General features: G+C 38.0%; 54 protein-coding genes, 1 tRNA gene and 1 riboswitch (1 of these 56 only partly in view). Of the genes, 46 read left to right on the top strand and 9 right to left on the bottom strand.

All coding sequences use genetic code 11. The features are described from left to right. A protein-coding gene (pheT, locus tag LRP81_RS01730) for a phenylalanine--tRNA ligase subunit beta (protein ID WP_230499497.1) crosses the window boundary here: on the top strand, window positions 1-329 show its 3' portion. The gene continues 2,086 nt to the left of window position 1, outside the view; the window shows 329 of its 2,415 coding nt (coding positions 2,087-2,415); its start codon lies off the left edge, out of view; it ends in the stop codon at window positions 327-329. Between the two features lie 609 nt (window positions 330-938). Here pheT and rnhC read toward each other — a convergent pair. Continuing rightward, window positions 939-1,886, bottom strand: a complete 948-nt coding sequence (gene rnhC, locus LRP81_RS01725) for a ribonuclease HIII (protein WP_263458216.1) — start codon at window positions 1,884-1,886, stop codon at window positions 939-941. Window positions 1,887-1,979: 93 nt separating this feature from the next. Here rnhC and zapA point away from each other — a divergent pair, with 93 nt between their 5' ends. Together zapA and LRP81_RS01715 are read left to right on the top strand one after the other, a co-directional pair. After that, the gene (zapA, locus tag LRP81_RS01720) at window positions 1,980-2,249 is read left to right on the top strand and encodes a cell division protein ZapA (RefSeq protein ID WP_399206812.1); all 270 of its coding nucleotides are present in this window, start codon (window positions 1,980-1,982) and stop codon (window positions 2,247-2,249) included. Between the two features lie 7 nt (window positions 2,250-2,256). Continuing rightward, window positions 2,257-2,799: a CvpA family protein gene (locus LRP81_RS01715; RefSeq protein WP_230499495.1), complete on the top strand. Its 543-nt coding sequence runs from the start codon at window positions 2,257-2,259 to the stop codon at window positions 2,797-2,799. A gap of 67 nt (window positions 2,800-2,866) precedes the next feature. On the opposite strand, the gene LRP81_RS01710 is transcribed toward LRP81_RS01715, so the two are convergent. The 4 genes from LRP81_RS01710 to LRP81_RS01695 all read right to left on the bottom strand — a co-directional run bounded on the left by LRP81_RS01710 (window position 2,867) and on the right by LRP81_RS01695 (window position 6,548). Next, window positions 2,867-3,865, bottom strand: a complete 999-nt coding sequence (locus LRP81_RS01710) for an SPFH domain-containing protein (RefSeq protein WP_230499494.1) — start codon at window positions 3,863-3,865, stop codon at window positions 2,867-2,869. A gap of 29 nt (window positions 3,866-3,894) precedes the next feature. Then, window positions 3,895-4,773, bottom strand: a complete 879-nt coding sequence (locus LRP81_RS01705) for a TPM domain-containing protein (protein WP_230499493.1) — start codon at window positions 4,771-4,773, stop codon at window positions 3,895-3,897. Continuing rightward, entirely contained in the window at window positions 4,760-5,794 is a 1,035-nt protein-coding gene (locus tag LRP81_RS01700; RefSeq protein WP_230499492.1) for a TFIIB-type zinc ribbon-containing protein, read from the bottom strand. The genes LRP81_RS01705 and LRP81_RS01700 overlap by 14 nt, the downstream gene beginning before the upstream one ends. A 76-nt stretch (window positions 5,795-5,870) precedes the next feature. Beyond that, window positions 5,871-6,548, bottom strand: coding sequence for a PspA/IM30 family protein (locus tag LRP81_RS01695; protein WP_230499491.1), 678 nt, complete (start codon window positions 6,546-6,548; stop codon window positions 5,871-5,873). A gap of 207 nt (window positions 6,549-6,755) precedes the next feature. Here LRP81_RS01695 and polX point away from each other — a divergent pair, with 207 nt between their 5' ends. The 12 genes from polX (at window position 6,756) to LRP81_RS01635 (ending at window position 22,005) form a co-directional block, all read left to right on the top strand. After that, window positions 6,756-8,486, top strand: a complete 1,731-nt coding sequence (polX, locus tag LRP81_RS01690) for a DNA polymerase/3'-5' exonuclease PolX (protein WP_230499490.1) — start codon at window positions 6,756-6,758, stop codon at window positions 8,484-8,486. Window positions 8,487-8,514: 28 nt separating this feature from the next. Then, a complete protein-coding gene (locus LRP81_RS01685) occupies window positions 8,515-10,872 on the top strand; it encodes an endonuclease MutS2 (protein WP_230499489.1) in 2,358 nt (785 codons plus the stop codon). Between the two features lie 15 nt (window positions 10,873-10,887). Next, complete coding sequence (locus LRP81_RS01680; protein WP_230499488.1) at window positions 10,888-11,295, top strand: DUF350 domain-containing protein; 408 nt, start codon at window positions 10,888-10,890, stop codon at window positions 11,293-11,295. A 287-nt stretch (window positions 11,296-11,582) separates the two neighbouring features. Next, window positions 11,583-12,320, top strand: coding sequence for a CPBP family intramembrane glutamic endopeptidase (locus LRP81_RS01675; protein ID WP_230499487.1), 738 nt, complete (start codon window positions 11,583-11,585; stop codon window positions 12,318-12,320). A 249-nt stretch (window positions 12,321-12,569) separates the two neighbouring features. After that, entirely contained in the window at window positions 12,570-14,258 is a 1,689-nt protein-coding gene (locus tag LRP81_RS01670) for a long-chain-fatty-acid--CoA ligase (protein WP_230499486.1), read from the top strand. A 248-nt stretch (window positions 14,259-14,506) separates the two neighbouring features. Continuing rightward, a complete protein-coding gene (locus LRP81_RS01665; protein WP_230499485.1) occupies window positions 14,507-15,091 on the top strand; it encodes a TetR/AcrR family transcriptional regulator in 585 nt (194 codons plus the stop codon). A 35-nt stretch (window positions 15,092-15,126) separates the two neighbouring features. Further along, window positions 15,127-15,900, top strand: a complete 774-nt coding sequence (locus LRP81_RS01660) for an enoyl-CoA hydratase (protein ID WP_230499484.1) — start codon at window positions 15,127-15,129, stop codon at window positions 15,898-15,900. A 64-nt stretch (window positions 15,901-15,964) separates the two neighbouring features. Further along, window positions 15,965-16,738: an electron transfer flavoprotein subunit beta/FixA family protein gene (locus LRP81_RS01655; protein ID WP_230499483.1), complete on the top strand. Its 774-nt coding sequence runs from the start codon at window positions 15,965-15,967 to the stop codon at window positions 16,736-16,738. Between the two features lie 52 nt (window positions 16,739-16,790). Beyond that, entirely contained in the window at window positions 16,791-17,768 is a 978-nt protein-coding gene (locus LRP81_RS01650; protein WP_230499482.1) for an electron transfer flavoprotein subunit alpha/FixB family protein, read from the top strand. Window positions 17,769-18,105: 337 nt separating this feature from the next. Continuing rightward, the gene (trxA, locus tag LRP81_RS01645; protein WP_230499481.1) at window positions 18,106-18,420 is read left to right on the top strand and encodes a thioredoxin; all 315 of its coding nucleotides are present in this window, start codon (window positions 18,106-18,108) and stop codon (window positions 18,418-18,420) included. Window positions 18,421-18,606: 186 nt separating this feature from the next. Further along, window positions 18,607-20,379: an excinuclease ABC subunit UvrC gene (gene uvrC / locus LRP81_RS01640; protein ID WP_230499480.1), complete on the top strand. Its 1,773-nt coding sequence runs from the start codon at window positions 18,607-18,609 to the stop codon at window positions 20,377-20,379. 70 nt (window positions 20,380-20,449) lie between these two features. After that, window positions 20,450-20,636: riboswitch (Lysine riboswitch) on the top strand. 127 nt (window positions 20,637-20,763) lie between these two features. Beyond that, window positions 20,764-22,005: an aspartate kinase gene (locus LRP81_RS01635; protein ID WP_230499479.1), complete on the top strand. Its 1,242-nt coding sequence runs from the start codon at window positions 20,764-20,766 to the stop codon at window positions 22,003-22,005. 302 nt (window positions 22,006-22,307) lie between these two features. On the opposite strand, the gene LRP81_RS01630 is transcribed toward LRP81_RS01635, so the two are convergent. Then, on the bottom strand, window positions 22,308-22,739 hold the full coding sequence (locus LRP81_RS01630; RefSeq protein ID WP_230499478.1) for a YslB family protein: 432 nt from the start codon (window positions 22,737-22,739) through the stop codon (window positions 22,308-22,310). Window positions 22,740-23,089: 350 nt separating this feature from the next. On the opposite strand from LRP81_RS01630, the gene LRP81_RS01625 reads away from it, so the two are divergent. The 15 genes from LRP81_RS01625 (at window position 23,090) to clpX (ending at window position 36,977) form a co-directional block, all read left to right on the top strand. Next, entirely contained in the window at window positions 23,090-23,698 is a 609-nt protein-coding gene (locus tag LRP81_RS01625) for a succinate dehydrogenase cytochrome b558 subunit (RefSeq protein WP_230499477.1), read from the top strand. 29 nt (window positions 23,699-23,727) lie between these two features. Continuing rightward, the gene (gene sdhA, locus LRP81_RS01620; RefSeq protein ID WP_230499476.1) at window positions 23,728-25,485 is read left to right on the top strand and encodes a succinate dehydrogenase flavoprotein subunit; all 1,758 of its coding nucleotides are present in this window, start codon (window positions 23,728-23,730) and stop codon (window positions 25,483-25,485) included. Continuing rightward, window positions 25,485-26,252 carry a succinate dehydrogenase iron-sulfur subunit gene (gene sdhB, locus LRP81_RS01615; RefSeq protein ID WP_399206803.1) on the top strand — a complete coding sequence of 256 codons (768 nt, stop codon included), beginning with the start codon at window positions 25,485-25,487 and terminating at the stop codon, window positions 26,250-26,252. Before sdhA ends, sdhB begins: the two co-directional genes overlap by 1 nt. Before the next feature lie 114 nt (window positions 26,253-26,366). Then, a complete protein-coding gene (locus LRP81_RS01610; protein WP_230499474.1) occupies window positions 26,367-26,831 on the top strand; it encodes an acyl-CoA thioesterase in 465 nt (154 codons plus the stop codon). A 115-nt stretch (window positions 26,832-26,946) separates the two neighbouring features. Continuing rightward, the gene (gene gerE, locus LRP81_RS01605; protein ID WP_047972062.1) at window positions 26,947-27,171 is read left to right on the top strand and encodes a spore germination transcription factor GerE; all 225 of its coding nucleotides are present in this window, start codon (window positions 26,947-26,949) and stop codon (window positions 27,169-27,171) included. Window positions 27,172-27,408: 237 nt separating this feature from the next. Continuing rightward, complete coding sequence (locus tag LRP81_RS01600) at window positions 27,409-27,864, top strand: MarR family winged helix-turn-helix transcriptional regulator (protein WP_230499473.1); 456 nt, start codon at window positions 27,409-27,411, stop codon at window positions 27,862-27,864. Between the two features lie 9 nt (window positions 27,865-27,873). Continuing rightward, a complete protein-coding gene (racE, locus tag LRP81_RS01595) occupies window positions 27,874-28,683 on the top strand; it encodes a glutamate racemase (RefSeq protein ID WP_230499472.1) in 810 nt (269 codons plus the stop codon). A 156-nt stretch (window positions 28,684-28,839) separates the two neighbouring features. Beyond that, entirely contained in the window at window positions 28,840-29,916 is a 1,077-nt protein-coding gene (locus LRP81_RS01590) for a GerMN domain-containing protein (RefSeq protein ID WP_230499471.1), read from the top strand. Window positions 29,917-30,018: 102 nt separating this feature from the next. Continuing rightward, window positions 30,019-30,774 (top strand): ribonuclease PH, encoded by a 756-nt coding sequence (gene rph / locus LRP81_RS01585; RefSeq protein ID WP_230499470.1) that lies wholly within the window; start codon window positions 30,019-30,021, stop codon window positions 30,772-30,774. Further along, window positions 30,771-31,373 carry an XTP/dITP diphosphatase gene (locus LRP81_RS01580; RefSeq protein WP_230499469.1) on the top strand — a complete coding sequence of 201 codons (603 nt, stop codon included), beginning with the start codon at window positions 30,771-30,773 and terminating at the stop codon, window positions 31,371-31,373. The genes rph and LRP81_RS01580 overlap by 4 nt, the downstream gene beginning before the upstream one ends. 10 nt (window positions 31,374-31,383) lie before the next feature. Next, window positions 31,384-31,887 (top strand): metallophosphoesterase family protein, encoded by a 504-nt coding sequence (locus LRP81_RS01575; RefSeq protein ID WP_230499468.1) that lies wholly within the window; start codon window positions 31,384-31,386, stop codon window positions 31,885-31,887. 508 nt (window positions 31,888-32,395) lie between these two features. Further along, a tRNA-Arg gene (locus LRP81_RS01570) sits at window positions 32,396-32,472 on the top strand. A gap of 429 nt (window positions 32,473-32,901) precedes the next feature. Then, complete coding sequence (locus tag LRP81_RS01565; RefSeq protein WP_230499467.1) at window positions 32,902-33,900, top strand: tetratricopeptide repeat protein; 999 nt, start codon at window positions 32,902-32,904, stop codon at window positions 33,898-33,900. A 191-nt stretch (window positions 33,901-34,091) separates the two neighbouring features. Further along, window positions 34,092-35,378, top strand: a complete 1,287-nt coding sequence (gene tig / locus LRP81_RS01560) for a trigger factor (protein ID WP_230499466.1) — start codon at window positions 34,092-34,094, stop codon at window positions 35,376-35,378. Between the two features lie 333 nt (window positions 35,379-35,711). Next, window positions 35,712-36,977, top strand: a complete 1,266-nt coding sequence (clpX, locus tag LRP81_RS01555; RefSeq protein ID WP_230499465.1) for an ATP-dependent protease ATP-binding subunit ClpX — start codon at window positions 35,712-35,714, stop codon at window positions 36,975-36,977. 184 nt (window positions 36,978-37,161) lie between these two features. On the opposite strand, the gene LRP81_RS23195 is transcribed toward clpX, so the two are convergent. After that, window positions 37,162-37,341 (bottom strand): DUF2691 family protein, encoded by a 180-nt coding sequence (locus tag LRP81_RS23195; protein WP_253073866.1) that lies wholly within the window; start codon window positions 37,339-37,341, stop codon window positions 37,162-37,164. 47 nt (window positions 37,342-37,388) lie between these two features. Continuing rightward, a complete protein-coding gene (locus tag LRP81_RS23190; protein ID WP_253073865.1) occupies window positions 37,389-37,493 on the bottom strand; it encodes a DUF2691 family protein in 105 nt (34 codons plus the stop codon). A gap of 203 nt (window positions 37,494-37,696) precedes the next feature. Here LRP81_RS23190 and lonB point away from each other — a divergent pair, with 203 nt between their 5' ends. The 7 genes from lonB to LRP81_RS01515 all read left to right on the top strand — a co-directional run bounded on the left by lonB (window position 37,697) and on the right by LRP81_RS01515 (window position 46,518). After that, window positions 37,697-39,379 carry an ATP-dependent protease LonB gene (lonB, locus tag LRP81_RS01545; RefSeq protein ID WP_230499464.1) on the top strand — a complete coding sequence of 561 codons (1,683 nt, stop codon included), beginning with the start codon at window positions 37,697-37,699 and terminating at the stop codon, window positions 39,377-39,379. A gap of 251 nt (window positions 39,380-39,630) precedes the next feature. Then, complete coding sequence (gene lon / locus LRP81_RS01540; protein WP_230499463.1) at window positions 39,631-41,955, top strand: endopeptidase La; 2,325 nt, start codon at window positions 39,631-39,633, stop codon at window positions 41,953-41,955. Next, window positions 41,952-42,536 carry a ribosome biogenesis GTP-binding protein YihA/YsxC gene (yihA, locus tag LRP81_RS01535; protein WP_230499462.1) on the top strand — a complete coding sequence of 195 codons (585 nt, stop codon included), beginning with the start codon at window positions 41,952-41,954 and terminating at the stop codon, window positions 42,534-42,536. The genes lon and yihA overlap by 4 nt, the downstream gene beginning before the upstream one ends. A gap of 57 nt (window positions 42,537-42,593) precedes the next feature. Beyond that, window positions 42,594-43,790 carry an alanyl-tRNA editing protein gene (locus LRP81_RS01530; RefSeq protein WP_230499461.1) on the top strand — a complete coding sequence of 399 codons (1,197 nt, stop codon included), beginning with the start codon at window positions 42,594-42,596 and terminating at the stop codon, window positions 43,788-43,790. A gap of 446 nt (window positions 43,791-44,236) precedes the next feature. Next, entirely contained in the window at window positions 44,237-45,016 is a 780-nt protein-coding gene (locus LRP81_RS01525) for a transporter substrate-binding domain-containing protein (protein WP_230499460.1), read from the top strand. 96 nt (window positions 45,017-45,112) lie between these two features. Then, window positions 45,113-45,775, top strand: coding sequence for an amino acid ABC transporter permease (locus tag LRP81_RS01520; RefSeq protein WP_230499459.1), 663 nt, complete (start codon window positions 45,113-45,115; stop codon window positions 45,773-45,775). Between the two features lie 11 nt (window positions 45,776-45,786). After that, entirely contained in the window at window positions 45,787-46,518 is a 732-nt protein-coding gene (locus tag LRP81_RS01515; RefSeq protein ID WP_230499458.1) for an amino acid ABC transporter ATP-binding protein, read from the top strand. A 113-nt stretch (window positions 46,519-46,631) separates the two neighbouring features. Here the strand turns inward: LRP81_RS01515 and LRP81_RS01510 are convergent, their stop codons facing one another. Then, complete coding sequence (locus LRP81_RS01510; protein WP_230499457.1) at window positions 46,632-47,114, bottom strand: LiaF transmembrane domain-containing protein; 483 nt, start codon at window positions 47,112-47,114, stop codon at window positions 46,632-46,634. Window positions 47,115-47,349: 235 nt separating this feature from the next. On the opposite strand from LRP81_RS01510, the gene hemA reads away from it, so the two are divergent. From hemA to ysxE, 9 genes are all read left to right on the top strand, one after another. Continuing rightward, window positions 47,350-48,717 carry a glutamyl-tRNA reductase gene (gene hemA, locus LRP81_RS01505; RefSeq protein ID WP_230499456.1) on the top strand — a complete coding sequence of 456 codons (1,368 nt, stop codon included), beginning with the start codon at window positions 47,350-47,352 and terminating at the stop codon, window positions 48,715-48,717. A gap of 15 nt (window positions 48,718-48,732) precedes the next feature. Then, entirely contained in the window at window positions 48,733-49,566 is an 834-nt protein-coding gene (locus LRP81_RS01500) for a cytochrome C assembly family protein (protein WP_230499455.1), read from the top strand. 30 nt (window positions 49,567-49,596) lie between these two features. After that, window positions 49,597-50,529, top strand: coding sequence for a hydroxymethylbilane synthase (hemC, locus tag LRP81_RS01495; RefSeq protein ID WP_230499454.1), 933 nt, complete (start codon window positions 49,597-49,599; stop codon window positions 50,527-50,529). Next, entirely contained in the window at window positions 50,529-51,272 is a 744-nt protein-coding gene (locus LRP81_RS01490; RefSeq protein WP_230499453.1) for a uroporphyrinogen-III synthase, read from the top strand. Before hemC ends, LRP81_RS01490 begins: the two co-directional genes overlap by 1 nt. A 2-nt stretch (window positions 51,273-51,274) precedes the next feature. Next, window positions 51,275-52,255: a porphobilinogen synthase gene (gene hemB, locus LRP81_RS01485; protein WP_230499452.1), complete on the top strand. Its 981-nt coding sequence runs from the start codon at window positions 51,275-51,277 to the stop codon at window positions 52,253-52,255. A 96-nt stretch (window positions 52,256-52,351) separates the two neighbouring features. After that, window positions 52,352-53,650, top strand: a complete 1,299-nt coding sequence (gene hemL, locus LRP81_RS01480; protein WP_230499451.1) for a glutamate-1-semialdehyde 2,1-aminomutase — start codon at window positions 52,352-52,354, stop codon at window positions 53,648-53,650. A gap of 435 nt (window positions 53,651-54,085) precedes the next feature. After that, on the top strand, window positions 54,086-54,661 hold the full coding sequence (locus tag LRP81_RS01475) for a nucleotidyltransferase family protein (protein ID WP_230499450.1): 576 nt from the start codon (window positions 54,086-54,088) through the stop codon (window positions 54,659-54,661). A 585-nt stretch (window positions 54,662-55,246) separates the two neighbouring features. Further along, entirely contained in the window at window positions 55,247-56,515 is a 1,269-nt protein-coding gene (gene spoVID / locus LRP81_RS01470; protein WP_230499449.1) for a stage VI sporulation protein D, read from the top strand. A gap of 92 nt (window positions 56,516-56,607) precedes the next feature. After that, a complete protein-coding gene (ysxE, locus tag LRP81_RS01465) occupies window positions 56,608-57,645 on the top strand; it encodes a spore coat protein YsxE (RefSeq protein ID WP_230499448.1) in 1,038 nt (345 codons plus the stop codon). Window positions 57,646-57,671 lie beyond the last annotated feature (26 nt).

Raw genomic sequence — 57,671 nt, 5'->3', positions numbered from 1 at the left:
TATTAACAGAAAATGTTGGAGAAATTCAGTATGAAGCTATTCCTCGCTTCCCGTCCATTAGCAGAGATATTGCACTTGTGGTAGACAGAAACGTTCCAGCGGGTGAACTACAAGAAATCATCAAAAGTACTGGTGGCTCCTTATTGAAAGAAGTGCAAGTATTTGATGTTTATGAAGGCGACAAAATAGATACTTCCAAAAAATCCGTGGCGTTCGCACTAAGGTACTATCACCCTGAACATACGCTAACAGATGAAGAAGTAACTAAAGTTCACAACAAAGTATTACAAGCAGTAGAAGAGAAATTTGCGGCTGTACTTAGAAGCTAATAATAATCATTTAAGAAACAGGACTCCTAATTTAATGGACTCCTGTTTTTTATTGACTTTCAGATTAAGCTAGTAATAACTTCAGCAAAATTACTGCTTCCTAGAAAAAAGAAAAAAGAGTTTGAATGCAAGCCTTATTAAAAATAGGAAAATGGAAGGATTTATACGAACGTGTGTTCTGTTTTTCTTTGGGAATGGTATAATGGAATGGACAGTATAATAGGAACGGGTGGTGCGGTGAATCCCTGTGGAGAACGGGGGTGACCGTATGAGCGAGATGCAGATATTTCTTACCACAGGGCTATTCCTCTTTGCGTTTGTAAATTTAGTAATAGTGCTTATAAAGGAAATGACAAAAAAATAACCCACCCGTGACTTTTCTAATTCGCTGTTAGGCAGTCGGGTGAGTTTAGTAATACGTTCGACTCCACAGTAGCCGTGCTTCTGCGGAAATTATACTGTTAAGAGTCAAAGTGCGCCAACACTTTGGCTTTTTAAAGAAATAAAAAGTTAAGAAATGTTTAGCAGAAAAAATCCGCTCACACTAATTTATATATATAAAAATTATATCATAACAAGAGCAACAGTATACGGCTGAAGTATGACTTTTCATCTTAGTAGTTTTTTTGCTTTACTTGTATTAGCAAAATGCACTTTTGCCACCTGGTTTAAAAAGGCTTCTCCATGCTTTGAGATAACTTTTGCACCAGCTTCATCAACTTTTGCACCTGCACCTTTTGGTATCGTTATTCCTGCCAGTTCACTTAATTTATCCATCTCTTGTAAAAAAGAGTATCTTGCAATAATTGAAGCTGCTGCGACCGATAAGTGCAGTCCTTCCGCTTTAGTATGAAAATAAACGTTTTCTCTCACAATCTGTTGTTGCTGTGCGATGTGACGATAGTACACACCAGACTCGGCAAACTGATCAATTAGGATGGCATCAGGTTTATCCGGAGCAATTTTATTTAAAACATGTTGTAATGCTTTATTATGCAAAAGTGCTTTCATTTTACCTTGTGTCATTCCTTTTTGTTGCATTTCATTATACTTTTCATTATGTAAAACTAATAAGCTGTATGGAATATGCGGAATAATCTCTTTAGCGATCCTTATTATTTTTTCATCATTCAAGGCTTTTGAATCTTGCACACCAAGATCTTTTAACTTAGCCATTTGCTCCTTTTTTACATAGGCGGCACAAACAGTGATTGGCCCAAAATAATCTCCAGTTCCTACCTCATCAGAACCAATGACTGAAAGCGATGAAAACCCTTCTGGTAAGGATGTTTTGTGTGCTTTTGTTGTTCCAGTAGGTGCTTTTTTAGCCTTTTGTGGCGCTGTATTTGCGCCAAACTCCTGCCATATTTTTGCTTCCTCGTCTGCTCCTTTTCCTTGAAACAATACTTTTCCAGATTTATATGCAGTTATATTGCATGATGGAGATTTCGCAGCAAAAATGGCACCTACTGGGAGCTTCTCCAACCGATGATCTTTATAAAAAATCTCCATTTTGTTTAATATACTTGTGGATACTTGAAGGACTTGATAGGACAATTCATTCACTCCTACTACAAATTTTTACATTTTTCTATCTTTCTTTTCCACTTTATAATGTTTCATGGTATTATAAAGATTAGGATTTTATGAATGGGGGCATACACGTTGTCAGAGCAAAAAACTCGCACAACTGTCGACATATATGGACAACAATATTCTATTGTAGGTACGGAAAGTATCAGTCATATACGGCTTGTTGCTTCCATTGTTGATGAAAAAATGAGAGAAATCAATACGAAGAACTCCAATTTAGATATAAGTAAATTGGCAGTACTGACTGCTGTTAACGTTGTACATGATTATATCAAATTAAAAGATGAATATGATACTTTGCAAAGAGATTTAAAGAAAAAGGATTGAATATACAATGTTAGATTTAATAATAATAGGCATGTTTATATTGGGATTAATAGTTGGAATTCGTAGAGGATTTATCATGCAAATTGTTCACTTATCGGGTTTTATTGCAGCATTTGTTGTTGCATATATGTTTTACGCAGATCTAGCACCAAAGCTTAAGTTATGGGTACCAATGCCTCACTTTGGAAATGCAGAAGCATCCATGTTTTTTGAAGCGATAAGCTTGGATACTGCTTACTACAGGGCAGTAGCATTCGCTATTTTATTCTTTGGTACGAGAATTGCAACACAAATAATTGGCTCCATGCTTGATTTTCTCGCGCACCTTCCTATTTTAAAACAGATCAATGGTTGGGCAGGTGCAGCTCTTGGGTTTGTAGAAGTATATTTGATTGTGTTTATTTTATTATATATTGGTGCACTTGTACCTGTTGAATTGGTTCAAACTTCAATAAGCGATTCTTCCATGGCAACAGGTATTGTAGAGAATACACCCATTTTTTCGGAAAAACTTAGAGAATTATGGACAGGGTACATGGCGAGTAGATAATAAAATACTATTATCAAAAAACGGATCCATTCAAGTTTGAATGATGATCCGTTTTTCTATTTGGTAACTAATTTAGTTTATGTCCGCAGTTACCACAGAAGTTTGCACCATTAGTTTTAGTACCACAATTTGGGCAGAAATTCGGGATGCTCAAACTATTTGAATTACTCGGAGGTGCAGGTGTTGGAGGGGCTTGGTTAGGTTGGGCTTGATTTGGATTAGGTTGGTTCATCTGATTCATCATTTGGTTCGCCATATTCATACCCATCATCATGCCAGCTACATCCGAAGCGGCACCTCCACTAGTCATTTTACCAGAAGACATTCCATCAATCATGGAAATACGTTGATATTTATCAACATCACCTACCATACCATGGGATGCTGCCTTAGATATCATATCTTGAATTTCTTTCGGATAGTTAAAACTCATTACATGGAAGCCGGTAATGGTAAGGCCGCTTTCTATCAGTTGCATATCTAAGTCTTCCTTAATTCCTTTTGATATATCAAAGGAATTTGCTTGAAGATTAAACATATCTTTGCCTTCTCTTGTAATCCACTTCATAAGTAAGGGATCTAGAATTGATGTAATCCGCAATTTAACGTCATCAACTAAGTATCTCGCTCTAACTCCAGCTATTTTATCAATTAATGAAATATAGTCGTTTACTTTAAATTGAAAAGTCCCATTTGCTCTTATTGGCATGCCACCAGGTAGACCAGGAGCAGGGATGTTTATGGCGTTTCTTGTACCCCATTTCACAGTAAATTCTTTCGTGTTTACAAAGAGTACTTCTACTCTCATACCACTATTGAATCCGAACTTGAATCCTTTTAAAGTTGAGAGAAACGGAATTATTTGAGACTCCACATCATACGTTCCTTCGTCCTTAAATACGCCTTCAATTCTTCCATTGTTGTAAAAAATAGCATCCTGACCAGGACGGATAATGAGCTTACTGCCTTTTTTGATCTCGTTGTTATGCCATTTATAAAAAATCATATCTTCTCTAAATTCTTGCCATTCCACTACATTGGCAAATTGATTTCTGAAAAAAGACATCCTTTTATTGCTCCTTTCATCATAAATACTTAAAACTTACCTTTACTACCACTATGCGAATGCCCGCCTCTTGTGATTCCTCCACCGCTAGAGAATCCGCCTCCACTATTGTTATTAGAATTATTTGAAGGTTTTTTTACTTTTGTCACAGTTTGCCTTACGAATTGATCACGTTTTTGTAAAACTCCTGAACTATTTCTATTTAAATAGGTTCCTGGATTAACTTTTATCTTTACTCTATTAAAGAGCAACATGATTCCCACAATTATAGCTGAAAGTACAATTGAAGCTACAAGTACGTCTATCCAAGTTAACTCTACTTCTTTTGTATAGCGGTTGTTATAAGAAGAGTCTGATTCTCCTCCTGTATTATTATTTGTGTGAGCATTAGGAGGAGCAGGATCTACTTCTTCATTTTCAGGTTCCGTTAACATAAAATCATGTGTTAACTCTATAAAAGTTGAAAAAGCTTGAAAATAGTCTCCATTCCTTAGTGAAGGAACAATAATATCTCGGATTTCATCTAAGCGATCATCATTTAAATAGATCTCTGCTTTTTTAAACCCTGTCAAGTAAAAATCTCTGGTTTCCATATCTATTGTCAGAATTGCAGTATTTCCATGGGGTTGTTCATAGCCTGGTGCTTCTTCGTCATAAAAATCCCCCATATAGTCCTCAATCACTTTTCCGTCCATTCCATCAGCTGTCAAGATGATGAGAGCAGTTTCACTTTCCATGGATAGTTCCTCAGATAATGCTTCAAGCTCTGTAATTTGTTCTTCAGTTAGTAGATTAGCGTTATCAAAGATAAATTGCTTTTGATGAGGAACATCAGCAAATACTGGATTGCTCCAGGATAGTAAAAAGAAAAAAGCGAATAATATCAAAAACACTTTACTGTATTTCACCGAAAGCCTCCCCTAAAAACAAAATTATCATAAAAAGAATAAATAGTGATATTGACATACTAGCAAACCATATTCCCATCTTCCCATAACTAATTGGTGGTTTTCCAACTATCTTGCCTGTTTGTCCGTTCATAGCAAAAGTATGCTCGGATTGTTTGTAATCATAGCTTACCATCCAAACGGGGAGTAATGTATAATGACTTTTTAAGTTTTGGGTATTAATTTTCTTATCTTGATATGTCAAAGAGTTATAACCAGAAAGAGTAGATCGAATATAGGAGTCTATGTTTGTACTAATCTTGTTTTTTGCTCGTGGTAATAATTCATCATCTGTGAAATTATATTTCTCTGCTATATAACCTACTAAGTATGGTGTTTTGAACTCCTTTAGTTGGTCGTATGGAAATGGTTCAAGCTTATCCATTATGTCATCATTCATTTTTTCAGAGGCATCAACAGGTACTTTTACATAATCCAAATTTATGTCTCGAAATATATCGTAGTAATTTGTCTCAGTATAGATGTAATCTCCTCTTGTATATTTTCGAACTTTAGTTCCAACAGCATTAACCTGAATACTGCTATTTAAATCATATAACCAAAAAGGCACATACATGCCTGTGATACTTTTAATACGGTCAGCTGTCATAAATTCTGTTGGTGTAAAAAAACCTTTTTTGCACCATTTTTTAAAAGCTTCCATGGCTTGTTCTTTGCTGATGGTAAAAGGTATAACCTTCGCTGGTGCCAAATGTCCTGATAGTCTGTCTGCTATTACGACACCTGCTCCGCAGAAGTTACAGCTGGTGGCAGTCGTCTCGGCCTCCGTAATTAAAATTGCTCCACAGTTATTACAATTATATTCTTTGACTTCATTTTCCTCAAAGGTTGCGGTAATCAAATGTTCTGGATGTTCTGTAATTTCTTCATTCATTCCACAGCTTTGGCAAGAAAGCGTCTCTAACGCCGTATCATAACGCATATCATTTCCACAATTAGGACATTTATAATGGAGAATCATCCTATTTCACCTCTTTCTATAACGATAGACATTTTAAAGCTGCAGCATTAAGCTACAGCTTCAATATTTGGGACTATCAATTACCTTTTAACCTTTCTTTTAAGGCAGCTAATTCATTATCTACATTAATACTTTTCTCATCGTATTTAGATGTAAGATTATCAATATCGTCCTTTGGTGCTGCATTTAATTCAGCCATTGCGTTTGCTTCATCAAGTGCTAAATTTACCTTTTCTTCCATTCTACCAAATGCTGAAATTGTTTGACCAGCACCATTTCCAGATGCACCAAGCTTATTCATCTTTTCCTGCGTCTTGGCAACAGACCATTTAGCTTTTAGCATGTTTCGTTTAGATTCTAATTCACCGATATCATTTACTAACTTATCATGCATTTGTCTCATTTGAAGAGAGTTTGTCATCGCAAGTTGATAAGCGGCTTCAAGCTCTGAATGTGTAGTTCCTAGAGTCGTTTTTCTTTCTAAAAACTTTCTGGCATCCTCTTCATTACCAGCTTCCAATGCTTTTATCGCATAGCGTTCCATTTTATCCATGTCTTCCTTACATTCATTAAGCTCTCTTTTGGATCTTTGTTCAGCAGCCATTACAGAAGCTGTTTCAGCTTTCACTTTTCCTAGATCACTATTTAAATTCCTTAAGTATTGATCAATCATTTTCTCCGGGTTCTCTGCCTTATCCAACAAGGCGTTAATATTACTGGACATAATATCTCTGAATCTTGCAATAATGCTCATATATTATTCCTCCTTCGTATTTGTCTCTTATTGGCAAAAATGAACATCCTTTATTAACATGCAAACCTAAAAAGGCTTATAACTATATATCGAATGAAATTGGAAAAAGTTTCGTTTTTTTTTTAAAACCATTAGAAAACATTCTTGGATTGTACATTTTCGCAATTTATTTGTATGATTCTTATAGACAAGCTTATACAAGGTCAGGTGATTAAGTTGAACAAAAAACAGATTATAAAATGGTTAGAAACGATTGCGATATTTATGGAACTAAAAGGCGAAAATACATTTAAAGTCTCAGCATTCAGAAAAGCTGCCCTTTCTTTGGAAAATGATGAAAGAAGCCTTAGTCAAATAGATGATCTTACGAAAATTAGTGGAATTGGAAAGGGTACTGCTGCGGTCATTGAAGAAATTATAGAATCTGGAAAATCTTCCGTTCTGGAAGAGTTGAAAAAAGAAGTACCGGAAGGATTGGTCCCTCTATTGAAACTGCCTGGACTTGGAGGGAAAAAGATAGCGAAACTTTATCAGGAATTGGACGTAGTAGATATCATTACGTTAAAAGAAGCTTGTGAGGCAGGAAAAGTACAGGCACTAGCTGGTTTTGGAAAAAAGACAGAAGAAAAAATTTTAGCTGCAATAGAGGAGGTTGGAAAACGTCCGGAAAGACTTCCAATTTCTTTTATGACTTTGATTGCGGAAAAAGTGGAACTCTTCCTTGACTCAATGGAAGGAATTGAAGAATATTCTCGTGCAGGTAGCTTACGCAGATATAGAGAAACGATAAAGGATCTAGATTTTATTATTGCTACATTGGAGCCAGGTAAAGTTAGAGAGCAGCTTGTTAATATGGATAAAGTGTCAGAAATCGTTGCTAATGGAGATACGAAAGTGTCGATTATCCTAAATTACGATTATGATGTATCAGTTGATTTCCGTTTAGTTGAACCTTTGAGCTTCCCAACGACACTTCATCATTTTACTGGATCAAAAGATCATAATGTCCGCATGAGGCAGCTTGCAAAAGAGCGTGGAGAAAAAATAAGTGAATACGGTGTGGAAATTGTTGAAAGCGGAGAAGTAATACATTTTGATACAGAAGAAGCTTTTTTTTCCCATTTTAATTTACCTTTTATTCCCCCAGAAATAAGAGAAGATGGTAAAGAAGTTGATTTTGTCCTTGAAAATGGACAAGTTCCACTTATTTCATTAAATGACATCCAAGGCGATCTCCACATGCACTCTACCTGGAGCGACGGTGCACATACGATAGAAGAAATGATTGAAGCAAATCGTGCTAAAGGGTATAAGTATATGGCGATTACTGACCATTCACAATTTTTGAGGGTGGCTAATGGATTGACACCGGAAAGACTCAGGCAACAAAATGAAATGATCAAGAAACTTAATGAAAAATATGATGATATTACGATATTGTCTGGCATTGAAATGGATATTCTACCTGATGGATCCCTTGATTATGATGACAGCCTACTAGAAGAATTGGATATTGTTATTGCCTCTATCCATTCAAGCTTCTCACAAAAGCAAGAAGTAATTATGGATAGATTGAAAACTGCATTCGAAAATAAACATGTGGATATTATTGCACATCCGACTGGCCGTTTGATTGGTCGCAGAGGAGGCTATGATGTGGACATGGAAATGCTAATCAAGCTTGCAGCAGAAACCAACACAGCTTTAGAGCTGAATGCAAATCCAAATAGATTAGATCTCTCTAGTGAGTATGTTAAGCTTGCCCAGGAAGCAGGCGTAAAAATAGTTATTAATACAGATGCCCACAGCATTGAGATGCTCGAACACATGGAAGTGGGGGTGGCATCCGCAAGAAAAGGTTGGATAAAGAAAGAAAATGTAATAAATTCATGGAATATTGAAGAGTTAAATAAATTTTTAACACGACACCATACGTAAGGCTAGCAAAGAAGGGAGTTATGGTAACGTGCAACAGAGAGTATTAAAGGTATTGGAATTTCATAAGGTGAAAGAGAAACTTGCAAGTTTTTCGGCTTCCTCATTAGGGAAAGATAAGGTTTCCCAATTGGTGCCAGCAACTAAGTATGATGAAGTAGTAAAAAGCCAGCTACAAACAGATGAAGCTGCTACCATTTTACGACTAAAAGGGGAAGTGCCACTTGGTGGTATCACAGATATCAGGGCACATGTTAAGCGAGCAGAGATAGGTGGGGCATTAAATACCCATGAACTTTTGGATATCGCGGGTACCATTTATGCAGCTAGAAAGCTTGATCGATTTGTAGATGGGCTCAAGGAAGAGGAAATATCTATTCCAATAATGGAAGGGTATATGGAGCAGTTAATTATTTATCCTGAATTGGAACGTAACATTAAAAACTGCATTGATGAATACGGAGAAGTTCTGGACGGTGCAAGCGAAAAGCTCAGGGGTATTCGTCAGCAGCTACGTTCAACGGAATCTAGAGTCCGTGAGAAACTAGAAAGTATGGTCCGATCAAGCAACGCGCAAAAAATGCTTTCAGACGCAATTATTACGATTCGAAATGACCGTTATGTAATTCCTGTGAAACAGGAATACCGTGGTGCATATGGCGGGATTGTACATGATCAATCTTCCTCTGGTGCAACGTTGTTTATAGAACCACAGCAAGTTGTGGACTTAAACAATGTCCTACAGGAAGCAAAAGTGAAAGAAAAATTGGAAATTGATCGGATCCTTGCTGAATTGTCCGCAGAAGTAGCTGAGGTTGCCAAAGATCTTTTAGCAAATATCAATATTCTTGCCGAAATAGATTTTATGTTTGCAAAAGCGAAGTATGGCAAGTATATCCGAGGGACAAAACCAGAAATAAATGATAAGAAATATATAAGGCTAGTACAAGCACGACATCCATTAATCGCAGAAGATATAGTAGTCCCCAATACGATTGAATTGGGAAAAGACTACACTTCTATTGTCATTACTGGACCGAATACTGGAGGAAAGACTGTAACGTTAAAAACGTTAGGCTTGTTAACTCTAATGGCTCAATCAGGACTTCATATTCCTGCTCAAGACGGCTCTGAGATAGGTGTTTTTTCTGCAATTTATGCCGACATTGGTGATGAACAGTCCATTGAACAAAGCTTAAGTACATTTTCCTCCCATATGGTGAATATTGTGGACATCCTTCAAAAAGTGGATTACAACAGTCTGGTACTTTTTGACGAGCTTGGTGCTGGTACAGATCCACAAGAAGGAGCGGCATTGGCAATCTCTATTCTTGATGAAGTCTATCAGCGTGGTGCGTGTGTAATTGCAACTACCCATTACCCGGAGCTGAAAGCATATGGATATAACAGGGAAGGTGTAATCAATGCAAGTGTGGAGTTTGATGTTGATACATTGAGTCCTACATACAGATTACTTATTGGAGTACCAGGAAGAAGTAACGCATTTGAAATTTCCAATCGACTTGGTCTTAATATGGCAGTTATTGAGCGAGCGAAAGGATTTGTCAGCGAAGATAGCAATAAGGTAGAGAACATGATCGCATCCCTTGAGGCTTCACAAAAAAGAGCAGAAGCAGAATGGAAAGAAGCGGAACAAATTAGAATTACTTCAGAAAAGTTACATGAAGAATTGGAACAACAAATGCAAGGTTTAAATGAACAACGCGACAAATTAATGGAAAAGGCAGCAGCTAAAGCAGAAAAGTTGGTGGAAGATGCCAAACATGAAGCAGAACAGATCATCCGAGACCTTCGCAAAATGCGGATGGAGCAGCATGCTAGTGTAAAAGAGCATGAGCTTATTGATGCCAAAAAACGACTAGAGGGTGCAGTCCCCACTGTCAAAAAGTCATCTTCAACGAAAAAACAAGAAATGGTTAATCAAACTCTAGAGCTTGGAGATGAAGTAAAAGTACTTAGCTTGAATCAAAAAGGGCATCTTGTTGAACAAACTAATGAGAAAGAATGGCAAGTACAAATCGGGATATTGAAGATGAAAGTAAAATCAAAAGATATCCAATATATCAGCAGACCAAAGCAAGTGGAAACAAAACCTCTTGCAACAATTAAAGGAAAAGATTATCATGTGAGCCTCGAACTTGATCTTAGAGGAGAACGATTTGAAAATGCGTTAATGAGAGTGGAAAAGTACCTCGATGATGCAGTATTAGCAGGATATCATAGAGTGTCCATCATTCATGGGAAAGGGACAGGTGCACTTCGTGTTGGGGTACAGAACTATTTGAAAAATCATCGGTCCGTGAAGAATTACCGATTTGGGGAAGCTTCAGAAGGTGGCACTGGTGTAACGGTTGTCGAACTGAAATAAGAAGGGAGCCTGTGTATGACAGGATTTTGGGAGAACGAACTGGTAAGAACCGCGGCAAACTTTAGCGTAGTGGTTCTGTGTCTCGTTTTGTTTTTAGCTATTTTTGAACTTGTTACTAGATATAAGAATATGGAAGAACTCAAAAAAGGTAATCTTGCCGTTGCAATGGCCACAGGGGGGAAAATCCTTGGAATTGCAAATATTTTTCGCTATTCCATAGGGAATCATGATTCTATTCTAACGATGATTGGTTGGGGTTCCATTGGGTTTATTCTACTTTTAGTCGCATACTTTATCTTTGAATTTTTAACTCCTAGTTTCAAAGTTGACGAGGAAATCAGAAATGATAATAGAGCAGTTGGCCTGATTTCATTTGTCATTTCTGTTGGATTGTCATTTATTATCGGTGCAAGTATAAGGTAAGGAGAAATTAAGCGTGGAAACTTTAGCGAAGATATTAATTGGTTTATGTGTAATATTTGTATTAATTGGCATTATATATTTGTTTATTGCATAAAAAGAAGAAGCATTAATTGCTTTTAGATTGTAGACAAAAGGGTTTGGAATGGACACATTCCGAACCCTTTTTTACATTGAATTAAACATAGTAATCGTATTTCCTAAAGAAAAACAAATTAAAATTTCTGTTAAAAACCCCCAATTTATTGGTAAAATAAACAAATAAATATCAAAACGGGGTGAAAGACGAAATGGAATATGCCTTTTGGATAATAATCATTTTTACATTAGTATATGAGCCAATTTTTGGTTATTTCGATTTCCAGAAATTCAAACTAAATGTGAAATTAAATGAAAACGCAAGGACAAAATACTACATTAATTCAATTATAAGTCTATGGATTCCCACAATATTTATATTGTTTTTAATTGTATTTACTGACCTTACATTCACTAATATTGGACTAACCTTCCCAACTATCAATACCGAAGTACTTGGTCCAATTACTACCTATTCTGTATTCGCTATTGCCCTAGTGTATCTACTCGGTATTACATATTATTTAATCGGATATCGATATAGCGATAAGATTAGAAAAAAACTATCACAAGCAAAAGAAAACCAATGGGATAATGTAGAATTCTCGGACATACTACCTACAACTACAAAAGAAAAAAAATGGTGGAATTACGTTTCTATTACGGCCGGAATAACGGAGGAAATTATATATAGAGGATTTTTAATTTTTGCTTTATCGTTCTTATTTCCGAATTTTTCTATATGGATTATTATCTTCTTATCATCGTTATTATTCGGTCTCGCTCACACATACCAAGGCTTTATGACAGGAGTATTAAGGACAACTATTTTTGGAGTCATCTTTTCTATTCTATATATCGGATTGGGGTCAATTTTACCACTCATCGTTTTTCATTTCCTCATCGACTTTTTCGCTAAATTAGGAGAATTAGAGAAAGATAAACAATAAAGAATACAAGCTCTTATTAAAACTCATTGCTTGATGGGTAGCTCATATTAATTAACTTCACATCAGCATGGTTTTGCACAAAGTATTTTTACAATTAGGATTGTCTAAATTGCTAAAAAAGTGAATGGAAATTCATTTTATTTGAAAAAATCAAAAAAATGTTATATTTTACTACTAAATACTGATATACTATAACATACAGATGTGGGCCTTTTGTAGTAGTACAGGCCGATTAAGGGAGGGAATGAAATGGAACAAGAAGTGAAAAAGCCATGGCTATCACTGTATCCAGAAGAAATACCTCATGAGATCAACTTCGAAGAGAGAACGTTGCAATCTTACTTAAAGCAAGCTGCTGAAGAGCATCCATCAAAAACGGCTATCAGTTTCCTTGGGAAAAAACTAACGTTTGAAGAAGTGTATGATCAATCTTTAAAGCTGGCAAACTACTTAAAAACACTCGGTGTTGAAAAAGGCGACCGCGTATCTATTATGCTTCCGAACTGTCCGCAAGCGGTTATAAGTTATTATGGAGTTCTGTTTTCCGGGGGAATAGTTGTTCAGACTAATCCGCTTTATATGGAAAGAGAATTAGAATACCAATTAAATGACTCAGATTCAGAAATAATTATAACTTTGGATATTCTATATCCTAGAGTGTCAAAAGTGAAAGCGCTAACAAAATTAAAAAATATTATTGTTACTGGCATAAAGGACTATCTCCCTTTTCCAAAAAATATGATTTACCCATTCGTGCAGAAAAAACAATATGGAATAGTTGTGAAAGTCGAACATAGTGGAGAAAATCATTTATTTACAGAAGCGATTAAAGAATCAGAGGCACAAACCATTGATATACCAATAGACCCAAAAGAAGATTTGGCATTACTTCAATATACAGGGGGGACTACTGGTTTTCCGAAAGGTGTCATGCTTACCCATCTAAACTTAGTATCAAATACGATGATGTGTGTGAAATGGATGTACCGCTGTAAGCGAGCTCAGGAAAAAGTTATCGGTATATTACCCTTTTTCCATGTGTACGGTATGACAGCAGTCATGAACCTTTCCATTATGCAAGCATTTGAAATGATTCTGTTGCCTAAATTTGATCCAGAAACTACATTGAAAACTATTCATAAGGAAAAGCCGACACTTTTCCCTGGTGCACCGACAATTTATATTGCATTATTAAATCATCCGAATATAGAAAAATATGATCTTTCTTCTGTTGATTCATGCATCAGTGGTTCTGCAGCATTGCCAGTGGAGGTGCAGGAACAATTCGAGCGTGTCACAGGTGGTAAGCTTGTTGAAGGCTATGGATTGTCAGAAGCTTCTCCAGTTACTCATGCTAACTTCCTGTGGGATGAAAGGGTTACAGGTAGTATTGGTATTCCTTGGCCAAACACTGAATCCATTGTACTATCCATGGAAACGGGAGATATGGCACCAATTGGTGAAATAGGTGAAATCGCTGTAAGAGGTCCTCAAATCATGAAGGGATACTGGAATCGTAAAGAAGAAACAGAAGCAGTGCTTAGAGATGGATGGCTTTTGACAGGTGATCTTGGTTATATGGATGAACGGGGTTACTTTTATGTTGTGGATAGAAAGAAAGACATGATTATTGCGGGGGGCTTTAATATCTATCCACGTGAAATTGAAGAAGTGCTTTATGAGCATGAACAAATTCAAGAAGTAGTGGTTGCTGGTGTTCCAGACCCTTATCGTGGTGAAACCGTTAAGGCATACATCGTGAAGAAAAAAGGAGCTACCTTGACAGAAGAAGAATTGGATCAATATGCTCGGAAACATCTAGCTGCTTATAAGGCGCCAAAACTTTATGAATTCAGGGAAGAACTTCCAAAGACTGCGGTAGGGAAAATATTAAGAAGAGCTTTGGTGGAGGAAGAAAAAGAGAAGATTGCTAAATAGTGTGTGGAAAGAATTTTTTACGTGATCATCTAGCTAGTAGTTGAGATATTAAATTTTCTTTTCATTGTCACGATTTATGAGAAGAGAGATTTACTTGGAGAGGGGATATTTCAGCCCCTCTCCTCATATTTTCAGAATAGATTTTTGAGTCAGATTATGATAAGATATTAATTGACAGCATAGCAGGGTTACAGTATTATGAAAATATGAATGATTGTTCATTCATTTTTGTAAAAGGAGCGAAAAGGTTGAAACAACAAAAGCCTAAATATAAACAAATAATAGATGCTGCCGTCATTGTTATCGCTGAAAATGGCTATCATCATGCACAGGTTTCAAAGATTGCCAAACAAGCTGGAGTTGCAGACGGTACAATCTATTTATATTTTAAAAACAAAGAAGACATCTTGATTTCTCTATTTCAGGAGAAAATGGGTCTCTTCGTCGAAAAGATTCGGCAAGAAATTGCAGGAAAATCGACAGCAAAAGAGAAATTATTAACATTGATTGAAAAGCATTTTTCCATGCTGGCAGTAGATCAGCATCTAGCAATAGTGACACAGCTTGAACTACGCCAGTCGAATTTGGAACTTCGCCTGAAGATAAATGAAGTGCTGAAAGATTATCTTCAAGTTGTGGATGATATTCTCATAGCTGGGAAAGAATCAGGCGAGCTTCTTCATGATCTTGATGTTCGACTTGCTAGACAAATGGTATTTGGAACAATTGATGAAACAGTTACCACTTGGGTAATGAATGATCAGAAATATGATTTGACTTCAATTGCCCCAAAAATTCATCATCTACTAATCAAAGGTTTTGGAGCAAATTAATACTTGCTCCATGCCTTACATAAGGAGGAGATAAAGTGGATTACTTGCAATGGAAGGTTGAAGACAGGATCGCAACAATTTCTATAAATAAAGCACCAGCGAATGCTTTGTCTTCCTTAGTTTTGAAAGAGCTTTCATTTTTGATGAATGACTTGGAGAAACAGGAAGAAGTAAGAGTAATTGTCTTGCATGGAGAAGGTAGATTCTTCTCTGCAGGTGCAGATATAAAGGAATTTACCACGGTTGAAACAGGAGAGGAATTCACGCAGCTTGCCAAGTACGGCCAAGACCTCTTCGAAAAAATGGAGAATTTCCCAAAACCTATTATAGCTGCCATCCACGGAGCTGCTTTAGGTGGAGGTCTGGAGCTTGCAATGGGATGCCACATAAGGCTTGTTACAAAGAATGCTAAACTTGGTTTACCTGAACTGCAGCTCGGATTAATACCTGGATTTGCAGGAACACAACGCCTGCCGAGACTTGTTGGCTCTGCAAAAGCATTTGAGATGCTATTCACAAGTGATACGTTAACTGGTGAAGAAGCTGTTCAATGGGGTCTAGCAAATAAAGCCGTCGATGAAGAAGTTTTGATGGATGAAGCTTTGAAGATGGCGAAGAAAATTGCACAAAAAGGTCCAATATCTGTTGCTTCAGTTATTGAATTGTCCCGATATGCCAAGCATCAGGAATTTTATCATGGCGTAGATCAAGAAGCTCAATTATTTGGTAAGGTTTTTACTTCTGAAGATGGAAAAGAAGGTATCTCAGCATTTATTGAAAAAAGAGCACCAGAATTTAAAGGGAAATAATTTTTTTTGCAGTAAAGAATCTGAATATTACTAATTAAAATAATGTTTAAACGGAGGTACTGTGATGAATATTTTTGTATTATTGAAAAGAACATTTGATACGGAAGAAAGGTTGACTGTAGCAAATGGCAGCATAAATGAAGACGGTGCTGAATTTATTATCAACCCATACGACGAATACGCAGTAGAAGAAGCTATTCGTGTAAGAGATGAGCATGGGGGAGAAATAACCGTTGTAACAGTTGGAACGACAGAAGCAGAAAAAGAACTTCGAACTGCATTGGCAATGGGGGCTGATAAGGCCGTGTTAATAAATACTGAAGATGATGTAGAAAATGGTGACCAATATACGACAGCAAAAGTTTTAGCAGAATTCTTGAAAGATAAAGAGGCGGACTTGATTATTGGTGGTAATGTAGCCATTGATGGGGGTTCTGGACAGGTAGGACCTCGTGTGGCCGAATTGCTAAATATTCCATACGTAACAACCATTACGAAATTAGAGATTGATGGTGAAACGGTTTCAATCGTACGAGATGTGGAGGGAGATTCAGAAGTAATTGAAACTTCTTTACCGTTACTTGTCACTGCACAACAAGGGTTGAATGATCCGCGTTATCCATCTCTACCAGGTATCATGAAGGCGAAGAAGAAGCCATTAGATGAATTGGAACTTGATGATCTTGACTTGGAAGAAGAAGATGTAGAAGCAAAAACAAAAACATTAGAAATTTACCTTCCACCTAAAAAAGAAGCAGGTCGAGTGCTGCAGGGAGAATTAGAAGATCAAGTTAAAGAACTAGTATCTGCATTAAGAAACGAAGCGAAAGTTATCTAATATATTCGATTGGTTTATATATAGATAGTTATTTGGACAGGAGGAGACAAACATGGCAAGAAAAGTGTTAACATTAGCAGAAGTACGTGATTCAGCATTGCGTAATGTATCGTTTGAAGCAATTGCAGCTGCAAAAACTGTAGCTGAGGGTGGGGAAGTTGTAACTGTTTTAGCTGGAGAGAGTGTAGGGTCTTTAGCACAGGAACTAATTGCTTTTGGAGCAGACCGAGTTATTACAGTAGAACATGCTAATTTGAAAGCGTACACATCTGATGGATACTCCCAAGCTTTAATGGCTGTATTGGATGCTGAGAGTCCAGAAGGAATTATTTTTGGTCATACTGCACTTGGAAAAGACCTTTCACCTAAACTTGCTTCAAAATTAAATTCTGGGTTGATTTCAGATGCAACTGAAGTTGAAGAAGTCGGGGGTAATCTTGTATTCACAAGGCCAATTTACTCAGGAAAAGCATTTGAAAAGAAAATCGTAACGGATGGGGTCATTTTTGCTACCATTCGTCCAAATAACATCGCATCCCTTCAAAAAGACGATGCGCGTTCTGGAGATGTATCCTCATTAGAAGTTGATGTGAAAGACCTTCGTACCATCATTAAGGAAGTTGTACGAAAAGCAACAGATGGAGTGGATCTTTCAGAGGCGAAAGTTGTTGTGGCAGGTGGTCGCGGAGTAAAAAGCACAGATGGATTTGAACCATTAAAAGAACTTGCAGACGTACTTGGTGCCGCAGTTGGTGCTTCTCGAGGAGCATGTGATGCTGATTATTGCGACTACTCCATGCAAATTGGTCAAACTGGAAAAGTAGTCACACCTGATCTTTACATCGCTTGTGGAATCTCGGGAGCAATCCAGCACTTAGCCGGAATGTCTAACTCTAAAGTGATTGTCGCGATAAATAAAGATCCGGAAGCAAACATTTTTAAAGTAGCGGATTACGGAATTGTCGGTGACTTGTTTGAAGTGGTACCACTATTAACCGCAGAATTTAAAAAGCTGTTAGTAACAAATTAATTAAATAGAAAAGTGTAAAACAGTCAGGCTGTAGTATCGGCCTGGCTGTTCTATTATAGAGAGGCTAAAGTAAATAGCTAGTACAAAAATGTGCCCAAGCTCTAAAAGAAATGAAGAGAAAGTGCATAAGCAAAAGGGATAAAGCTTGCAATAAAACAGATTGAAATAAATTCACGATTATGGGAAAAGCTATATTGAAGCAAATAAATAGCATCCCAATATCGGAAATGCTATACTTTATCTATATTTAAGACTCTGGAGGATATTCCCTTCTGACAGAGTCATGGTTAACTGCAATATTGTTAATCATGAGACAAAAGGTGTAGGAGGAATTATAATGGCAATTACAAATGCAACTGACCAAAACTTTACTCAAGAAACAAGCGACGGTCTTGTACTGGCAGACTTTTGGGCACCATGGTGTGGTCCATGTAAAATGATCGCTCCTGTTCTTGAAGAATTAGATCAAGATATGGGAGAAAAAGTGAAGATTGTAAAAGTGGACGTAGATGAAAACCAAGAAACTGCAGGTAAATTTGGTGTAATGAGTATCCCAACTCTACTAGTTATCAAAGATGGCGAAGTAGTTGACAAAGCAGTTGGTTTCCAACCCAAAGAAGCTTTAGCTGAATTATTAAACAAACACGCTTAATAGAAATATGGAACAGAGTCTAGCCTATGGCTGGGCTTTTTTGTTTGATAAAAACAAAAATGTCTAAAATGATTAGCTCCATTAAAGTCCAGCCCGTCCATATCTCTTTACCTCCTTAATGGAACATATGTACGAAACAATGTATAATAAACGTACCACTTATCTTAGGTTGGGAGGAGAAAAAGCTTGAACGATTCATTAAAAGAAAAATTGGCGATCCTGCCTAACCAACCTGGTTGTTATTTGATGAAAGACAGGCAGGGAACGATCATTTACGTTGGTAAGGCAAAAGTATTAAAAAATCGCGTCAGATCTTATTTTACAGGGAGCCATGACGGCAAAACTCTCAGACTTGTAAATGAGATAGTTGACTTTGAATATATTGTGACGTCTTCTAATATTGAAGCATTAATTCTTGAGCTTAATCTTATCAAAAAACATAGTCCAAAATATAATGTCATGCTTAAGGATGACAAGCGTTACCCATTCATTAAAATCACAGCTGAAAAGCACCCTAGACTTTTAATAACTCGTAAAGTAGCGAAAGATAAGGGGAAATACTTCGGTCCATATCCAAACGTGCAGGCTGCAAACGATACGAAGAAACTTCTCGACCGGATTTATCCACTAAGAAAATGTTCTACTTTGCCAGATAGGGTATGTCTTTACTATCATCTGGGGCAGTGCTTGGCACCTTGCGTGGAGCATGTTTCAGATGAGACAAACAGGGAAATGGTTGAAGGTATCGTTAAGTTTTTAAACGGTGGGTACAAAGAAGTAAAAAAAGATCTGACCGAAAAGATGATGTTAGCTTCAGAAAATATGGAATTTGAGCGTGCTCAGGAGTTCCGTGATCAAATCATTAGCATTGAAGCCACGATGGAAAAGCAGAAGATGGAAATGAATGATTTTATTGACAGGGATGTATTTGGTTACTCATATGACAAAGGTTGGATGTGTGTTCAGGTGTTTTTTATTCGCCAAGGCAAACTTATAGAACGTGACGTCTCCCTTTTTCCTATTTATAATGAACCGAATGAAGATTTCCTGACATTCCTTGGACAGTTTTACTCCAAGCAACATCACTTTGTACCGAAAGAAGTGATGCTCCCTTCTAACACTGATTTACACGTAGCGCAGGAGCTTTTACAAACGAATGTTTTTCAGCCGCAGCGTGGTAAAAAGAAACAGCTGGTCGATTTAGCAAACAAAAATGCTAAAGTTGCTCTTGGCGAGAAATTCCAACTGATTGAACGTGATGAAATTCGTACAATTAAAGCTGTTGAAAATCTCGGTGAATTATTGGGAATCATGACCCCACATCGTATAGAGGCTTTCGATAATTCAAATATTCAAGGAACAGATCCCGTTTCTGCCATGGTTGTATTTATCGATGGAAAACCAGAAAAAAGGGAGTATCGAAAATATAAAACCAAAAGTGTACAAGGGCCAGATGATTACGAATCGATGAGGGAAGTAGTAAGAAGAAGGTATACTAGAGTACTAAAAGAAGGACTTCCTCTCCCAGATATCATTGTGATTGATGGTGCAAAGGGGCACATGAGTGCAGTGCGAGATGTATTGGAAAATGAACTTGGCTTATTTATCCCGGTAGTTGGACTTGCAAAAGATGATAAGCACCGCACTAGTAATTTGCTCGCCGGAGAAGATGCGTCAATTGTACCTCTGGAGCGGACTAGCCAAGAGTTTTATCTCCTGCAACGTATTCAAGATGAAGTCCACCGTTTTGCTATCACCTTCCATCGTCAATTAAGAAGTAAGAGCGTTTTCCAGTCTATTCTTGATGAAATAAATGGAGTAGGAGCAACCAGGAAAAAAGCATTGATGAAGCATTTTGGTTCTGTAGCAAAAATGAAGGAAGCAACGGTAGAAGAGATACAAGAAGCCAAAATACCTAGACAGCTGGCAGAAGATATTTTTAAAAAACTTCGTGAATAGGTGTTGTAAGGAAACTAAAGGTCTGTTATGATTACTATTAATTTCATAATGTGCCACTTCAAATTATTGAAGTGATGATAGAGGTGCGAACTTCAAAAGTATGTAATCGGAGAAGAAAGAGCTTCCGAGAAGATTACGGAAAGGGGAGGATCGCCGAAGTAAAAAAAAGTCTCTTTTTCTTTTTTTTACTGGTTCTGCGTTTAAGAAATGTAGGACTGTCAGGTTTACTTCGTGTTGCCTGGAGAGCTATCTCACCGCGTGAACGGATACTCGATTTATGCCAATCACAGCAATGAGACTTTAGCTCATTGCTGTTTTTTTATATCCAAAATCTGTAGCTTTCTATCTACATTATGATGAATTTTATACAAAGGAATGGTGTGCATGTCAACGATTGTTGTACAGAAATTCGGAGGAACATCAGTGGGGTCGGTTGAAAGAATTCAACATGTGGCAGGAAGGGTCATCAAAGAAGTAGAAAACGGAAATAAGGTAGTGGTGGTTGTTTCTGCAATGGGAAAAACAACGGATGAGTTATTGACATTGGCAAATGCCATTAACCCCCATCCTAGTAAAAGAGATATGGATATGCTCTTGACTACAGGAGAGCAAATTACAATTTCGCTCCTTTCGATGGCATTGCAGATGAGAGGGCATGAAGCAGTTTCGTTAACTGGCTGGCAGGCTGGAATACGTACAGAGCCAATTCATGGAAATGCTAGAATTACAAACATTGAAACGGACCTATTACAGAGTTATTTAGATTCAGGGAAAATTGTTATTGTTGCAGGCTTTCAGGGGATTACAGCAAGTAACGAAATCACTACGCTTGGTCGCGGTGGCTCTGATACAACTGCAGTTGCATTAGCTGCAGCTTTACAGGCGGAAAAATGTGATATTTATACTGATGTGACAGGGGTATTCACTACAGATCCAAGGTATGTTAAAGACGCTAGAAAACTTGCTGCTATTGCTTATGATGAAATGCTTGAGCTTGCAAACCTTGGTGCAGGAGTACTTCATCCACGTGCGGTGGAATTTGCCAAAAATTATGGAGTTCAGCTCGTTGTGAGATCCAGTATGGAAGATGTAGAAGGAACGATTATTGAGGAGGAAGTTTCCATGGAAAAAAATCTAGTAGTAAGAGGAATTGCATTTGAAGATCAAATTACACGTATTACGGTATGTGGACTACCTAATGAACTACATACGTTGTCAACCATATTTACTACATTGGCAAATCATAAGCTGAATGTTGACATTATTATTCAAACAAGCATGGATAAAGATACAACAAATATTTCCTTCTCCGTCAAAACGGTGGACGTGAGTGAAACTATTGAAGTCCTGGACCAGTATCAGGATCGCCTTGGATTTACTTCCATTGAGCAAGAGAGCGGGTTAGCGAAAGTTTCTATCGTAGGATCAGGTATGGTTTCAAATCCTGGTGTTGCAGCAGAAATGTTCCAAGTTCTAGCTACAGAAGGCATTCGTGTAAAAATGGTCAGCACATCAGAAATTAAAGTTTCAACAGTAGTGGACGTGAATGAGATGGTTCATGCAGTAGAGGCGTTGCATGTGGCGTTCAAGCTTGGTGAAGAGTCTGTCGAGCGAGTGATGAGTTAAAAGCTAAGCAGTGCTTCATGATAATTACAAAATTTAATTTGATGGATACTACAAATTCAAAGTATGTCATCTGTTTGAGGGGCTGTCCAGAAAGTGAATACTTTCGTCTGGCAGCCTCTATTAATTAAATAAGTTCTATTAAACGTTGCTGTTTATCTCAGCAACGGCTTCGCTTTCCATAGAAGTAGAAAAAAACCAAACTCCTCACATGAGGAATTTGGTCTTTAAAATTGCCACCCTTAAGGTAGCCTGTTTAGCCGGAATACTGAGAAACCGATAACCACCCTGGAGGCAGCAAACAATTATTTATCCCATTGAACGGTAATAATAATCTCTTTACGTTTTTTCTGCTCTTCCATTGCTTCCGCTGTTTTTCCTTTTTGACGTTGAATCTGTTCGGCGAGGAACCCTGCTTCCAGTTGGAAAGTAGCATCTTTATTAAGGTCAAGTCTGCGTTCTACCATTTTACCACGTATAACGAATTTTACTTCGTATTTACTTTGTTCCGTAATTTCAAGTTCACCCCAACCCGCTTCACGGAAAAATTGAGTAAAATCTTCGTGAGTATCGATAGGGAATTTGCGGGCAAGTTGTTTGCCAGCCCAATAAATAATTTGAGTGTGGTCTTTCCCTAATAGATCAGGAAGGAGCATGTCGCGAATCAGTTCATATCCAAAGATAGGAACTTGTAGTTGTTTGTCTATTACATCTTGTTGATTGTTCGATTCTGTCATTTGGTTCCCCTCTTTCTCTAAGTCCATTATATACTATTCAAACTCGTTAATAAATAAAACGTATGGAGCATTTTATTCTATTAATATATTTTTATATTTTTCAGAAAATGATAGCTCGTGTAAGTTTTTATAAAAGTTCAATTTTTGGTCGGGTTTTCTTGACGCTACCAATATCGGGGGGTAAAATAAATGTGTCACATATTTGTCGATATATCTGCAAAGGCTTTCATTTTATTGAAAGTTTCAAAAATGGAATGAGAAGTTCCATGATTTTTTTACTATAATAGATAGTGAAAAAAAGAACTTACTAGCATCAATTTTATTTTTTGACTTAAAAAGGGGGTTTAGTGATGGCAACAGAACGTGAATTTTTACTTCGTAGACTCCATTCTTTACTAGGGGTCATTCCTGTTGGTCTATTCTTGATTCAGCATTTGGTTGTAAACCATTTCGCTACGAAGGGGCCAGAGAGCTTTAACAAAGCGGCACATTTTATGGAGAGCTTGCCGTTCCGTTATGCATTAGAAATTTTTGTGATTTTCCTTCCGATCATTTTCCACGCTATTTACGGCTTATATATTGCTTTTACAGCAAAAAACAATGTAAGCAAGTATGGATTTGTTCGCAACTGGATGTTTATGCTTCAACGTTTTACTGGAATCATTACATTGATTTTTATTGTATGGCATGTATGGGAAACGAGAATCGCAGCTGCTTTAGGAGCAGATGTAAACTACGATATGATGGCTAGCATTCTTTCTAGTCCATTTATGTTAGTATTCTACATTGTTGGTGTAATTGCGACAATTTTCCACTTTGCAAATGGATTATGGTCCTTCTGTGTAAGCTGGGGAATTACCGTAACTCCTCGTTCTCAACTAATTGCAACCTACGTGACGATTGGTATTTTCTTTGCATTATCATTCGTAGGATTACGTGCAATTTTCGCATTCGTTTAATCAGCAACTAATTAAGGAGTGAGTTACATATGAGTAAAAAGGTTATCGTGGTTGGCGGTGGCTTGGCGGGTTTAATGGCAACCATTAAAATCGCAGAAGCAGGCGTACCGGTTGATTTATTTTCATTAGTACCTGTAAAACGTTCTCACTCAGTTTGTGCCCAAGGTGGAATTAATGGGGCAGTAAATACAAAAGGAGAAGGCGATTCTCCGTGGGAACATTTTGACGATACAGTTTATGGTGGGGACTTTCTTGCAAACCAACCACCAGTAAAAGCCATGTGTGAAGCAGCACCTGGAATTATTCATTTATTGGACCGTATGGGCGTAATGTTTAACCGTACACCAGAAGGATTACTTGATTTCCGTCGCTTTGGCGGTACACAGCATCACCGTACTGCATTTGCAGGGGCAACTACTGGACAACAGTTATTGTACGCTCTAGACGAGCAGGTTCGCCGTCATGAAGTATCTGGTCTTGTAACGAAGTACGAAGGCTGGGAATTCTTAGGTTCCATCGTTGATGACCAAGGTGTTTGCCGAGGAATTGTTGCACAAAACCTAACTAGCATGGAGATTGTTTCATTCCCAGCAGATGCCGTCATTATGGCAACTGGTGGACCTGGAATTATATTTGGTAAATCTACGAACTCAGTTATTAATACTGGTTCTGCTGCATCCATTGTGTATCAACAAGGTGCATATTATTCAAATGGAGAATTTATTCAAATTCACCCGACAGCAATCCCTGGAGATGACAAGCTTCGCTTGATGAGTGAATCTGCTCGTGGAGAAGGTGGACGCGTTTGGACGTATAAAGATGGTAAGCCTTGGTACTTCCTAGAGGAAAAATATCCTGCCTATGGAAACCTTGTGCCTCGTGATATTGCAACACGTGAAATCTTTGATGTTTGCGTTAACCAAAAGCTTGGAATTAACGGTGAAAACATGGTGTATTTGGATCTTTCTCATAAAGATCCGAAAGAATTGGATATTAAGCTAGGTGGAATAATCGAAATCTATGAAAAATTCATGGGTGACGATCCTCGTAAAGTACCAATGAAAATTTTCCCAGCTGTTCATTATTCAATGGGTGGTCTATGGGTAGATTATGATCAAATGACAAACATTCCTGGTCTATTTGCTGCAGGTGAATGTGATTATTCTCAGCATGGTGCAAACCGTCTAGGTGCGAACTCCTTACTATCTGCTATTTACGGTGGTATGGTTGCTGGTCCAAAAGCAGTAGAGTATATGTCAGGTTTGGAAAAATCTACAGACTCACTATCTTCCTCTCTTTTCGATCGCTATGTAAAAGAAGAAGAAGAAAAGTGGAATAAGATTATGACGATGTCTGGAACAGAAAATGCTTACGTTCTTCATAAAGAGCTTGGAGAATGGATGACTGACAACGTAACGGTTGTTCGTTACAATGACAAGCTTAAGCAAACAGATGAAAAAATCGTTGAATTACTTGAGCGTTATGACAATATCAATATCAATGACACTGCGAAGTGGAGCAACCAAGGAGCGGCGTTCACTCGTCAGCTTCAACATATGCTTCAACTTTCACGTGTTGTCACAATTGGTGCTCTTAACCGTAATGAAAGCCGCGGAGCGCACTATAAACCGGACTTCCCAGAACGTAACGATGAACAATTCCTTAAAACAACTATGGCGAAATTCACTGGACCAAAATCAGCTCCAGAATTCTTCTATGAGGAAGTGGATGTTAGCCTGATTTCACCACGTAAACGTGACTATTCCAAGAAAAAAGGGGGTAAATAATGATGGCTGAACAAACTAAAACTGTAACGTTTAAAGTGAAGCGTCAGGATGGACCTGAGGGAACCCCTTATTATGAAACATTTGAATTACCGTACCGTCCAAACATGAATGTCATATCTGCACTTATGGAAGTTCGTCGTAACCCTGTTAATAATGAAGGGAAAGAAACAACTCCTGTAAACTGGGATATGAACTGTTTAGAAGAAGTATGTGGGGCTTGTTCGATGGTAATCAACGGCAAACCACGCCAATCCTGTACTGCTCTTGTTGATCAATTAGAACAGCCGATCGTACTTGAACCAATGAGTACTTTCCCAGTTGTGCGTGACCTTCAAGTTGACAGAAGTCGCATGTTTGATTCCTTGAAAAAGGTAAAAGCATGGATTCCTATTGACGGGACATATGATCTTGGACCTGGTCCTCGTATGCCCGAGAAAAAGCGCCAATGGGCATATGAGCTATCTAAATGTATGACTTGTGGAGTTTGTTTGGAAGCATGTCCAAATGTAAATAGCAAATCCGATTTCATCGGTCCTGCACCACTTTCCCAAGTTCGTTTATTCAACGCTCACCCAACTGGAGAGATGAATAAGTCAGAGCGCCTAGAAGAAATCATGGGTGATGGAGGCCTTGCAAACTGCGGTAATTCACAAAACTGTGTGCAATCTTGTCCAAAAGGAATTCCACTCACTACATCAATTGCTGCGCTTAACCGTGATACAACGGTTCAAATGTTCAGAAACTTCTTTGGTAGTGACCAAGGCTAATATACAAATGAAAAGAACGCCTCTTTTTGAAAAAGAGGCGTTTTTTTTCTAACATGATCATTTTAATTTGGTGTCTTGCAATTAAAGAATGTTTCAATAAAGGAGGAATTTTGTATGAAAAAGCTTGCATACATTGATAATCTGCCAGAATGGATGAATGAATTCTCATTCAGTCATCCTGTAAAAGTAAGATTCTCCGAGACGGATATGTTTGGCCATATGAATAACACTGTGCCTTTCGTCTATTTTGAAGAAGCAAGAATCGAGTATTTTAAAAGTCTTGGTTTTATGCAGGACTGGACAAAACCTGGTAGTAATACGATTCCAGTGGTAGCCGATTTGCAATGTGATTTCCTTTCTCAAGTATTTTTTGGAGAGAACTTGGAAATATGTGTGAAGGCAAATGAAGTCGGAACATCTTCTGTCGATCTTCACTATATTGGAAGAAGGAAAGATAGCACACCTTGTTTTGTAGGGAGAGGACGAATGGTGCAACTTAATAGACTAACAGGAAAAGGGGAAGCTTGGAGTGAAAAACAACGAGAACTCTTTCATATAAATGAAACGTTGAAAAAATAAAAAAATCCTTCTAAATGGGTGTAACTCCCGAAAGCCTTCTAACATATTATACCTTGACTAAATATACACCCATCCGCTAGTTCAGCTCTGGCTAAGGCAAGGAGGGTTACAATTATTGAAGGAGAAAGAATTTCAACCAAAGCCATTGCTTACCAAAAGAGAAAGAGAAGTTTTTGAGCTGTTAGTTCAGGATAAAACAACAAAGGAAATTGCTGGTGAGTTGTTTATCAGTGAAAAGACAGTTCGGAACCACATATCAAACGCTATGCAAAAGCTGGGAGTAAAGGGGCGTTCCCAAGCAGTTGTCGAGCTTCTTCGCATGGGAGAATTAGAGCTTTAACCTAATCTGCCGACTATCCTACTAACTTACCAGTTGTGAGTGATAGTCGGTTAATTATTAGGCTAAAAAGCATAGAAAAAGAAGGAATCCCTAGTATTTCCATGTGAGCAAATATGTTTAACTCTTTACAACTTGCTTTTTATATGAAAACATAAGAAAATAAAATTACTACACAAAAATACACTTTACAGCAAATGTTGAAATAAATAGGACAAAAGGGAAGAAAGAGGGTCGAGGATGACAAATCAAAATGAAGTAATCTTGCAAGATCAACAAGTCGTGGCTGATATTGAAAAATCATTAAGATACATAGCAACATTAGTAAAACAAAAGGGTCGCGAAATCCTTAGTAATTATACCATTACACCTCCTCAATTCGTTGCGTTGCAATGGTTGCTAGAAGGTGGGGATATGACAATTGGCGAGCTGTCCACAAAGATGTATTTAGCTTGCAGCACGACAACAGATCTTGTCGACCGGATGGAAAAGAACGAATTGGTTCAACGTGTGAAGGATCCGAATGACCGCCGAGTTGTACGTATTCATCTTCTGGAAGAAGGCGAACGTATCATTGCTGAAGTAATAAGAAAACGGCAGGATTATTTGCAAAACATACTAAAGAACTATTCCAAAGATGAAATTTTCATGTTAGAAAAGTGTTTAGCACGATTACATCTAGAAATGAAAGAATGAGGGATTTAGTTGCAAAGACCAATTGGAGTTATTGATTCAGGAGTTGGAGGCTTGACCGTTGCGAAAGAAATAATGCGTCAGCTTCCGAAAGAACGTATTATTTATCTCGGAGACACAGCCCGCTGTCCATATGGGCCAAGGCCTGTGGATGAGGTCCGTTTATATACATGGGAAATGACTAGATATCTTTTAAACCACAATATTAAGATGTTGGTTATTGCCTGCAATACTGCAACGGCGGTAGTGCTTGACGAAATTCGTGAACAATTAGACATTCCTGTTATTGGTGTGGTCGATCCAGGTGCAAGAACAGCCCTTAAGGTTACCTCAAATCACTTTGTGGGAGTGATCGGCACAGTTGGAACGATCAATAGTGGTGCCTATGCAAATGCGCTTCGTTCGATTAACAATGAAGTGCAAGTGGAAAGTCTAGCATGTCCGAATTTTGTACCCCTAGTAGAAAGCGGCGAGTTTGAAGGCGAACGAGCTAAGGCTATAGTGGAAGATACCTTACATTTATTTAAGGGCTCCAGTATTGATACATTAATTCTTGGTTGTACCCATTATCCTTTGTTGAGACCAACCATCCAAGAAGTGATGGGTGAACATATTCAATTGATTTGTTCAGGTGATGAAACAGCAAGGGAAGTCAGTACAATCTTGAATTTCAAGAGATTGCTGAATCGTAATGAACCATCCGAAAATCATCAATTTTTTACGACAGGTTCCAAGGAACTATTTGAAAAAATAGCGAGTAAGCTATTTGAGCAACCAATCGAAAATGTTAGAACGATTGTACTGGATCCAATTGGAATTTAATAAGGAATGAAAAACAGTCCATATTTATGTGGACTGTTTTTCATTTTGATAGATTCCCCTCCCATTAGATGAGATAAAACTTTTTTTAAAGCTCGGTCTATTTTTTTTGAATAGCTCGTATACATAGTAGTACAAACCGTCTTGGGAGGGAAATCTATGTCTCATAAAAAAGTAAAAATAACTGCTGCTGCAGTACTTGCTTCATCTGTTCTATTGTCAGGATGCGGATTATTTGGAGGTGACGAGAAAGCTGACTTAGAAACAGATATTCAGCAAGATGTCACATTTGTAGAGGATGGAGAAAACGATAATGGAACGGACTCAGAAGTCACAGGTGATGACGATAACAAAGCAGTTTCTGAAAGTACACAAAGAGAATTATACTTAATTGACAGCAATGGCTATGTCGTTTCGCAATCGTTGGAATTACCAAAAACAAACGAGGTAGCCAAACAGGCATTGGAATACTTAGTGGCAGGAGGACCTGTTGAAGGCATGCTTCCAAATGGGTTTCGGGCAGTATTGCCTCCAGGGACGGAAGTAGATGTGAATTTAAAAGAGGATGGTACCATCGTTGCGGATTTCTCAAATGAATTTACAACCTATGATCCAGCGGACGAAAAGCGTATACTCCAATCTATTACCTGGACATTAACCCAATTTGATAACGTAGAAAAAGTGCAAATTATGGTAAATGGTCATACTCAGAACGTCATGCCGTTAAAGCAAACTCCTATAGGGGAGGGAGTAAGCCGAGCGAATGGCATAAACTATCATACAGCAGAAACGCTGGATCTAATGAATACGAGACCAGTAACTCTTTACTTTATGGGGGAAAGTAATGACGGTGAACCATATTATGTACCAGTCAGTACTCGCTTAAACCTTGAAGGAAAAGACAAGTATACAGCAATAGTAGAAGCGCTTATTGCTGGCCCTTCACATAATTCTAATTTAATGATTGATATTAGTAATGAAGTAGCATTGCTTGATGAACCAATCATAAAAGACGGCAACCTTGTATTAAACTTTAATGAGGCCATTCTTGGTATCGAAGGACGAATTGTTTCCAAAACAATTGTTGATACATTGGTATTAAGTTTGACAGAACAAGAGGGTGTCGAGAGTATTGCTATTACTGTAGATGGAGAAGGAGATCTCATGGCTACTGACGGTACTAATGTGTCAGAACCAGTTTCTCGACCTGAAAATGTGAACACAGGAAGATTTTAATCAACCATTTTTGATATACTATATATGTAACAAGAAGAGGTGGAAAATTGCCTCTTCTTTCTTTGTTAGAATAAGATGGATGATATAAAAGGAGTAAAAAGCATGTCAAGAGTAGATGGAAGAGAAAATAATGAATTAAGAAAAGTTGAAATTATCCCTAACTATTTGATGCACGCAGAAGGATCGGTACTTATTAGTATAGGTAATACAAAGGTTATTTGTACCGCTTCTATAGAAGAAAGAGTGCCTCCATTTATGAGAGGTGGGGGAAAAGGATGGATAACAGCAGAATATTCTATGCTTCCACGTGCCACTGAAAAAAGAACGATGCGCGAATCTACTAAAGGGAAAGTAACGGGAAGAACAATGGAAATTCAACGACTGATAGGTCGTACCCTACGCTCAGTAGTAGATCTTGAAAAAATGGGAGAAAGAACAATCTGGATCGATTGTGATGTTATCCAAGCTGACGGCGGAACGAGAACCGCGTCCATTACAGGTGCTTTTGTAGCCATGGTGTTAGCCTTGCAAAAACTAGTTGAAAACAAGAAAGCGAAAATCCTTCCAGTAACAGATTATCTTGCAGCAATTTCTGTTGGGGTAGGGGAGGAAAAAATGCCATTACTAGATTTAAACTACATAGAAGATTCAAACGCTGAAGTAGATATGAATGTCATAATGACTGGTTCCCTTGAAATGGTGGAGATACAAGGGACCGGAGAAGAGGCAACGTTTTCGAGACAACAATTAAATGCTCTGCTAGACCTTGCGGAAGAGGGAATTCTTTATTTGATAGAAGCACAGAAAAAGGCATTAGGACCAGTAATTGAAAATATTAGAAAAGGAGAAAATCTATGAAGGAAATCATCATCGCCACTAACAATCAAGGAAAAGTAAAAGATTTTCAAGCAATTTTGGAGCCAAAAGGGTACATAGTGAAATCCTTAGCTGACTTTCCTAACATATCAGAAGTAGATGAAACTGGAACAACTTTTGAAGAAAATGCTCTCTTAAAGGCGGATGCATTAGCAAAGCAACTTGGGAAAATAGTGTTGGCAGATGATTCAGGCTTGGAAGTGGATGCATTAAATGGAGAGCCAGGTGTGTATTCTGCCCGATATGCGGGTATGGAAAAAAATGATACGCTAAATTATGAAAAGGTATTGCAAAAGCTAAAAGATGTCTCAATAGAACAAAGAACTGCGAGATTTGTGTGTGTATTAGCAGTTGTCGACGAAGGTGGTGATTCGTTCACTGTACGTGGAACATGTGAAGGATCCATTGCCTTCGAACCAGCAGGGAAAAATGGATTTGGATACGACCCTATATTCTTTGTAAGTGATTTTCAAAAGACAATGGCTCAATTAACGAAGGAAGAAAAAAATGAAATTAGTCACAGAGCAAAGGCGATAAAACTCTTACAAAGCAAGTGGAATATGCTATCCCACCAAAACTAGGAGTGAAAATATGAAAGTATTAGTAGTTAGCGATAATCATGGAGAAGCAGAGATATTAAAGCAGCTTAAAGCACGCCATAAGGAAGAAGTGGATCATTTTATTCACTGTGGAGACTCGGAGCTCACCTTTTCTGACGAAGCGATGAATGGTTACCACGGAGTTCGGGGAAACTGCGATTTAGATACTAGCTATCCAGAAACACTCACAAAAGAACTTTCAGGTCATAAGCTATTTGTAACTCACGGTCACCTACACCAAATAAAATCCTCTTTACTGCCACTCAAGTACGCAGCAGAGGAAGCTGGTGCCAACATAGCATGCTTCGGTCATTCTCATATCGCAGGTGCAGAATATATGGACAATATCCTTTTTGTGAACCCAGGAAGTATCTCCCTCCCTCGTATGACAACGGATAAAAGCTATGCTATAATTGAGCTAAAGGATAAGATGTTTTTTGTACATTACTATAATGAAAAAGGCGAAAAATTATCCTCCCATACATTCGAAAAATAAAGAAGAGAGGATATTCCCTCTCTTCATTTTACTCTCAACAAATTATATAAGAAAACTTTTTTAAAAAGTGTTGACTTTAAAAAGTGTATCTCATATAATAAATCTTGTCGCTGATGAAAATTAGTAAATATTTCTTCTGAAATAGCTTCCGTGAAAATCAGGATGACGGTAGTAAGGTTACCAATAAACAAGTCTTAATTTTAATCATGTCCCAGTAGCTCAGCAGGATAGAGCACGATCGAATATGCTTCGTTGAATTAACAACAGCGTACCGATTTTAACCACCCTGAAATAGCTTCCGTGAAAATCGGGACGACGGTAGTAAGGTTACCGATAAACAAGTCTTAATTTTAATCATGTCCCAGTAGCTCAGCAGGATAGAGCACGATCGAATATGCTTCGATGAATTAACAACAGCGTACCGATTTTAACCACCCTGAAATAGCTTCCGTGAAAATCGGGACGACGGTAGTAAGGTTACCGATAAATAAGTCTTAATTTTAATCATGTCCCAGTAGCTCAGCAGGATAGAGCAACGGCCTTCTAAGCCGTGTGTCGGGGGTTCGAATCCCTCCTGGGACGCCATTTACCTAAAACGCCATGTGCATTTTTATGAGTATTCTTTAACAAGAATATTGATAAAAAAGTGCATGGTGTTTTTTTCATGATGATCTATACCTTTTGAGGTTATTCTCAAACCTTTGGTGGAGAACGCGACCCCTTTGGAGATAAACCTGAAACCTATAGTGTAAATTTTAAAACCTTTGATAATGAGCCCTTAATCCTATGTGATGTCCCCCGCAAATCTCATCAATTACTAGGTTTTAGAGTAGAAGCTTAAAACAAAATTACTTCTCAAAATGAGTTATGTAATGCCTGTCCTTGAGTTGAAACTATTGAGCTTAAGTAGTATCATCATTTGTCTAATCCCCTCTATCTCCCATTTGACTTGTACTCCCTTCTAAAGATTGATAAACTTGGTTAAATATCAAATTACAGGACGGCAGAGCTGAGATGAAAAACAAAAAAATTGTAGAGTTTCCTAATTTAAAGCAGCGGCTTTTAGAAAAGGCGATGCAAATGATGAAAGAAAAGAAATTCCAAGAGGCGCTTGAGTTATTTCAACAGGCAAGAAACAATGACTTTGCTTATGCAGAGGTGGAGCTCGGAATGGTAGTTTGCTATATGGAGCTAGGGCAACTGACGGAAGCGAAAAATCGTTGTAAGAAGATGCTGAGTGAGGATATTGGTGAATATTTTCATGTCCTACAAATATACATAACCATTCTTATTCAATTGAAGGAATATGTGGAAGTAAAGTCAACGATTGAAGCGATTTTAGAAGAAGATAGGCTTCCAGCACAGTATGCCCAGACATTTTATCAGCTTTTGGAGTTTGCCAGAAAAATGCTACCTGAAGGAGAAGAAGTAGAAAGTCCTTCTATGGAAGAAAATGACGAAAACCTGAAAAATCTTCATGAAGGATCTGTTCAACAGCAATTTGAGACGATTCAAATGTTAAAGCTCCGAAATATTCGACCTTTTATTTCGGACATACAAGCCTTCTTAAGTAATGAACTTCATCACCCAGTTTTGAAAACTTTTCTTATCCATATTTTAAAAGAACAAGGTTGGGATAAGAAGTTAGAACTCATCAAGTTTGGGCAAAAAGATTCATTTGTACCTGCTGAACTTGCATCTGGTGAAGAAGATCCTTTCTTAAATAAAGTCATTTCCATTCTTGAAGACACAGTGGAAAGTGATAACCCTACTTTATTTGAAAGTTTAAAAGAAATGCTAGTGAGAATACATACTGTTAAATTCCCTTTTCCATTTTCACCGGATAAAGCGGAAGTATGGGCTGGGGGACTGCACAAACTCGGAGGCGACTTGTTTGGACTTGAATTGGATGAAGAAGAGTTGCGAGCAGAATATAATATTTCAGAAATAGAGTTACAATCAGCTGTTCGGGAGATTAGAAAGCTTGAAGATTTTTCATTTCTACGTTTGTGATGGTATATGTTGAACTCATCGTGGATTATGTTATAATGTAAGGGTTGTAAATTTTATATACCATATAAGGGTTTAGTCTACTTGCAGCAAATGAAAGAATCAATTACCACCATGAGTGGTCAAGCAGATTAGATAGTGAGAATCGAAAGTATCATTATCTTTTTTGAAAATAGATGTTGGAGGGAAAATTTATGTCTGCTAAATGGGAAAAATTAGAAGGTAATCAAGGCGTATTAACGGTTGAAGTTGATGCGGATACTGTTAACCAAGGTCTTGAAGATGCATTTAAAAAAGTAGTTAAAAAAGTTAATGTACCAGGATTCCGTAAAGGGAAAATTCCTCGTGGAATGTTCGAACAACGCTTTGGTGTAGAGTCTTTATACCAAGATGCAATTGATATCCTTCTTCCAACTGCATACTCTAATGCTGTTGCTGAGACTGGAATTGAGCCAGTAGATCAGCCTGAGATTGACATCGAGTCTATCGGCAAAAACGAAAAGCTAGTATTTACTGCTAAAGTAATCGTAAAGCCTGAAGTAAAACTAGGTGACTACAAAGGCCTAGAAGTAGGGCGCTTAGATGCGAACGTAACGGACGAAGATGTGGAAGCTGATTTGAAAGGCCTTCAAGAGCGTCAAGCTGAGCTTGTTGTTAAAGAAGAAGGAACTATCGAAAACGGCGACACAGTGGTTATGGATTTCGAAGGATTCGTAAATGGTGAAGCGTTTGAAGGTGGAAAAGCGGAAAACTATTCACTTGAAATCGGTTCTGGCACTTTCATCCCAGGTTTTGAAGAGCAGCTTGTTGGTCTTACAGCTGGATCAGAAAAAGAAGTAGAGGTATCTTTCCCAGAAGAATACCATGCAGAAGAGCTTGCTGGTAAACCTGCAGTGTTTAAAGTAACAGTACATGAAATCAAAACAAAAGAACTTCCTGCACTTGATGATGAGTTTGCTAAAGATGTGGATGAAGAAGTGGAAACACTTGAAGAGCTTAAAGCAAAAACAAAAACTCGCTTAGAAGAAGCAAAAAAGACAGAAGCTGAAAATCACCTTCGTGATACAGTAGTAGAAAAAGCTGCTGAGAACACAGAAGTTGACATTCCAGAAGCTATGGTAAAAACTGAAACTGACCGCATGGTTCGTGAATTCGAACAACGTCTTCAAATGCAAGGTATGACAATGGATCTTTACTTCCAATTCTCCGGTCAGGATGAAGAAGCTTTACGTACACAAATGAAAGAAGATGCAGAAAAGCGTGTGAAAATGAACTTAACGCTTGAAGCAATTTCTAAAGCTGAAAACATTGAAGTAACAGATGAAGAAGCTAGTGAAGAAGTAGAAAAAATGGCTGGTATGTACAACATGTCTGTAGACCAAATCACACAAGCTCTTGGTAGCTTAGAAGGTCTAAAAGAAGATTTAAAAATCAGAAAAGCAATTGATTTTCTTGTAGAAAACAGTAAAGATGTTGCATAATAGATAATAAGAGACAAGGCGCGACTTGATCGTGCCTTGTTTTGTACCATAAAAAATCATTTCATTAGTATTATCAATCATTTCCATCTATCGCTGTGTTAGTAATGGACATTCATGGATACAATAGTACGGACTCTTCCTCTAAAAATTCCATACATAACCAAAGGGTAAATATTAGAAATGTCAGGCACATATGTGGTAAAATGCAGTACATAACTATTTTTTTACAGGGTGAAGACGAAGTCAGAATTAGATACTGCAACAGTTTTTCTCATTGTTTAGGAGACCAGCTGATGGATGGGAAAAGAGAGAAATGATAAGGGGTGAAACATTTTGTTTAAATTTAATGACGAAAAAGGACAATTAAAGTGTTCTTTCTGTGGTAAAACTCAGGATCAAGTTCGTAAATTAGTTGCTGGTCCAGGTGTATACATATGTGATGAGTGTATTGAACTTTGTACGGAAATTGTGGAAGAAGAGCTTGGAACAGAAGAAGAAGTAGAGTTTAAAGATGTACCTAAGCCAAAGGAAATCCGCGATATTCTAGATGAATATGTAATCGGGCAAGAATCTGCCAAAAAATCTCTTTCTGTAGCTGTTTATAATCATTACAAGCGTATTAATTCAAACAGTAAAATTGATGACGTAGAGCTTGCAAAGAGTAATATTGCGATGATTGGGCCGACAGGTAGCGGGAAAACTTTACTTGCCCAAACATTGGCAAGAATCTTAAATGTTCCATTTGCTATTGCGGATGCCACTTCATTAACTGAAGCTGGATATGTAGGAGAAGATGTGGAAAACATTCTTTTAAAACTTATTCAAGCTGCTGATTACGATGTTGAAAAAGCTGAAAAAGGTATTATCTACATCGATGAAATTGATAAGGTTGCTCGTAAATCTGAGAATCCTTCTATCACCCGTGATGTTTCTGGTGAGGGAGTACAGCAGGCATTGCTTAAGATTTTAGAAGGAACAGTCGCTAGTGTTCCTCCACAAGGTGGTCGTAAACACCCGCATCAGGAGTTCATTCAAATTGATACCACAAATATCCTGTTCATTTGTGGTGGAGCATTTGATGGAATCGAACAAATTATCAAACGCCGCTTAGGTAAGAAGGTTATTGGCTTTGGTACGGTAGAAAAAGCGGATGATATGGAGCAAAAAGAGTTACTTTCTAAAGTACTTCCTGAGGACTTGCTTCGATTTGGTCTAATACCGGAATTTATCGGTCGTCTTCCAGTAACTGCAAGCTTAATGCCGTTAGATGAGGAAGCACTGATTGAAATTCTGACTAAACCAAAAAATGCACTTGTGAAGCAATATCAAAAAATGCTTGATCTTGATAATGTAGAACTAGAATTTGAAGAAGGTGCTTTATCTGAAATTGCTAAAAAAGCAATAGAACGAAAAACAGGTGCCCGCGGTCTACGTTCTATTATTGAAGGAATCATGCTTGATGTGATGTATGAACTACCATCTCGTGATGACATCAAAAAATGTGTTATCACAGCAGAGACGGTAGCTGACAGCATTGCTCCAAAACTGATTTTAGACGATGGATCTGAGTTGAAAGAAGACGAAAAGACCTCTGCATAGTAGAAAAAGAGCACTTTCCTTTCGAGGAAAGTGCTCTTTTTTGTCAAAGTCCACGATATCCATGATTCTTATTATGTGCTTCTACCAAGCTGATAGTTGTATATTTCTATCATTTTCATCAGAAATGTAAAAATTCACACTTTTGTGCATTCGTTTAAAGTTGCTCTAGTAAATGTTTATCCTTTTAAATAGATGGTTGTATACAACTATCTACAATTAACAGAACAAATTCACATTCGCTTTGCAAAAACTCTTCATATGTATGAATTTCTGTGACTTTTCCTTGTGAATATGATTTTAAATCAGCAAATATAAGATAGTAGCAATTGTTTTCTAATAGTGCTTTAAGTTCAGTTCCTTCTATAATCTTTTTATTGTCAGTGATAAGAAGTTCTTCGTTTAATTCAGTATTTATCTCACCTTATAAGATTCTCCACTGCCTATGAGCCAACTGAAAGCAATTATATTTATAGACTTTAATACATCTCCAAGAAATGATCCATATTCATTAGGCAATTTAAAAAATTATTCCTCTTTTCATAAAACCTCTCCCCTTAAATTCTAAATTACTGGTAATGATTAGAATTCATTATTCTACGGATCCATTTAATATAAAGTTTCGTTAAAACCTATTTTAACCAAATTCTATTTGTTGGATTATTCCCCATTTCCGCGGAGATACTACCATATAATCACATCATGAATGCAGGAGGGTAACTATGTCTATCACGGGTATAGCACTGTTCATACAACTCTTTTTTGGGGTTATCATCGGTCTGTATTTCTGGAACCTACTTAAAAATCAACGTACACAGAAAGTTACCATTGATAAAGAATCGAAAAAAGAAATGGAACAATTACGCAAGATGAGAAGTATCTCCTTATCAGAACCACTAGCAGAAAGAGTAAGGCCAACAAGCTTTAAGGAAATTGTAGGTCAGGAAGACGGCATAAAAGCTTTAAAAGCAGCAATTTGTGGACCGAATCCACAGCATGTAATCATTTATGGTCCGCCAGGTGTGGGGAAAACAGCTGCTGCGAGGCTAGTTTTGGAAGAAGCAAAGAAAAATCCAAAATCCCCATTTAGAGGAAATGCGGTCTTTATTGAGTTAGATGCAACAACGGCACGTTTTGATGAGCGAGGAATTGCCGATCCGTTAATTGGTTCTGTTCATGATCCGATCTATCAAGGTGCAGGCGCGATGGGACAAGCTGGTATTCCCCAACCAAAGCAAGGAGCAGTGACTCATGCACATGGAGGAATGCTGTTCATTGATGAAATAGGTGAACTCCATACCATACAAATGAATAAACTTCTTAAAGTGTTGGAAGACAGAAAAGTATACTTAGAAAGTGCTTATTATAGCGAGGAGAATAATCAAATACCGACACATATCCATGATATATTTCAAAATGGTCTTCCAGCTGATTTTAGGTTGGTTGGGGCAACAACAAGAACGCCTAATGAAATTCCTCCAGCAATAAGGTCGAGATGCATGGAAGTATTTTTTAGAGAGCTTGACCAACAAGAGTTGGAATCAGTTGCTGGGAATGCAGCTTCTAAAATTAATATGAAGGTAGAAGAAGCGGGTATTAGTCTATTGGCATCATACACAAGAAATGGTCGTGAAGTAGTTAATATGATGCAGATTGCGTGTGGACTTGCCATTACAGAAGATAGAGATAGTGTAAAAGTGGAGGATATCGAGTGGGTGATTCACTCTAGCCAGCTCGCTCCTAAATACGAAAACAAAATTAAAGAGTTGTCAAAGCCAGGGCTTGTAAATGGACTTGCTGTATTTGGTCCAAATTCAGGTGCGCTTTTGGAAATCGAAGTTACCGCAATCCCAACTGAAGAGAAAAAAGGGACAGTTAATATCACAGGGATTGTAGAAGAAGAAAGCATGGGAAATCAAGGGAAATCTATCCGAAGAAAAAGTATGGCAAAAGGTTCTGTAGAAAATGTCATTACCGTTTTAAGAAAATTGGGTGTTCCAGCTGCTGATTATGATATCCATGTCAATTTTCCAGGAGGAATACCAATAGATGGACCATCGGCAGGGATTGCGATGGCAACAGGGATTTATTCAGCAATTTTCAAAATTCCAGTTAGTAATATTGTGGCAATGACTGGAGAAATCAGTATTCACGGTACGGTAAAACCAATTGGTGGGGTAATTCCAAAGATAAAAGCAGCCAAGCAGGCTGGTGCACAAAAGGTCATTATTCCTTTTGATAACATGCAATCCATCATTAAAGAAATTGACGGAGTAGAAGTGATACCAGTAAAGGATTTTCAGGAAGTGCTAGATCTTGCATTAGTAAGGGAAAAAGCGGCAGAAACTAATTTTGATAGTATCCTGCAAGCACCAATCCCTATTTCTAAGACAGAATCAATGTAAAGTCAGGGCAGGCCAAATGCAGGTCTGCCCCCTTTTTATTACCATGAAAATTTAGGCTTTCCCTTTGCACTTCCGGATGGAAAAAGGTAAAATTTTGACTACAAGTTTCATAAATAACTTAGAGCTACTAGCAAATGATAGTAAAACACGATTCTTTCTTTTGTCTTTAGCTAGTATAATTAGACAGGGCTTGGCAATTAGGATAGAATTGAACAAAGAAATATATAGGAAGAGCGTACGGGGGTGTTACCATGGCAACAAACAAGGAATATCATGTTCCATTATTGCCTTTACGAGGACTTATGGTCTTCCCTACAATGGTTTTACATTTGGATGTAGGAAGAGAGAAGTCAATAGAAGCATTAGAACAAGCGATGCTTGGAGATAATATAGTCGTCCTTTCTACCCAGAAAGAAGTAGGAAAAGACAATCCAACGAAAGAGGATCTTTATGAATGGGGAACTTTAACAAAAGTTAAACAAATGTTAAAGCTACCAAATGGAACAGTCAGAGTGCTTGTAGAAGGCCTCGAACGAGCAAAAATAGAAGAATTTATAGAAAAAGACACGCATTGGGAAGCAAAGCTCCTTACATACCCAGATCCAGATGAAAAAGATGCAGAAGATGAGGCGTTAATGAGAACATTGTTGGATTATTTCCATACCTATACAAAGCTCTCTAAAAAAACGACGATTGAAACATATCATACTGTATCCGATATTTCAGAACCGGGGCGTATGGCGGATATTATTACTTCTCATCTGCCAATTAATATGAAAGAAAAACAATCTGTTTTGGAAACAAAAGATGTAAAAGATCGTCTTCATAAGGTAATCCGACACGTGAACAATGAGAAAGAAGTCCTTCAATTAGAAAAGAAAATCGGTCTTCGCGTAAAACGTTCTATGGAGCGTACACAAAAAGAATATTATCTTCGTGAACAGATGAAAGCTATCCAAAAAGAGCTTGGCGATAAAGAAGGTAAGGGTGGAGAAATTCAAGAATTAAAGGAGCGGGTCGAAAAAATTGGTATGCCGGAAAATGTAAAAAAGACGGCATTGAAAGAAATTGACCGCTATGAAAAAATCCCTTCCAGTTCTGCGGAAAGTTCTGTCATTCGTAACTATATTGATTGGCTGTTAAATTTGCCTTGGACAGAAGCAACAAAGGACCAACTTGACATTATTCGAGCTGAAGAGATTTTAAATGAAGATCATTTCGGGCTTGAAAAGGTGAAAGAGCGTGTGCTGGAATATTTGGCTGTACAGCAGTTAACACAATCATTGAAGGGTCCGATACTCTGTCTTGCAGGACCGCCTGGTGTCGGGAAAACATCGCTGGCAAGATCTATTGCTAAATCTTTGGATCGTAAATTTGTCCGGGTTTCCCTCGGAGGTGTCCGCGATGAATCCGAAATAAGAGGACATAGAAGAACATATGTAGGGGCAATGCCAGGACGAATCATCCAGGGCATGAAAAAAGCAGAAACGATAAATCCAGTGTTTTTGTTGGATGAAATAGACAAAATGTCAAATGATTTCAGAGGTGACCCTTCGTCTGCACTATTGGAAGTATTAGATCCAGAACAAAACCATAATTTCAGTGATCACTATATCGAAGAAGCGTATGATTTATCCAATGTCATGTTTATCGCAACAGCGAACAACTTGGCGACTATTCCTGGACCGCTCCGTGATCGAATGGAAATTATTACAATTGCAGGATACACAGAGATCGAGAAGCTGAATATTGGAAAAGACCATCTTCTTCCGCGTCAAGCAAAAGAGCATGGGCTGCAGAAGAATCTTTTACAAATAAGAGATGAAGCGTTGATGGCTATTATCCGTTATCATACCCGTGAGGCAGGAGTTCGTAGTTTGGAAAGACAGATTGCTTCAATCTGCAGAAAAGCAGCGAAAATTATCGTATCCGGTCAGAAGAAACGGGTAGTGATTACTGAAAAAAACTTAGTTGAATTTTTAGGGAAGCCAAAATTCCGATATGGACAGGCAGAAGTGGAAGACCAAGTAGGTGTCGCAACAGGACTTGCTTATACAACTGTAGGTGGAGATACATTATCCATTGAAGTCTCCGTTTCACCAGGTAAAGGGAAGTTGATGTTGACTGGTAAACTTGGGGATGTCATGAAGGAATCCGCACATGCTGCTTTTAGTTTCATCCGGTCCAGAGCAGATGAACTCAATATTGATCCAGATTTTAATGAAAAAAATGATATACACATCCATGTTCCAGAAGGGGCAGTACCTAAAGACGGTCCATCTGCAGGGATAACGATGGCGACTGCCCTCATCTCCGCTCTGACAGGGCGCCCTGTTCATAAAGATGTCGGCATGACAGGCGAAATAACGTTAAGAGGCCGTGTTCTACCAATTGGGGGATTAAAGGAAAAGTCTTTAAGTGCTCATCGTGCTGGCCTTAAAAAAATAATTTTACCAAAAGAGAATGAAAAAGATTTGGATGATATTCCAGAAAGTGTGCGCAAAGATTTAACGTTTGTTTTAGTTTCACATTTAGATCAAGTGTTAGAACACGCATTAGCAGGAGAGGGAAAATGAAAGTAACTCAAGCAGAAATTGTCATTAGTGCTGTTAAACAAGAGCAATACCCAAGTGAACTATTACCTGAATTCGCTTTGGCTGGGCGTTCAAATGTCGGAAAATCCTCTTTTATCAACAAGATGATCAACCGCAAGAACCTGGCAAGAACGTCATCAAAACCAGGAAAAACGCAAACCCTTAATTTTTACCTCATTAACGAAAAGATGCATTTCGTTGATGTACCAGGATATGGTTTTGCTAAAGTTCCAAAATCTGAGCGGGATGCATGGGGGAGAATGATGCAAACGTATTTGACATCGAGAGAACAGCTTCGTGCCGTGCTCCAGATAGTCGATCTTCGTCATCCACCATCAAAAGACGATGTCACCATGTACGAATATCTTAAACATTATGATTTACCAGTAATCGTAATTGCAACAAAAGCAGATAAGATCCCAAAAGGAAAATGGCAAAAACACCTTAAGGTGGTCAGAGAAACCCTTAAGATGGAAAAAGAAGATGAAGTAATCCTCTTTTCATCTGAAACAGGACAAGGTAAAGATGAAGTATGGGGTATTTTACAAAAAAGAATGAAGTAAAAAAGAAACTGTGTGCAGAAATGTACGCAGTTTTCTTTGAATTTGGGAGGAGAAATTTTGAAAAATAAACTATTTTATCAAGACCCTTACATAAAGGAATTTACTGCTACGTTGCAAAAACAAGAAAAAGATAATAGCAATGGAGAATGGTACGCTGTTTTAGACAAGACTGCTTTTTATCCGGAGGGTGGGGGACAACCATTCGATACAGGGGTTTTAAATGACATAACTGTGGTAAACGTCCAAGAAATAAATGATGAAATCAGACATTATTTAGAAGCTCCACTTCCGGAAGGAACAACAAACATATCTGGAATAATTGATTGGGAAAGACGTTTCGATCATATGCAGCAACATGCTGGCCAGCATCTTCTATCAGCAGCTTTTGAAGAGCTTTTTTCTTATAAAACAATAAGCTTTCATTTAGGAAAAGAAATGTGCACCATTGATATTGCAACACCTGAATTGACTCTGGATGAGGCAAACAAAGCGGAAGGGCTTGTGAACCAAATAATTCTAGAAAATCGCATGATTGAAACAAAATGGGTTTCAAAGGAAGAACTTTCTTTATATCCGCTTAGAAAAGAGCTTTCTGTTAAAGAAAACATCCGTCTTGTAATTGTACCTGAATATGATTACAACGGATGTGGCGGCACACATCCAAATAGTACAGCAGAAGTGAGTGCCCTAAAAATAATGAACTGGGAAAAGCAAAAAAAGAAAGTGCGCATTACTTTCATTTGCGGAAACAGGGTGCTTAAAGAACTGCATGAGAAACAGAAAGTGATAAGTGAGTTGGCCATACAATTAAATGCTCCTCAGGCTAGTATGGTAGACGGTGTAAAAAGACTATTAGAACAAAATAAAGAACTCGAAAAAACTGTAAAAGAACAAACGAACATGCTCCTGGAGTTCGAAGCAGACAGCATACTATCTGAAGTAGAAATAAAAGGGGATCTTAACGTTATTGGTAAGGTATTTCAAAATCGCACCTTTAGTGATTTGCAGATTCTTGCAAGAAATATAACCAATACAAATGAAAATATGAATGTTTTACTTGTCTTAGAAAATAACGAGAAGCTACAATTTGTTTGTGCGCGGGGAAAAGCTTCAGAAATTAATATGAACATGATTACAAAAAGACTTATAACGGAGATTAATGGAAAAGGTGGGGGCACAGTAGATTTTGCTCAAGGAGGAGGAAGAGGTACTGGAGATATAGTATTACAAGCGTTCATTCGGTTAGTAAAATAAACATTATACCTAAAAAGGGTCTGTTTAGAATCTCATGGATAATGACAACCTAACAGGTTCTTTTTTTAGTATTGATAAGTAGCTTTCTAGGGATAATTAAGTTCAAAATCAAATCAAATGTTGGTTAAGGCGGTTAAGAAATTTCTCCAAATAAAAGCCTAAATTCTGCGGGGAATGATCATTTGATATTGCCAAGCTATCTCCTATTCCTCAAAAATAATAGAAATTTCAAAAAATAAGTTTAATGATGTTTGTCTTTAGGGAATAGGATGTATAGAGAGCATTTCTGAGCATACATAAGAAAGATAGGTCGTAAGTTATTCAGGAGTGTAAGTTTACAGAATTATTAGGAAAAACCTATCAATAGGTCATTTGTAGTAGTTTCTCGCAATTGTTAACATATTAGGGAGACATAAAAAAATAGACGTTAAGGGGGATTCAGGACATTGAAAAAAAGGATATGGCTTATCGCATTATTCCTTTTATCTACCATTCTGGCAGCATGTGGTGGAAAAGTGACAACAAGTGAAGGATATGAATTGGTAGAGGAAGGGAAATTTAAGTTTGCTTCTTCAGGAGAATTTGCCCCGTTCAGTGTGACAGATGGGAGCGGGAATATGACAGGCTTTGATATTGAAGTCGGGGAAGCTATCGCAGCTGAACTCGGTCTTGAGTCTGATCAAGAAAAATACACATTCGCAAGTATTGTTGAAGGAGTAAAAAACGGTCGTTTTGATGCTGCTGTAGCCTCTCATACGATTACCGAAGACAGATTAAAAGAAGTGGATTTTTCCACGCCTTACTATTATTCAGGTGCACAAATTTTTGTAAGACCTGATAGTGATATCGAAACATTGGACGATTTGGAAGGAAAAGAGATCGCGGTGTCCAGGGGATCTACTTATGCATCTCTTGTTGCCGATCTGACGGATAATATCGTGAATTATGATAGTGATGTCGTTGCTTTGGAATCACTGAATAACGGCCGCCACGATGTGGTAGTAACAGACTTTGTAACCGGTCGAGAGGCGATCGGTGCAGGGATGACACTCGAAGGCCGTGAACTTCTTGACAGAAGTGAACAGGCTGTAGCAGTTGCAAAGGGTAATGAGGCTTTACTCGAAGCCATTAACGCAGCACTAGAAAAGCTAAGAGAAGATGGAACACTTGCAGAAATAAGTCAAAAATACTTTGGTGAAGACATCACTTCAGACCCGGATGAGTAAAATGTTAAAAGTCTAATAAAATCCTGTCTCTGAAATGTGTGGTGCTTCGTTCACCACACATTTTTTTGGAGGTATAACAAAGGAAGTGGAACAAGTATGCCTAGTTTAGCGCACTTTTTTGATGTTTTTTTCGGTTCTTATGATATGTTCCTTAAAGGAATGTGGAATACACTACAAGTAACGGTTGTATCTATAGCAATTGCACTCATAGTTGGCTTGTTTTTTGCATTCTTAAAAATTTCTAGTATTAAAGTGTTAGCTTGGATAGCAAATACGTATATTTATATAGTCCGTGGAACTCCACTTATTGCACAAATATTTATTTTTTACTATGGAATGGTTGAACTAGGTATATCTGGTTTTTGGTCGGTTACACTTGCCCTTGCTTTTCATAACGGGGCATATATTGCTGAGATATTTAGAGGTTCTATTCAATCCATAGATAAAGGTCAGATGGAGGCAGGTCGATCTTTAGGAATGCATAGTAATTTGACAATGCGCAGGATAATTTTACCCCAAGCGTTTCGACGTGCCCTACCTCCATTAGGGAATCAATTTATTATCTGTGTGAAAGATTCTTCCTTAGCAGCTTTCATAGGATTCTTTGAGTTATTTGGTGTCGCTCAAACGTTAGGATCAAATTCATTTGACTATATGACTCATTTATTAGTTGTATCTGTATACTATTTAGTTCTTGTTGGCTTAATAGGTATCGTCGTAAACATTTTAGAACGCAAATTTTCAGCAAGTGATAGATAGGAGGGGGAAAAATGAGTAACAAAATTGAAGTAACGGACTTGAATAAATCTTTTGGTGATTTACATGTTTTGAAGGATATTTCTTTATCAATTAAAAACAAAGAGGTAGTCTGCCTGATTGGTGCCAGCGGGTCTGGAAAGAGTACGGTTCTGCGCTGCTTAAATTTTCTTGAAATGAAAGATAGCGGAATTGTAGTAATAGATGGAAAGGAAATTGATGTGAAAAAAGATGATCTAAACCAAGTACGCCAACAGGTCGGGATGGTCTTTCAACACTTTCACCTTTTTCCACATATGACGGTGCTTCAAAACGTCATGGAAGCACCTGTTCAACTAAAGAAAGCAAAAAAAGAAGAAGCGAAAAAAACTGCGCTGGACCTTTTGGAAAAAGTTGGTTTGTCCGACAAGGCGGATGTTTATCCTGAAAAGCTATCAGGAGGTCAAAAGCAACGTGTTGCCATCGCAAGAGCGTTGGCCATGAAGCCGGAAGTTATGCTATTTGATGAACCCACTTCAGCACTAGATCCAGAACTTGTTGGAGAGGTTTTAAAAACGATGAAACAATTGGCAGAAGAGGGTATGACTATGGTCGTCGTAACACATGAAATGGGCTTTGCCCAAGAAGTGGCAGACAGGGTTATCTACATGCATGATGGCAAGATTGTTGAAGAAGGAACACCACATGAGCTATTTAATATGCCACAGAACCAACGGACAAAAGACTTCCTGGAGGCAGTCCTTTAATCACAACAAAGACCTACATCATGTGAATATTCATTCCACTGATTGTAGGTCTTTCAATAAGCTTTTTTCTTTATGTTTGTTGTTATTCCATACTCGAGTTTGTGAATGCTTGCTTATTTCTTTTTAACTACCAAAAAAGCACCGATAATTATAAGGATAACAGGCCAGTAGTTGTATAGGTGCTCTACACCGGTTTCTACAACACCAAGCATTTCCATGAAGGTACCGTAAAAAAGAAAGAAGCTGGCCAAAATGCATAGCAGAACACCTTCGAACATGCCGCCTTTCGTCTTTTGAGCACGGAGGATGAATCCAACACCGAGTATTAGTATGATTACAGCAAAATGGTCTGGCCATACTGCTACTGTATCCTTTAATTGAAAATGAAGCCCAATTCCGAGTAAGACAAAGCCTGGGAGGATATTTGGATAATCACTTTGTTTATATGCTTGTAATAAAAGTGCTGCACCTGTAATAACGAGAAGGGTGGACCATGTGAACATGCCATCCCATAGAGAAATGTTTAATTGTTGTAACAGGAAATATAAACCAAAGAAAAGTAAAAGTAAACCTGGTAAAAAGCTATTCTTCTTCATAAATTCCTCCCTGTAATCGAGGCTGAAACCTTGATTCTCCTATGATTTTCTGATAATGTACAAGTTGGTGAATAAAAGAATTGTAATGTTTGTAATATAGAACTAAGAGAATTGTCCATTCATTGTTGTTTTTTGATGCATTTCGTCAGTTGTTCACATTTTATCAAATGCCTGAACCTTTCGTCATGTTATAATTTTTACAAATGCTATTATTTTTCTGGGGGTGTACGAACAAGTGCATATTATAGTAGTTAGTGTTAATTATAAAACGGCCCCTGTTGAAATACGTGAAAAATTAACTTTTAATACAGCTGATCTGGAGAAAGCGATGGTTGCCTTGAAGGAGCAAAAATCCATCTTGGAAAATACCATTGTTTCGACCTGTAATCGAACGGAAGTTTATGCAGTGGTAGATCAGTTGCATACTGGACGTTATTATATTAAAGCCTTCCTTGCAGACTGGTTTGGTCTGGAGAAGGAAGAATTTTCTCCTTACTTAAACATATATGAGAATGATGGAGCCATTGAGCATTTGTACAGAGTTTCCTGTGGATTAGATTCCATGGTACTTGGTGAAACACAAATTCTTGGTCAAATTCGTAACAGTTTCCTGACAGCACAAGAGTATCATACGGTTGGAACTATCTTCAATCAATTATTTAAGCAGGCAATCACGCTTGCAAAACGTGCACATTCTGAAACTGATATTGGCTCAAATGCGGTTTCTGTCAGTTATGCGGCAGTAGAGCTTGCGAAAAAGATATTCGGGGATCTCCGAAATAAGCATGTATTAATTTTAGGCGCAGGGAAAATGGGAGAACTAGCCGTCCAGAACCTTCACGGCAATGGGGTAGAAAAAGTAACGGTTATGAACCGCTCAGTGGAAAAAGCGGAAAATTTGGCAAATCGTTTTGACGGACAAGCGAAGTCCATGCAGGAGCTTTCCTGTGCGTTGGTAGAAGCAGATATATTAATCTCTTCTACCGGTGCAAAAGATTTTGTTATTACGAAAGAAGATATGACATATGTGGAGCGCATGAGAAAAGGGCGCCCATTATTTATGATTGATATCGCAGTGCCACGAGATTTGGATCCTGAGTTAGACAAGCTGGACAGCGTATTCCTATATGATATAGATGATCTTGAAGGAATCGTTAATGCCAATCTTGCAGAAAGAAAGAAAGCAGCAGAAGAGATTGAGCTTTTCATTGAAGAAGAGATTGTAGATTTTAAATATTGGCTTAATACTCTTGGCGTGGTACCAGTAATTTCTGCGCTTCGTCAAAAGGCATTAGATATTCAATCTGAGACGATGCATAGCATACAGCGGAAACTTCCTCATCTTTCCGAGCGTGAAATGAAAGTGTTGAATAAGCACACAAAGAGTATTATTAACCAGATTTTGCGTGACCCGATTCTTCGCGCAAAAGAGCTTTCAGCTGAACCGAATGCCGAGGATTCACTAGACCTATTCACTAAAATCTTTAACATTGAAGAAGCGGTTCAACAGGAAGTCCAGAAGCAGTATTACACTGTGAAGAAGGAAAAAGAAGCAACCCCTATTGGAATCCCGCTTCCTCAAGCTGCGACATACCAGTCGTAAGAGAGGCTGTTCTATATGCTAGAGATGACTATCGCAAGGCTGTACGAATTAACGGTATTACTATATGCCTTAAGCGTTCTCTTATATTTTATTGATTTTCTTCAAAATAACCAGAAGGCTAACAAAACGGCCTTCTGGTTACTTGCAATTGTATGGGTTTTACAATCAATTTTTTTATTTTTACGGATGCTTGATACAGGTAGATTTCCAATTTTGACTCTTTATGAAGGTATGTACTTTTATACTTGGGTGCTAATTACCCTCTCCCTTATCATTAATAGAATTTTACGGGTAGATTTTATCGTCTTCTTTACGAATGTCATCGGCTTTTTAGTTTTAGCTTTACATACCTTTACGCCCTATCAACATGAATCTCAAGTTGTCGTACAGGCACTGGTTTCTGAATTGCTGATCATCCATGTAACGATGGCAATCTTGTCTTATGGTGCATTTTCTCTATCATTTGTTTTCTCGATGCTCTATCTCATTCAATATCGCTTATTGAAAGAGAAAAAATGGGGGAAACGGCTACTACGAATTGAGGATTTATCTAAGCTGGACCATATGTCATATGTATTAAATGTAATAGGGGTACCGATGCTATTATTATCACTGATACTTGGTAGTATCTGGGCTTCCGTAAAACTTGCAGAGTTTCAATGGTACGATGCTAAGGTTATAGGCTCTTTTATTGTCATTACTGCATATAGCTATTATTTTTACCAAAGGATTGCTAAAGGAATAAGTGGTAAAGCAATAGCCAATTGGAATATTGCTGCATTTCTTGTTGTACTTATCAACTTTTTTCTTTTTGGCAGACTTTCAAATTTCCATTTTTGGATTTTATAGAATCCCAAATTGTTGGGGTGAGGAGGAAATATGCGAAAAATTATTGTAGGTTCTAGAAGAAGTAAACTAGCTTTAACACAAACAAATTGGGTAATCGATCAATTAAAGGCTTTAGGTGCGCCGTTTGATTTTGAAGTGAAGGAAATTGTTACAAAAGGGGACAAAATTTTAGACGTAACTCTTTCCAAGGTAGGAGGCAAAGGCCTTTTTGTAAAAGAGATTGAACAAGCCATGTTTGATAAAGAAATAGATATGGCTGTTCATAGTATGAAGGATATGCCTGCAGTGTTACCAAAAGGTTTAACGATTGGTTGTATCCCGTTCCGTGAAGACCATCGTGATGCATTCATCTCAAAAGGTCATGTTACATTTAGAGATTTGCCAAGTGGTGCGATTGTGGGGACGAGTAGCTTGCGTCGTGGTGCTCAGCTTCTGGCAAAGCGTCCAGACATTGAAATAAAATGGATTCGCGGTAACATTGATACACGTCTTGCCAAGCTGGAGAGTGAAGAATACGATGCGATCATTCTAGCAGCAGCAGGGCTTGCGAGAATGGGTTGGTCTAATGATGTGGTAACAGAATTCCTTGATGAAGATATTTGCCTTCCAGCAGTTGGTCAAGGTGCCCTTTCCATTGAATGCAGGGAGGATGACAAGGAATTACTGGATACCCTAGCTTTATTCACAGACGCAGTAACGGAAAAAGCGGTCCTTGCAGAGCGAGCTTTCCTTGATAAAATGGAAGGCGGGTGTCAGGTTCCAATTGCAGGATTTGCAACTGTAGGACAGGATGACCAAGTGACACTTTCCGCTTTGGTCGGTGCACCAGACGGATCGATCCTTTATAAAGAAAGAATTACTGGAACAGACCCAATTAAAGTTGGTTTAGAAGCAGCTGAAAGCCTAACCCTACAAGGTGGTAAAGCTTTAATTGATAATGTGAAAAAGGAGCTTGATCAATAATGAATCGTACTTTGCCTTTAGCCAATAAACGCATTCTTATCACAAGAAGCAAAGAGCAGGCATCGTACTTTTCCCGTCAAGTTCAAGAACTCGGAGGGACCTCATTGGAAGTCCCTCTTATTCAGTTTCAGTTTCCGTCTAATCAAGCGGAGTTGAAAAAAGAGATTACACAAAACATTTCATCATTCGAATGGATTGTTTTTACCAGTGTTAATGGTGTGAAGTTTTTCTATGAATTGTATCAAGGAAAACTACCAAACAAAACAGCTGCAGTGGGAAAAAAAACAAAAGAAGCTCTTTTATTACTAGGAAATGAAGTGGATATCATACCTGAAAAGTATTCAGCAGAAGACTTGGTAGAGATGTTTGCTCAATGGGAACCATCGTCTATTTTGCTAATACAGGGCAATCTCGCCCGGCCCATTTTACGTGATGAACTAGCGAAACTAGGGTACAATGTTAAACAGATAGTGGTATATGAAAACAGATTGAGTATCCCTGAAGAAAAGGAATGCACCATTGTAAAGGAAGCAAATATAGATTTATACACCTTTACTAGTCCATCTACTGTACATAATTTTATAAAAATATTTGGCTTGCCCGAAGGTCCGGTAGCTGCTATTGGTCCAATAACAAAGCAGGCTTTAGAAAAAGCGGGAATACAAGTAGATATTTGCCCACAAGAATACACTGTGGATGGGTTGATTCAAAACATATTACAATTTTTTACTAGGGAGGATTAAAAATGAAAGACTTACAATTTGCCCGTCATCGTAGACTAAGAAACTCAGCAAGTATGCGCTCATTAGTGCGTGAAATCCATTTACACAAAGAAGATCTTATCTATCCTATTTTTGTGGTAGAAGGAGAAAATATAAAAAATGAAGTACCATCTATGCCTGGTGTCTACCATTTATCTTTAGATCTATTAAAAGAAGAGATGGCAGAAGTATCAGATCTAGGGATAAAATCTGTTATTGTTTTTGGTGTGCCAAAAGAGAAAGATGAAGTAGGGACTCAAGCCTACCATGAACACGGAATTGTACAACAAGCAATTTCCTTAATAAAAGAGAACTTCCCTGAACTTGTAGTCATTGCGGACACATGTCTTTGCCAATACACATCCCATGGACATTGTGGAATTGTAGAAGAAGGGAATATACTAAATGATCCAACACTAGATCTACTTGCACGTACTGCTGTAAGTCAGGCTCGTGCTGGTGCGGATGTTATCGCACCATCCAACATGATGGACGGATTTGTTGCAGCTATCAGAGAAGGACTTGATGCGAATGGATTTGAAGACGTACCGATTATGTCATATGCAGTCAAATATTCTTCTGCATTTTACGGCCCTTTTCGAGATGCTGTCCACAGTTCACCACAATTTGGTGATAGAAAAACTTATCAAATGGATCCAGCTAATCGCCAGGAAGCGATTCGTGAAGCTGAATCCGATGTGATGGAAGGTGCGGATTTCCTAATCGTAAAACCTGCACTTGCTTACCTTGACATTATCCGTGACGTGAAAAACAACTTCAATATACCGGTAGTTGCTTATAATGTAAGCGGAGAGTATTCCATGATTAAGGCAGCTGCTTTAAATGGCTGGATAAACGAAAGAGAAACAGTAATGGAGAAGATGATCGGTATGAAACGTGCCGGAACAGATTTGATAATCACTTATTATGCCAAAGACGTTGCCCGTTGGTTGAATGAAGAGTAAATTTATTGAGTTTTACAAAGAGACACGGTAAATGGACCACTTGTAGATGTCAAAAATAACAGTAATGTTCTTTAAATTTAGAAAGGGTGAAGTGGAATGAGAAGCTTTGAAAAATCTAAACAAGCATTTGCAGAAGCATCTAAACTAATGCCGGGCGGGGTTAATAGCCCCGTTCGTGCCTTTAAATCCGTAGACATGGATCCAATATTCATGGAGAGGGGAAAAGGTTCCAAAATCTATGACATCGATGGTAATGAATACATAGATTATGTTCTTTCCTGGGGACCGCTTATTCACGGCCATTCGAATGATAGAGTAGTCGAAGCAATTAAGAAAGTAACAGAATCTGGAACAAGCTTTGGCGCTCCAACACTTATTGAGAACGAACTTGCAAAATTGGTTATTGAACGCGTCCCTTCAATTGAAGTTGTAAGGATGGTTAGCTCCGGAACAGAGGCTACGATGAGTGCTCTTCGTTTAGCGCGCGGATACACAGGTAGAAACAAAATTGTAAAGTTTGAAGGCTGCTATCACGGTCATGGGGATTCATTGTTGATTAAAGCTGGATCTGGTGTGGCGACACTAGGTTTACCTGACAGTCCTGGAGTGCCGGAAGGAGTTGCGCAAAATACTATAACGGTCCCATACAATGATTTAGAAAGCATAAAAGTTGCTTTCCGTGAATTTGGTGAAGATATCGCCGGAGTTATCGTGGAGCCTGTTGCCGGTAACATGGGTGTAGTCCCACCACTACCTGGATTTTTAGAAGGTTTACGTGATATTACTACTGAATACGGTTCAGTATTAATTTTTGATGAAGTCATGACGGGATTCCGTGTCGATTATCATTGCGCACAAGGATACTACGGGATAACACCTGATTTAACCTGTCTAGGGAAAGTAATAGGAGGAGGTCTACCGGTCGGTGCCTACGGTGGAAAAGCAGAAATTATGGCCCAAGTTGCCCCGAGCGGTCCTATCTATCAGGCGGGAACATTATCAGGGAACCCACTTGCAATGACGGCAGGATATGAAACATTATCTCAATTGACACCAGAAACGTATAAAGCATTTGCAAAGAAGGCAGATCGTTTAGAAGAGGGAATTAACGCCTTAGGCGAAAAGTACAACGTGCCTGTAACAGTAAACCGTGCGGGTTCGATGATTGGCTTCTTCTTCAACGATGAGAAAGTAGTAAACTATGATATAGCTAAATCATCAGACTTAGGCTACTTTGCACTATTCTTCCGTGAAATGGCAAATAATGGCGTGTTCTTACCACCTTCCCAATTTGAAGGCTTGTTCCTATCTACAGCACATAGTGATGAAGATATCGAGAATACGTTAGAAGCAATTGAAAAATCGTTTGCTGCTATAAAGGTTAATCAATCGTAATAAAGATAACCGTCCAGGATGTGAGCATCCAGGGCGGTTTATTTGTTACTTATATTGCTCGAATTGTGTTGGTAATGATGGTGAGATATTGAATTTGATGGGTAGGATTTATAGCTGGGAGTTTGGGATTTACTAAAGTTACTATCAGATTTAATCTTGCTCATTCTGGATGCAAGTGGAAAATTACTTTGACCCCGTTTTGGCACGAACTCGCCACATTTTAGCCCGCACACAAAATTCTAAGATCGTGAATCCTATAAGGTGCCAGGTGGAAATCATGAAGCAGCCCCCTTTCTAATCAAAACATAGGTAATATGCTCTTTTTAATAAATTTGTAGTTTTCAGTTTGGGAATTTTAATGGAATATTCCCCCTTCAACTTTGATGTGTTAAAATGGGAATATATGTTCGTGAGTTGGAAGGGGGATACTTTAAAATGTTAACGAATAAAGAAGATGTAATAAAGATTCTCCAGAGCGATGAAAGGATGATGGAAATTATAAAGGCTGCAAGTTCATTGAATTTACCTGATTGGTGGATATGTGCAGGTTTTGTACGTTCTAAAATCTGGGATACATTACATGGGTTTCATGAAAGAACTGAGACCCCAGATGTCGATGTTATCTATTTTGATAACACAAACATTGATGAGAATTTTGAAAAGGAATTAGAGAATAAGTTGATAAGAATAATGCCTAATATACCTTGGTCTGTTAAAAATGAAGCAAGAATGCACATCATTAATAATTTTTCCCCTTATAGTTCTTCGGAAGATGCTATTTCAAAGTTTCCAGAAACTGCAACTGCTCTAGGAGTAAAGCTAGACAAGGATAATCATTTAGTTCTCACTTCTCCTTGTGGAATAGATGATGTCATTAATTTAGAATTGAAACCGACTCCCTACTTTTTAGAAACAAAAGAACTTGCTGCAATATATGAGGAGCGGATTATAAAAAAGAATTGGAAGACTATTTGGCATAAAATTAAAGTCCATCACATAATAAATAACTGATTGCGGAAAATGCCATTTCATTTGATGAAATGGCAGTGTGTAGACAAAGGTACATTTTTATTTAAATCCATGCAATTCCCTTGTTGATCGTAGTGGAAGACGCGCAGACTCCTCGAAAATGCTGACACATTTTCTTCGTGCGATGAATGGCTGCCGAAGCCTTCCTTGTCCTGCGGGAGGAAGGGACATGGGAAACCCCACAGGGCGCAGCCCGAGGAGGTTCCCGGACCGCCCGCGGAAAGCGAAGCGTCTGCAACGAAGATCAACAGTTAAATACAAATCTAAAAATAATTTGGGTTTGTCAACAGTCTGCCATTTCATTTGATGAAATGGTTTTTAAAAATTTACAGTGGGGTGTTTTAGTTCTGTCAACCACTGAGCAAAATTGATTTATCCGTTCCTTCTCTTCAATTATTAAAAGAAGCCACCCCAATACTTGTCCTTTCCCATATATCTATCCTCGTCCCACGTTCAAATATACCCACATACGCTCTTTTTTCTCATTTCATTCATATTCCTATCTCTCCGTTCATACATCTTTATTGATATAGTAAATATTTTTAGGTTTGAAAGGAGGAACCCCCTTTGTCTTCAGAACAGCAATCGTGCTTGCGATTTTCAGTAGAAGAATCTATATGGTTTCAAAAGGGACAGGAAGTATCTGAGCTCATTTCCATCGCTTTAGATCCAGACATACAGATTTATGAGCAAGACCAATATGTTTCCATTCGGGGAGCTTTAGTATTAACGGGGGAATACCAATTAAATTTAGGTGAGGATAATGAGGAAGAAGAATACCAGCCACAGGCCAGGATTGTACAGGAAGTGGAAGAGAGGGAAGATGGGGTCTGCTCCTTGCAACACCGTTTTCCGGTAGATATAACCATTCCAAAAAACAGAATTCAGAGTTTAGATGATATCTATGTAGCTATTGAATCATTTGATTACAATATTCCAGAGCGTGGCTGCTTGCACCTAGATGCGGAACTTTCCATTTCTGGCATTTATGGTCATCAACAAAGTACTCACCCTTGGGAGGTACAAGAAGAGTCTTACGAGATCGAAGCGAACAGGGATAACGAGCACGAATATGAAGTAGAGCCAAATCGTGATCATGAGGCTGAATATGAAGTTGTGCCGAACTCGGATCATGATGAAGTTTATGGGGTAGTTTCTAACAGTGATCATGGTGAAGTTTATGAAGTGGAACCAAATCAAGATCATGAAGAGGTCTTTGAAAATCAGTATCAGAATACAGATGAACAAGAGTATGAACCGATGTATCGTAGCTCTCAATCAGATAATGAATTTGAAGAAGATACTTATCAGTATTATACAGAGGACGACAAAGAAGAGATACTGAACCAACATGAAATAGATGAAAGTGATCCTGATGATAATTATAACGACGGAAACTATGTTCCATTTAATGTGGAAGCTAGAAAAACTCCGGAAGAGGAGGAGGCACCTTATAATCCTACCGATTATTTGTATCAGGATAATGAGGATGCCTATTCTTCCCTCTATTCCCTTCAATCGAATCAATATCAGTCAGAAAAAAGAACTGGTAATCATGCAGTTGCAGAATTCGAAGAGGAGGAATATGCAGAATATCAGGAGGAGAGAGACGAAAATAATCTATCCTTAACCAAGATTTTTGCAGAAGATGATGGTCAGGAATTTACAAAACTAAAGATTTGTATAGTGCAACAAGGGGAGTCTATGGATCATATTGCTGAGAGGTATGACGTAAGCATACAACAGCTGATAAGGGTTAATAGATTGTCAACAGACGACCATATTAATGAAGGACAGCTGCTATATATTCCGGTAAAAGCTTCCTCAAAAAGCTAAGTTCCAGCTTTTGGAATTTATGTGAGGGAGGGAAACCTTTCTCACTTCTTTTAAGTTGGTTGACTATTAAAAGAGGAAAGTGAGTTTTCGATATGCAGACGAATGTGCATGGCATCGAAGAATTAATCTATCAATATGGAATGATTCCAGAATTTATCGAACAGCATGGGGGAGTATGGAGGGTTGCCACAAAAAATGGTGCATTTGCATTGAAAAAAATAAAAAAGGAAAGTGCATATCCTTTGTTCCGTAATATTCATTCTCTCTTTCAACGCGGTATTAAAACGGTGGTACCTATTTATCAAACAAGACAGGGGTATTATTTTATAGAGTCAATGAATGATGCTTATTATCTGATGCCTTGGATTGAGGATGAGGAAGAGCGGGAAGTGGATTATAAAGACAGTTTAATGTTTAAGGAACTTGCCAAATTGCATAGTATGACCGTTTCTGAAAAAGAATATCCTGAAGAAGAAATAACGAACTATTACAATAATCTTTCCAGAAATTGGACGAAAGAAGAACAAGAATTAGAAAGATTTGTAGATTCATGTGAGAAAAAGCTTTATATGTCCCCTTTTGAACTACAGGTGTGTACTTATGCACATGAAATATCACTTGCGCAAAAATTTTCCCAAAAAAAATTGGAAGACTGGCAAGAAGCCGTGAAAGAAACAAAAAAACATCGGGTTGCGATGACGCACGGAAGAATTTCCTTTCACCACTTTGTAAAAGATACTGATGGTAGAGGCTATTTTATTAGTTGGGAAAGGGCAAAGCAGGCGGCACCTGCTAATGACATTATTAGTTTTTATCAGCGTTACTTAAAAACATATCCTATTTTTTGTGATGATTGTATAGATTGGTTTTATGATTACCAAAAAGGATTCAGCCTGCAAGATTACGAAAAAGACCTCACTTTAAGTTACCTATCCCATCCTGCCTCGTTTATGCAGGCAGTTAATCAGTACCAACAGCCTAAAAATATGAGGGGTCGCTTCCACTCTGAACGTGAGTTAGTAAAGAAAATTCAGGATGGCTACTGGATGGCGAAAAACATCGAGTATGTTGCAGGTAGAATACATCAAATCGAAGAACAGAAGAAAAATAAAGAGACCCAAACCAGTTAACCTGGAATGGGTCTCTTTATTGCTTC

The sequence above is a fragment of the Sutcliffiella rhizosphaerae genome, from assembly GCF_917563925.1.
Taxonomy (GTDB): Bacteria; Bacillota; Bacilli; order Bacillales; family Bacillaceae_I; genus Sutcliffiella_A; species Sutcliffiella_A rhizosphaerae.
The sequence above is the reverse complement of the archived record's forward strand: the minus strand, read 5'-3'. Positions and strand labels throughout refer to the sequence as shown.

Excerpts from the sequence above, each read along its gene's own strand:
- zapA (WP_399206812.1), top strand. The coding sequence starts at position 1,980 with ATGGGGGCATACACGTTGTCAGAGCAAAAAACTCGCACAACTGTCGAC.
- LRP81_RS01715 (WP_230499495.1), top strand. The coding sequence starts at position 2,257 with ATGTTAGATTTAATAATAATAGGCATGTTTATATTGGGATTAATAGTT.
- LRP81_RS01710 (WP_230499494.1), bottom strand. The coding sequence starts at position 3,865 with ATGTCTTTTTTCAGAAATCAATTTGCCAATGTAGTGGAATGGCAAGAA.
- LRP81_RS01700 (WP_230499492.1), bottom strand. The coding sequence starts at position 5,794 with ATGATTCTCCATTATAAATGTCCTAATTGTGGAAATGATATGCGTTAT.
- LRP81_RS01695 (WP_230499491.1), bottom strand. The coding sequence starts at position 6,548 with ATGAGCATTATTGCAAGATTCAGAGATATTATGTCCAGTAATATTAAC.
- LRP81_RS01680 (WP_230499488.1), top strand. The coding sequence starts at position 10,888 with ATGACAGGATTTTGGGAGAACGAACTGGTAAGAACCGCGGCAAACTTT.
- LRP81_RS01675 (WP_230499487.1), top strand. The coding sequence starts at position 11,583 with ATGGAATATGCCTTTTGGATAATAATCATTTTTACATTAGTATATGAG.
- LRP81_RS01670 (WP_230499486.1), top strand. The coding sequence starts at position 12,570 with ATGGAACAAGAAGTGAAAAAGCCATGGCTATCACTGTATCCAGAAGAA.
- LRP81_RS01655 (WP_230499483.1), top strand. The coding sequence starts at position 15,965 with ATGAATATTTTTGTATTATTGAAAAGAACATTTGATACGGAAGAAAGG.
- LRP81_RS01650 (WP_230499482.1), top strand. The coding sequence starts at position 16,791 with ATGGCAAGAAAAGTGTTAACATTAGCAGAAGTACGTGATTCAGCATTG.
- trxA (WP_230499481.1), top strand. The coding sequence starts at position 18,106 with ATGGCAATTACAAATGCAACTGACCAAAACTTTACTCAAGAAACAAGC.
- LRP81_RS01635 (WP_230499479.1), top strand. The coding sequence starts at position 20,764 with ATGTCAACGATTGTTGTACAGAAATTCGGAGGAACATCAGTGGGGTCG.
- LRP81_RS01630 (WP_230499478.1), bottom strand. The coding sequence starts at position 22,739 with ATGACAGAATCGAACAATCAACAAGATGTAATAGACAAACAACTACAA.
- LRP81_RS01625 (WP_230499477.1), top strand. The coding sequence starts at position 23,090 with ATGGCAACAGAACGTGAATTTTTACTTCGTAGACTCCATTCTTTACTA.
- sdhA (WP_230499476.1), top strand. The coding sequence starts at position 23,728 with ATGAGTAAAAAGGTTATCGTGGTTGGCGGTGGCTTGGCGGGTTTAATG.
- sdhB (WP_399206803.1), top strand. The coding sequence starts at position 25,485 with ATGATGGCTGAACAAACTAAAACTGTAACGTTTAAAGTGAAGCGTCAG.
- LRP81_RS01610 (WP_230499474.1), top strand. The coding sequence starts at position 26,367 with ATGAAAAAGCTTGCATACATTGATAATCTGCCAGAATGGATGAATGAA.
- LRP81_RS01600 (WP_230499473.1), top strand. The coding sequence starts at position 27,409 with ATGACAAATCAAAATGAAGTAATCTTGCAAGATCAACAAGTCGTGGCT.
- LRP81_RS01590 (WP_230499471.1), top strand. The coding sequence starts at position 28,840 with ATGTCTCATAAAAAAGTAAAAATAACTGCTGCTGCAGTACTTGCTTCA.
- rph (WP_230499470.1), top strand. The coding sequence starts at position 30,019 with ATGTCAAGAGTAGATGGAAGAGAAAATAATGAATTAAGAAAAGTTGAA.
- LRP81_RS01580 (WP_230499469.1), top strand. The coding sequence starts at position 30,771 with ATGAAGGAAATCATCATCGCCACTAACAATCAAGGAAAAGTAAAAGAT.
- LRP81_RS01575 (WP_230499468.1), top strand. The coding sequence starts at position 31,384 with ATGAAAGTATTAGTAGTTAGCGATAATCATGGAGAAGCAGAGATATTA.
- LRP81_RS01565 (WP_230499467.1), top strand. The coding sequence starts at position 32,902 with ATGAAAAACAAAAAAATTGTAGAGTTTCCTAATTTAAAGCAGCGGCTT.
- tig (WP_230499466.1), top strand. The coding sequence starts at position 34,092 with ATGTCTGCTAAATGGGAAAAATTAGAAGGTAATCAAGGCGTATTAACG.
- lonB (WP_230499464.1), top strand. The coding sequence starts at position 37,697 with ATGTCTATCACGGGTATAGCACTGTTCATACAACTCTTTTTTGGGGTT.
- lon (WP_230499463.1), top strand. The coding sequence starts at position 39,631 with ATGGCAACAAACAAGGAATATCATGTTCCATTATTGCCTTTACGAGGA.
- yihA (WP_230499462.1), top strand. The coding sequence starts at position 41,952 with ATGAAAGTAACTCAAGCAGAAATTGTCATTAGTGCTGTTAAACAAGAG.
- LRP81_RS01520 (WP_230499459.1), top strand. The coding sequence starts at position 45,113 with ATGCCTAGTTTAGCGCACTTTTTTGATGTTTTTTTCGGTTCTTATGAT.
- LRP81_RS01515 (WP_230499458.1), top strand. The coding sequence starts at position 45,787 with ATGAGTAACAAAATTGAAGTAACGGACTTGAATAAATCTTTTGGTGAT.
- LRP81_RS01510 (WP_230499457.1), bottom strand. The coding sequence starts at position 47,114 with ATGAAGAAGAATAGCTTTTTACCAGGTTTACTTTTACTTTTCTTTGGT.
- LRP81_RS01500 (WP_230499455.1), top strand. The coding sequence starts at position 48,733 with ATGCTAGAGATGACTATCGCAAGGCTGTACGAATTAACGGTATTACTA.
- hemC (WP_230499454.1), top strand. The coding sequence starts at position 49,597 with ATGCGAAAAATTATTGTAGGTTCTAGAAGAAGTAAACTAGCTTTAACA.
- LRP81_RS01490 (WP_230499453.1), top strand. The coding sequence starts at position 50,529 with ATGAATCGTACTTTGCCTTTAGCCAATAAACGCATTCTTATCACAAGA.
- hemB (WP_230499452.1), top strand. The coding sequence starts at position 51,275 with ATGAAAGACTTACAATTTGCCCGTCATCGTAGACTAAGAAACTCAGCA.
- hemL (WP_230499451.1), top strand. The coding sequence starts at position 52,352 with ATGAGAAGCTTTGAAAAATCTAAACAAGCATTTGCAGAAGCATCTAAA.
- LRP81_RS01475 (WP_230499450.1), top strand. The coding sequence starts at position 54,086 with ATGTTAACGAATAAAGAAGATGTAATAAAGATTCTCCAGAGCGATGAA.
- ysxE (WP_230499448.1), top strand. The coding sequence starts at position 56,608 with ATGCAGACGAATGTGCATGGCATCGAAGAATTAATCTATCAATATGGA.